At 45.7% G+C, this 57,671-nt stretch carries 52 protein-coding genes, 13 tRNA genes and 1 other annotated feature (1 of these 66 running past the window's edge); of the genes, 60 read left to right on the plus strand and 5 right to left on the minus strand.

What is annotated here, in order from left to right; genetic code table 11:
* Positions 1–255 precede the first annotated feature (255 nt).
* The 10 genes from EV212_RS10165 (at position 256) to EV212_RS10210 (ending at position 12,112) form a co-directional block, all read left to right on the plus strand.
* Positions 256–327, plus strand: a tRNA-Glu gene (locus tag EV212_RS10165).
* A gap of 6 nt (positions 328–333) precedes the next feature.
* Positions 334–406: transfer RNA gene (locus EV212_RS10170), tRNA-Thr, on the plus strand.
* A gap of 9 nt (positions 407–415) precedes the next feature.
* A tRNA-Ile gene (locus tag EV212_RS10175) sits at positions 416–489 on the plus strand.
* 87 nt (positions 490–576) lie between these two features.
* A tRNA-Val gene (locus tag EV212_RS10180) sits at positions 577–649 on the plus strand.
* A 7-nt stretch (positions 650–656) separates the two neighbouring features.
* A tRNA-Leu gene (locus EV212_RS10185) sits at positions 657–742 on the plus strand.
* Positions 743–971: 229 nt separating this feature from the next.
* On the plus strand, positions 972–2,912 hold the full coding sequence (locus EV212_RS10190) for an InlB B-repeat-containing protein (RefSeq protein ID WP_132092759.1): 1,941 nt from the start codon (positions 972–974) through the stop codon (positions 2,910–2,912).
* Between the two features lie 173 nt (positions 2,913–3,085).
* Positions 3,086–3,159, plus strand: a tRNA-Arg gene (locus EV212_RS10195).
* Between the two features lie 322 nt (positions 3,160–3,481).
* Positions 3,482–6,079 (plus strand): cation-translocating P-type ATPase, encoded by a 2,598-nt coding sequence (locus EV212_RS10200; RefSeq protein ID WP_132092762.1) that lies wholly within the window; start codon positions 3,482–3,484, stop codon positions 6,077–6,079.
* Between the two features lie 168 nt (positions 6,080–6,247).
* Entirely contained in the window at positions 6,248–6,457 is a 210-nt protein-coding gene (locus EV212_RS10205; RefSeq protein WP_132092765.1) for a DUF3793 family protein, read from the plus strand.
* A 417-nt stretch (positions 6,458–6,874) separates the two neighbouring features.
* Positions 6,875–12,112 carry a DUF7601 domain-containing protein gene (locus tag EV212_RS10210; protein WP_132092768.1) on the plus strand — a complete coding sequence of 1,746 codons (5,238 nt, stop codon included), beginning with the start codon at positions 6,875–6,877 and terminating at the stop codon, positions 12,110–12,112.
* A 171-nt stretch (positions 12,113–12,283) separates the two neighbouring features.
* Here EV212_RS10210 and EV212_RS10215 read toward each other — a convergent pair whose 3' ends face one another.
* On the minus strand, positions 12,284–12,673 hold the full coding sequence (locus tag EV212_RS10215) for a metal-dependent transcriptional regulator (protein ID WP_132092772.1): 390 nt from the start codon (positions 12,671–12,673) through the stop codon (positions 12,284–12,286).
* A gap of 170 nt (positions 12,674–12,843) precedes the next feature.
* Here EV212_RS10215 and EV212_RS10220 point away from each other — a divergent pair, with 170 nt between their 5' ends.
* The 39 genes from EV212_RS10220 to EV212_RS10410 all read left to right on the plus strand — a co-directional run bounded on the left by EV212_RS10220 (position 12,844) and on the right by EV212_RS10410 (position 43,326).
* Positions 12,844–13,053 (plus strand): FeoA family protein, encoded by a 210-nt coding sequence (locus tag EV212_RS10220; protein ID WP_334295614.1) that lies wholly within the window; start codon positions 12,844–12,846, stop codon positions 13,051–13,053.
* Positions 13,054–13,069: 16 nt separating this feature from the next.
* Positions 13,070–13,291, plus strand: a complete 222-nt coding sequence (locus EV212_RS10225; protein ID WP_132092775.1) for a FeoA family protein — start codon at positions 13,070–13,072, stop codon at positions 13,289–13,291.
* Between the two features lie 71 nt (positions 13,292–13,362).
* Positions 13,363–15,510: a ferrous iron transport protein B gene (gene feoB, locus EV212_RS10230; RefSeq protein WP_132092778.1), complete on the plus strand. Its 2,148-nt coding sequence runs from the start codon at positions 13,363–13,365 to the stop codon at positions 15,508–15,510.
* Positions 15,511–15,530: 20 nt separating this feature from the next.
* Positions 15,531–15,659 carry a FeoB-associated Cys-rich membrane protein gene (locus tag EV212_RS10235; RefSeq protein ID WP_132092781.1) on the plus strand — a complete coding sequence of 43 codons (129 nt, stop codon included), beginning with the start codon at positions 15,531–15,533 and terminating at the stop codon, positions 15,657–15,659.
* Between the two features lie 219 nt (positions 15,660–15,878).
* Positions 15,879–16,433 (plus strand): DUF5662 family protein, encoded by a 555-nt coding sequence (locus tag EV212_RS10240; protein ID WP_132092783.1) that lies wholly within the window; start codon positions 15,879–15,881, stop codon positions 16,431–16,433.
* Positions 16,434–16,499: 66 nt separating this feature from the next.
* The gene (locus tag EV212_RS13480; RefSeq protein WP_165873356.1) at positions 16,500–16,667 is read left to right on the plus strand and encodes a hypothetical protein; all 168 of its coding nucleotides are present in this window, start codon (positions 16,500–16,502) and stop codon (positions 16,665–16,667) included.
* Positions 16,668–16,819: 152 nt separating this feature from the next.
* A complete protein-coding gene (locus tag EV212_RS10245; RefSeq protein ID WP_132092786.1) occupies positions 16,820–17,119 on the plus strand; it encodes a rhodanese-like domain-containing protein in 300 nt (99 codons plus the stop codon).
* Between the two features lie 96 nt (positions 17,120–17,215).
* Positions 17,216–18,373, plus strand: a complete 1,158-nt coding sequence (locus tag EV212_RS10250) for a THUMP domain-containing class I SAM-dependent RNA methyltransferase (protein ID WP_132092789.1) — start codon at positions 17,216–17,218, stop codon at positions 18,371–18,373.
* A gap of 1 nt (position 18,374) precedes the next feature.
* Positions 18,375–20,021 carry a lectin like domain-containing protein gene (locus tag EV212_RS10255; RefSeq protein WP_165873357.1) on the plus strand — a complete coding sequence of 549 codons (1,647 nt, stop codon included), beginning with the start codon at positions 18,375–18,377 and terminating at the stop codon, positions 20,019–20,021.
* Positions 20,022–20,035: 14 nt separating this feature from the next.
* Positions 20,036–20,638: an XTP/dITP diphosphatase gene (locus EV212_RS10260; protein WP_132092796.1), complete on the plus strand. Its 603-nt coding sequence runs from the start codon at positions 20,036–20,038 to the stop codon at positions 20,636–20,638.
* Positions 20,635–21,120 carry a metallophosphoesterase family protein gene (locus EV212_RS10265; RefSeq protein WP_132092799.1) on the plus strand — a complete coding sequence of 162 codons (486 nt, stop codon included), beginning with the start codon at positions 20,635–20,637 and terminating at the stop codon, positions 21,118–21,120. The genes EV212_RS10260 and EV212_RS10265 overlap by 4 nt, the downstream gene beginning before the upstream one ends.
* A gap of 75 nt (positions 21,121–21,195) precedes the next feature.
* A tRNA-Pro gene (locus EV212_RS10270) sits at positions 21,196–21,270 on the plus strand.
* Between the two features lie 12 nt (positions 21,271–21,282).
* Positions 21,283–21,353, plus strand: a tRNA-Gly gene (locus EV212_RS10275).
* Between the two features lie 36 nt (positions 21,354–21,389).
* A tRNA-Arg gene (locus EV212_RS10280) sits at positions 21,390–21,463 on the plus strand.
* Positions 21,464–21,469: 6 nt separating this feature from the next.
* A tRNA-His gene (locus EV212_RS10285) sits at positions 21,470–21,543 on the plus strand.
* 22 nt (positions 21,544–21,565) lie between these two features.
* A tRNA-Gln gene (locus EV212_RS10290) sits at positions 21,566–21,638 on the plus strand.
* Positions 21,639–21,704: 66 nt separating this feature from the next.
* Positions 21,705–21,777: transfer RNA gene (locus EV212_RS10295), tRNA-Lys, on the plus strand.
* A gap of 41 nt (positions 21,778–21,818) precedes the next feature.
* Positions 21,819–21,898 (plus strand) — tRNA-Leu (locus tag EV212_RS10300).
* A gap of 148 nt (positions 21,899–22,046) precedes the next feature.
* Entirely contained in the window at positions 22,047–22,610 is a 564-nt protein-coding gene (locus tag EV212_RS10305; RefSeq protein WP_132092802.1) for a uracil-DNA glycosylase, read from the plus strand.
* Between the two features lie 168 nt (positions 22,611–22,778).
* A complete protein-coding gene (locus EV212_RS10310) occupies positions 22,779–23,771 on the plus strand; it encodes an ABC transporter ATP-binding protein (protein ID WP_132092805.1) in 993 nt (330 codons plus the stop codon).
* 3 nt (positions 23,772–23,774) lie between these two features.
* A complete protein-coding gene (locus EV212_RS10315; protein ID WP_132092808.1) occupies positions 23,775–24,740 on the plus strand; it encodes an ABC transporter ATP-binding protein in 966 nt (321 codons plus the stop codon).
* Positions 24,741–24,826: 86 nt separating this feature from the next.
* Positions 24,827–26,464 (plus strand): ABC transporter substrate-binding protein, encoded by a 1,638-nt coding sequence (locus tag EV212_RS10320; protein WP_132092811.1) that lies wholly within the window; start codon positions 24,827–24,829, stop codon positions 26,462–26,464.
* Positions 26,465–26,626: 162 nt separating this feature from the next.
* Positions 26,627–27,646 (plus strand): ABC transporter permease, encoded by a 1,020-nt coding sequence (locus tag EV212_RS10325; RefSeq protein ID WP_132092814.1) that lies wholly within the window; start codon positions 26,627–26,629, stop codon positions 27,644–27,646.
* The gene (locus tag EV212_RS10330) at positions 27,646–28,482 is read left to right on the plus strand and encodes an ABC transporter permease (RefSeq protein WP_132092816.1); all 837 of its coding nucleotides are present in this window, start codon (positions 27,646–27,648) and stop codon (positions 28,480–28,482) included. Before EV212_RS10325 ends, EV212_RS10330 begins: the two co-directional genes overlap by 1 nt.
* A gap of 24 nt (positions 28,483–28,506) precedes the next feature.
* Positions 28,507–29,583 carry a M24 family metallopeptidase gene (locus tag EV212_RS10335; protein ID WP_132092819.1) on the plus strand — a complete coding sequence of 359 codons (1,077 nt, stop codon included), beginning with the start codon at positions 28,507–28,509 and terminating at the stop codon, positions 29,581–29,583.
* Between the two features lie 12 nt (positions 29,584–29,595).
* A complete protein-coding gene (locus tag EV212_RS10340; protein ID WP_132092822.1) occupies positions 29,596–30,168 on the plus strand; it encodes a peptidylprolyl isomerase in 573 nt (190 codons plus the stop codon).
* Between the two features lie 151 nt (positions 30,169–30,319).
* The gene (locus EV212_RS10345; protein WP_132092825.1) at positions 30,320–30,694 is read left to right on the plus strand and encodes a ParB N-terminal domain-containing protein; all 375 of its coding nucleotides are present in this window, start codon (positions 30,320–30,322) and stop codon (positions 30,692–30,694) included.
* A 64-nt stretch (positions 30,695–30,758) separates the two neighbouring features.
* Positions 30,759–31,024: a binding site (T-box leader), on the plus strand.
* A 48-nt stretch (positions 31,025–31,072) separates the two neighbouring features.
* On the plus strand, positions 31,073–32,533 hold the full coding sequence (gene trpE, locus EV212_RS10355) for an anthranilate synthase component I (protein ID WP_132092831.1): 1,461 nt from the start codon (positions 31,073–31,075) through the stop codon (positions 32,531–32,533).
* Entirely contained in the window at positions 32,533–33,099 is a 567-nt protein-coding gene (locus EV212_RS10360; protein ID WP_132092834.1) for an anthranilate synthase component II, read from the plus strand. Before trpE ends, EV212_RS10360 begins: the two co-directional genes overlap by 1 nt.
* A 26-nt stretch (positions 33,100–33,125) precedes the next feature.
* Positions 33,126–34,142 (plus strand): anthranilate phosphoribosyltransferase, encoded by a 1,017-nt coding sequence (trpD, locus tag EV212_RS10365; protein WP_132092838.1) that lies wholly within the window; start codon positions 33,126–33,128, stop codon positions 34,140–34,142.
* Positions 34,139–34,966: an indole-3-glycerol phosphate synthase TrpC gene (trpC, locus tag EV212_RS10370; RefSeq protein WP_132092841.1), complete on the plus strand. Its 828-nt coding sequence runs from the start codon at positions 34,139–34,141 to the stop codon at positions 34,964–34,966. Before trpD ends, trpC begins: the two co-directional genes overlap by 4 nt.
* Positions 34,963–35,607, plus strand: coding sequence for a phosphoribosylanthranilate isomerase (locus EV212_RS10375; protein ID WP_132092844.1), 645 nt, complete (start codon positions 34,963–34,965; stop codon positions 35,605–35,607). The genes trpC and EV212_RS10375 overlap by 4 nt, the downstream gene beginning before the upstream one ends.
* Positions 35,604–36,785 (plus strand): tryptophan synthase subunit beta, encoded by a 1,182-nt coding sequence (gene trpB, locus EV212_RS10380; protein WP_132092847.1) that lies wholly within the window; start codon positions 35,604–35,606, stop codon positions 36,783–36,785. The genes EV212_RS10375 and trpB overlap by 4 nt, the downstream gene beginning before the upstream one ends.
* On the plus strand, positions 36,778–37,563 hold the full coding sequence (gene trpA, locus EV212_RS10385) for a tryptophan synthase subunit alpha (RefSeq protein WP_132092850.1): 786 nt from the start codon (positions 36,778–36,780) through the stop codon (positions 37,561–37,563). The genes trpB and trpA overlap by 8 nt, the downstream gene beginning before the upstream one ends.
* A gap of 120 nt (positions 37,564–37,683) precedes the next feature.
* Positions 37,684–38,592 carry a 1-phosphofructokinase gene (gene pfkB / locus EV212_RS10390; RefSeq protein WP_132092853.1) on the plus strand — a complete coding sequence of 303 codons (909 nt, stop codon included), beginning with the start codon at positions 37,684–37,686 and terminating at the stop codon, positions 38,590–38,592.
* A gap of 14 nt (positions 38,593–38,606) precedes the next feature.
* The gene (locus EV212_RS10395) at positions 38,607–40,565 is read left to right on the plus strand and encodes a PTS fructose transporter subunit IIABC (RefSeq protein ID WP_132092856.1); all 1,959 of its coding nucleotides are present in this window, start codon (positions 38,607–38,609) and stop codon (positions 40,563–40,565) included.
* A gap of 14 nt (positions 40,566–40,579) precedes the next feature.
* A complete protein-coding gene (locus EV212_RS10400; RefSeq protein ID WP_132092859.1) occupies positions 40,580–40,837 on the plus strand; it encodes an HPr family phosphocarrier protein in 258 nt (85 codons plus the stop codon).
* 133 nt (positions 40,838–40,970) lie between these two features.
* Complete coding sequence (locus EV212_RS10405) at positions 40,971–41,840, plus strand: DUF6612 family protein (RefSeq protein WP_132092862.1); 870 nt, start codon at positions 40,971–40,973, stop codon at positions 41,838–41,840.
* Positions 41,841–41,979: 139 nt separating this feature from the next.
* Positions 41,980–43,326 (plus strand): MATE family efflux transporter, encoded by a 1,347-nt coding sequence (locus EV212_RS10410; RefSeq protein WP_243115535.1) that lies wholly within the window; start codon positions 41,980–41,982, stop codon positions 43,324–43,326.
* A gap of 27 nt (positions 43,327–43,353) precedes the next feature.
* Here EV212_RS10410 and EV212_RS10415 read toward each other — a convergent pair whose 3' ends face one another.
* Positions 43,354–43,797 (minus strand): CYTH domain-containing protein, encoded by a 444-nt coding sequence (locus EV212_RS10415; RefSeq protein ID WP_132092865.1) that lies wholly within the window; start codon positions 43,795–43,797, stop codon positions 43,354–43,356.
* A 235-nt stretch (positions 43,798–44,032) separates the two neighbouring features.
* Here EV212_RS10415 and EV212_RS10420 point away from each other — a divergent pair, with 235 nt between their 5' ends.
* From EV212_RS10420 to EV212_RS10450, 7 genes are all read left to right on the plus strand, one after another.
* Entirely contained in the window at positions 44,033–44,257 is a 225-nt protein-coding gene (locus tag EV212_RS10420; protein ID WP_132092868.1) for an alpha/beta-type small acid-soluble spore protein, read from the plus strand.
* 202 nt (positions 44,258–44,459) lie between these two features.
* Complete coding sequence (gene tig, locus EV212_RS10425; RefSeq protein WP_132092871.1) at positions 44,460–45,734, plus strand: trigger factor; 1,275 nt, start codon at positions 44,460–44,462, stop codon at positions 45,732–45,734.
* A 30-nt stretch (positions 45,735–45,764) separates the two neighbouring features.
* Positions 45,765–46,346: an ATP-dependent Clp endopeptidase proteolytic subunit ClpP gene (clpP, locus tag EV212_RS10430; RefSeq protein WP_132092874.1), complete on the plus strand. Its 582-nt coding sequence runs from the start codon at positions 45,765–45,767 to the stop codon at positions 46,344–46,346.
* Between the two features lie 29 nt (positions 46,347–46,375).
* On the plus strand, positions 46,376–47,677 hold the full coding sequence (gene clpX / locus EV212_RS10435; protein ID WP_132092877.1) for an ATP-dependent Clp protease ATP-binding subunit ClpX: 1,302 nt from the start codon (positions 46,376–46,378) through the stop codon (positions 47,675–47,677).
* Between the two features lie 78 nt (positions 47,678–47,755).
* Positions 47,756–50,095, plus strand: a complete 2,340-nt coding sequence (gene lon, locus EV212_RS10440; protein WP_132092880.1) for an endopeptidase La — start codon at positions 47,756–47,758, stop codon at positions 50,093–50,095.
* A gap of 10 nt (positions 50,096–50,105) precedes the next feature.
* Entirely contained in the window at positions 50,106–50,699 is a 594-nt protein-coding gene (gene yihA / locus EV212_RS10445) for a ribosome biogenesis GTP-binding protein YihA/YsxC (RefSeq protein WP_132092883.1), read from the plus strand.
* 51 nt (positions 50,700–50,750) lie between these two features.
* On the plus strand, positions 50,751–52,352 hold the full coding sequence (locus EV212_RS10450; RefSeq protein WP_132092886.1) for an MBL fold metallo-hydrolase RNA specificity domain-containing protein: 1,602 nt from the start codon (positions 50,751–50,753) through the stop codon (positions 52,350–52,352).
* Positions 52,353–52,377: 25 nt separating this feature from the next.
* Here the strand turns inward: EV212_RS10450 and EV212_RS10455 are convergent, their stop codons facing one another.
* From EV212_RS10455 to EV212_RS10465, 3 genes are read right to left on the minus strand one after another with little or no spacing between them, the layout of a single operon-like run.
* A complete protein-coding gene (locus tag EV212_RS10455; protein ID WP_132092889.1) occupies positions 52,378–52,914 on the minus strand; it encodes a DUF4364 family protein in 537 nt (178 codons plus the stop codon).
* Between the two features lie 32 nt (positions 52,915–52,946).
* Complete coding sequence (locus tag EV212_RS10460) at positions 52,947–53,957, minus strand: TIGR01212 family radical SAM protein (protein ID WP_132092892.1); 1,011 nt, start codon at positions 53,955–53,957, stop codon at positions 52,947–52,949.
* A gap of 1 nt (position 53,958) precedes the next feature.
* Positions 53,959–55,113: an NAD(P)-dependent malic enzyme gene (locus EV212_RS10465; protein ID WP_132092895.1), complete on the minus strand. Its 1,155-nt coding sequence runs from the start codon at positions 55,111–55,113 to the stop codon at positions 53,959–53,961.
* Between the two features lie 145 nt (positions 55,114–55,258).
* On the opposite strand from EV212_RS10465, the gene EV212_RS10470 reads away from it, so the two are divergent.
* The 4 genes from EV212_RS10470 to EV212_RS10485 form a co-directional block, all read left to right on the plus strand.
* A complete protein-coding gene (locus tag EV212_RS10470) occupies positions 55,259–56,365 on the plus strand; it encodes a DUF362 domain-containing protein (protein ID WP_132092898.1) in 1,107 nt (368 codons plus the stop codon).
* A 27-nt stretch (positions 56,366–56,392) separates the two neighbouring features.
* Positions 56,393–56,620 carry an HPr family phosphocarrier protein gene (locus tag EV212_RS10475; RefSeq protein WP_132092901.1) on the plus strand — a complete coding sequence of 76 codons (228 nt, stop codon included), beginning with the start codon at positions 56,393–56,395 and terminating at the stop codon, positions 56,618–56,620.
* A 50-nt stretch (positions 56,621–56,670) separates the two neighbouring features.
* Positions 56,671–57,069: a thioesterase family protein gene (locus EV212_RS10480; protein WP_132092904.1), complete on the plus strand. Its 399-nt coding sequence runs from the start codon at positions 56,671–56,673 to the stop codon at positions 57,067–57,069.
* Between the two features lie 350 nt (positions 57,070–57,419).
* A protein-coding gene (locus EV212_RS10485) for an Rpn family recombination-promoting nuclease/putative transposase (protein ID WP_132092907.1) crosses the window boundary here: on the plus strand, positions 57,420–57,671 show its start. The gene runs 645 nt beyond the window's last position; only the first 252 of its 897 coding nucleotides appear in the window; the start codon lies at positions 57,420–57,422; the stop codon falls past the right edge of the window.

The raw sequence follows: 57,671 nt of genomic DNA on the forward strand, positions 1-57,671 counted from the left end.
GTAGAGCACTCGGCTGTTAACCGAGTTGTTGCAGGTTCGAGCCCCGCTCGGGGAGCTGTAAACAGGTTATTCATTATTGAATAGCCTGTTTTTTTCGATGAGACATATAACAATAATTCCTATGGGAAAAGAAATTGTATTTGCTTTCCGGGGTAGCATGAGCCATATCTTTGATAAAAAATGAAAAAAATTGCGAAAAAATGAAAAAAATATCTTGCCAAATTTTTTAAGATATGGTATGATATTTTTTGTTGAGGCTCCATGGTCAAGCGGTTAAGACACCGCCCTTTCACGGCGGTAACAGGGGTTCAAATCCCCTTGGAGTCATTACAAGCCGATGTGGCTCAATTGGCAGAGCAGCTGATTTGTAATCAGCAGGTTATCGGTTCGAGTCCGATCATCGGCTATTTTGTATGGACCTTTAGCTCAGTTGGTTAGAGCAACCGGCTCATAACCGGTCGGTCCTGGGTTCGAGTCCCCGAAGGTCCACTCAGGAAAAAAGCAAGGCCTGTAAAGTTTAAAGTTGTAAAATTAAGATTGATATATTGAATCAGAAATGATATAATATATGCATATGGGATCTTAGCTCAGCTGGGAGAGCATCTGCCTTACAAGCAGAGGGTCACAGGTTCGAGCCCTGTAGGTCCCATTTTTATGCCGGCGTGGCGGAACTGGCAGACGCACAGGACTTAAAATCCTGCGATCCTAACCGATCGTACCGGTTCGATTCCGGTCGCCGGCATTTACCAGAAAAAGAGAAACGTTGCAAATTTAACGTTTCTCTTTTTTTGTGCGATAAGCCCGGAAAGTGGATGTAATATGTGTTTATACAGACTGTTTATTATTAAAATCTTACAAAATGCTGTCAAATGAAAAATTGACAAAAAAAGAATGGGATTTTTTCTGTATATATGGTAAACTATAGGTATTAAAGAAAAAGGAAATATATATATTGGAGAGAGGTGACAGGTATGGAAAAAAGAAAATCCAGATTATTTGTGGTGCTGTTAATGGCGGTCTTTATGATGACTTCTGTTTTTTCAGTACCGTCGAACGTTTACGCACTTGAAGAGACGAAAAAGGTCAATATTGAGACTGAGTCAAAGACAGAAGACAGTATTACTCTGAAGGTGGAAGAAGGGTATGAGTACGCGATTCAGATAGTGAAAGAGGATAAACCGGACTGGAAGTGGGCAGAAGCTTCTCAGTATATCGAGGATCAGAATACACATAAAATAGTAAAAGTGACATTTTCTGGGTTAGAAGCAAACCGGGAGTATGTTTTTGGAAAGCGTGAAAAAGGAAATGAGAAGGGTGAAGTACTTACCGAGACGATTAAAACAGAAATGGTAAAGACAGAAACTTCCGCGCCAAAGACGACGGAGAGCACGACAGAGACAACCACTAAGTTGACGGAACCGGCAACAGAGTCTACGGAGCCAGCCATAGAATCCGAAGAATCAACTACAAAAACTACAGAGCCGGCTTCTGAGTCAAAGGATGAAGCAAAGACTCCGGAAGAAACGGAACCGGCATTAAACACGGAGAAACCGATAAAAGCTCCGCCGAAGAATGCACCGGACGATCAGAAGATGACGTTGCCAGCGGAATCTAAAGAGTCCGAGTCAAAAGAATCCAAATCAAAAGAATCTGAGTCAAAAGAATCCGAATCAAAGGAATCTAAAGAGTCTGAGTCAAAGAAGGAAACAGAGGCGCCTCAGTTAGAAACGGCGGCAGAAGCACCGGTCAAACCGGAGGTGGAATCCCGGACAGATACAGAAGTTCGTTTAAAGGTTGTTGAAGGTCAGGAATATGCTTTGTTGAGTGAAGGCAAAGCCGGGACCTGGAATGATACCGGAGTGTTCAGTAATTTGAAGCCGGATACGGAATATAGTTTTGTAACCCGGATGAAATACGATCCGTCAAAGGCACAGGAGAGTGTGATGAGTGAAGCGGCGGCAGTGCGCACCAAAACACCTGCGGCAGCGGCGCCTGGGGCTCCCGGAATTGCCAGACGGACAGAAACTTCGATCAGTCTTGCCCCGTTAGAGAACGGCGAGTATGGAATCAGCGAGACAGGGGATAATTTCGTATGGCAGGCGAGTCCGGAATTTACAGAGCTGAAAGCCGGTACAGAATACCAGTTTAAAACACGAATCAAGTATGATCCGGAGACTGGAATGGAAAGCGTTGCCAGTGACAGTATCATGTATCAGACGCTTGTTCCGTTCGAGGGTTCCAGGGTTACAGGCGTGGCAATGGATGGTTCCTATGTTTCCGGCACAAAATTAACAGCAACGGCCGTTGGTAACGGTATGGACAATGTGAATCCTGTAGAAGGAGACAGCCGATGGATACCTCGTACATGGAATTGGGGTCAGAAAGCATTCAATTCATGGAAAGATAACTATACCATACCATTTACGCTGGTTGAGGTCGGAAATTATCGGCTGAGTGTGGACTTTGAGAGGGAAGACTATACGGGCGGAGCCTGGAAAGCTTCAGGTGAAGTTAAAGCCTATACGATTCCATTTAAAGTAACGGCAGCACCGGTGACACAGTATACGATCACAGCCACATCCAATGGCAATGGAATGATTAATCCTCAGGGAAATATTACGGCAGAACAGGGTAAAGATTATACATTCACCTTTACACCATATAATGGTTATAAAGTATCCAAAGTCTATGTGGACGGATATGAAGTAAAGGCTGAGAATAATCAATACACCTTTAAGGCAGTGAATGCAAATCATACGGTTTCCGTAACCTTTGAGCAGGCCAGAAAGATTGATTCTCCGAAGACAGGAGATAGTGTGAATGTAACAGTAGTTCTTGCAGTGCTGATTATTTCAGTGTTGGTACTGGCAGGAATCTTTGTGTACAGTCGAAATAAGAAGAAAAATGATTAAATAATATAGAAAAGCTTGTTCAGAGTGCTTATTATAAGTCTCTGAACAAGCTTTTCCTTTTATCCGTTAGCTGTACCAATGTTGAAATAAGTCTTAAACTTAACTAAAAAAAATAAAATAGTACTTGACAATAGTAAGAAACCATTGTAGAATAATTACTGTTGTTAAGACATGTGCGTTTAGCTCAGCTGGATAGAGCGTTTGGCTACGGACCAAAAGGTCGGGGGTTCGAATCCTCTAACGCACGGCAGAGTCCTTGTAAAGTACGATTTACAAGGACTTTTTTCTTGACTTTATATAGCCAAACGTGTATACTTGATAAAAAATTGTTGTAAGACGTTGGCCTGGAGAAGGCTTTCATTAAAAGGGAGTAGTTGAAATACACTGTCAACAATCGCGGCCCTTTGGGGGTCTGGTGGTGTATACCATATATATGAATGGTTACGAGACTTTTGATGTATCTATTTGAGAAAAGATGGGAAATCTAAATAGATACATTGAAAGTCTCTTCTTTTTTCGCAAAGTTACACAGTAAGCGGAAATGTTTGGCCCATGAAGGAGGAATCAGTATGAGGACATGGTATCAACGGACAGAAGAAGATATTTTAGCAAATCTTCATGTGACAAAAGACGGACATACATCGAAGGCAGCAGCGGAGCTTCTCGAAACAAAGGGAGAAAATGTACTGGAAGGAGGCAAGAAGAAAAGTACTCTTCAAGTGTTTATATCTCAGTTTGCGGATTTGCTGGTCATAATACTGATCGTTGCCGCAGTTATTTCTGCTTTTACCGGAAGTGAAGAGAGCACGATCGTTATCATAGCTGTCATAATTTTAAATGCAATTTTGGGAACAGTTCAGCATAAGAAGGCAGAGAAATCTTTGGATAGTCTCAAATCCCTGTCTTCGCCGTCGGCCAAGGTCATTCGTGACGGACAGAAAATGGAGATTGACTCAAAGTATGTAGTGCCGGGGGATATTTTGCTTTTGGAAGCCGGTGATCTGGTAGTGGCTGATGGAAGAGTTTTAAACAGTTATTCTCTCCAGGTGAATGAAAGTTCGCTGACCGGCGAATCCACCAGCGTGGATAAATCAGAAGGTGTCCTTGATGAGGAAGTGCCGCTGGCTGAACGGTCGAACATGGTTTATTCCAGTAGTCTGGTGACCTATGGGCGCGGTGTTGTCGTCGTAACGGGAACAGGGATGGATACGGAAATCGGTAAGATTGCCAGTCTCATGAATGCGACGAGGGAGAAAAAGACGCCGCTGCAGGTCAGTCTGGACCAGTTCAGCAGCAAACTTGCTATGGTCATCATGGTCATCTGTGTCATTGTATTTGCGTTAAGTTTATATCGTCAGATGCCGGTATTGGATGCGATGATGTTTGCTGTGGCTTTGGCGGTGGCTGCCATACCGGAAGCCTTAAGTTCTATAGTGACCATTGTGCAGGCCATGGGGACACAGAAAATGGCGAAGGAGCATGCGATTATCAAAGAACTGAAAGCCGTGGAAAGCCTGGGATGTGTATCGGTCATCTGCTCGGATAAGACGGGAACACTGACTCAGAATAAAATGACGGTCCAAAATATTTATATTGATGGCAAGGTGATTGAACCTGAGGAATTGGATTTAAAAAATCAATTGCACCGGTATTTACTTTATGACGCGATACTTACCAATGATTCGACCATTGTTGACGGCAAGGGTATCGGGGACCCGACGGAATATTCCCTGGTGGAAATGGTCCGTAAAATTCATTTACCTGACAGGGTCATCCGGGACATGATGCCGCGTCTGGAGGAGATTCCTTTTGATTCGGACCGGAAGCTGATGACGACAAAATATCGGCTTCATGGAGTACCGACGCTGCTGACCAAGGGTGCTTTGGATGTGCTTTTAGACCGGACAACACGAATTCGGACCTCGGAAGGTGTCCGGGAGATGACAGAGGCGGACCGGGAGACTATATTAAATCAGAATCTGAATTTTTCAGAAAATGGTCTCCGTGTTCTGGCTTTTGCTTACCGGGAAGCAGAAGAAAATGAAACGCTCTCTCTGGATTCCGAAGATAACTATATTTTCCTTGGATTGATTTCCATGATTGATCCGCCGAGGGAAGAATCGGCAGCAGCCGTTGCCGATGCAAAGCGGGCGGGTATTCGGCCAATTATGATTACAGGGGATCATAAGATTACGGCGACGGCCATTGCACGGCAGATTGGCATTTTTGAAGATGGCGATATGGCAGTGACCGGAACAGAGCTGGATGCCATGCCGGATGGAGAACTGGATGAGAAAATTTCTAAGATATCGGTTTATGCCCGGGTATCGCCGGAAAATAAAATACGGATCGTTGATGCATGGCAGCGCCGGGGACATGTGGTTTCTATGACGGGAGACGGTGTGAATGATGCCCCGGCATTAAAGAAAGCCGATATTGGTGTGGCTATGGGAATCACAGGGACCGAAGTATCGAAGGATGCGGCATCTATGATTTTGACGGATGATAATTTTGCAACAATCATCAAAGCGGTGGCCAACGGACGAAATGTCTATCGAAACATAAAAAATGCCATTCAGTTTTTGCTTTCTGGAAATATGGCGGGAATTTTAAGTGTGCTGTATACGTCTGTCATGGCCCTTCCGATGCCCTTTGCTCCGGTACATCTACTCTTTATCAACCTTCTGACCGATTCTCTTCCGGCCATTGCTATTGGCATGGAACCGGCCGAGAGGGATTTGCTGTCGGAAAAGCCGAGAGACCCGAAAGAGGGAATCCTTACAAAGAAGTTTATGACAGATATATTCGTCCAGGGGGCGCTGATCGCCGCTGTAACGATGGCTGCTTTTTATATGGGATTGAACAAGGGCGGTTCGGCGCTGGCCAGTACGATGGCCTTTGCAACACTGACGGCAGCCCGACTCTTTCATGGATTTAACTGTCGGAGCAAACATTCAATTTTTAAAATTGGATTTTCTGGAAACTGGTACAGTCTCGCTGCATTTGCGGCAGGTATGGTATTCCTGAATCTTGTACTGTTTGTGCCCGTATTAAAACGTCTCTTCCTCGTATCATCATTGACATCAGGCCAGTACGGAGCGATTTATCTTCTGGCGGTTATTCCGACCATTCTTATTCAATGTGTGAAAATGATTCGGGAACATTAAAAATATTTTGTGTATATTGCGCCTTTGCAAAGCTATATGCTTTGTAGAGGCGTTTTTTTTGAGAAATTTTATCAATCCAGGGTATAGACAAATCAGAGAAAGTAGTGTATCCTTCGAGTTAGTTAAAACTAATGATGGCTGGAGCTAATTAGTAAGGGAGACAAAGGAATGTTGACATGGTGGCGGCATCAGTCTTTAGAGGTGAAAATTGCAGGACAATGCGCGCCGGTGTTGGCGGGGGTGAAACCGTCCAATATGCTGGTTCTTGAAAACAAACATATTAGAGACGTTGTCCGGACTTTGGAAGGAACCGGATTATCCTGGCGGATTGTATATCTATTCGGGCATGCCACCATATTTTTTAAATGTCATATTTGAATTCAAAGGCATAAACTGATGGACAAAGAGAGCGTCCCAAAAGTCACGAAATAACTTTTGGGACGCTCTCTTCTTTGCACAAAAAAATAGAGAACGGTTGTCACGCCGTTGTCTATTTTTGTCTCATTTGAAGATGATACAATGGATTAACTACAATTACCACGAGCTTTTGAAGTTTTGTACCGGGAAACTTTTTGAGGTGGTTGTATAGGTAAAAGTGCGGAGATCAAAACAGGAAAAAGTAGGAAATATCGGGCGTTCACTTTACATACATTTTGTGCGTTTTTACCTGTTTTATAACCTGTTTTTTATACAAATCAGTGTAAAAATAGATTCAACGATATGATAACACATACGAACGAAAAAGTCTGAAATATCGGGCGTTGATATAATTAATGAGAAATGAGGGTGTTATGAATGGATTTTTTTGATGTAAAAATCAGAGATAAGACACGGAAATATTCACGTGGTCAAAAACGTGGATTGAAAAAGTGGCGCAGAGTGGTCAGTGCAGCGCTCTGCATTGTATTATTCAGTACGAATATGATGGGAGTCGTAGCGGCTGAGGTATCTGACAAGACATCAATGACGGAAATTCCTTTTATTGAGGAGGATAACGGAAAAAGCTCTGAAAGTGTTTTTTCTGATACAGATTTTTCAGAGGAAACAACGGAATATTTTGGCGAAACAGGGACGGGAGAATTTTCAACGTCTTCCGATGTTGATACAACGGAAGATGTGTCTTCCACAGAGGGGTCCGATGTTGATACAACGGAAGATGTGTTTTCAGCAGAGGAGTCCATGACTTCGAGTGACGAGAACGAAGTATTGGAACATAGTATCACAAATTGGACATGGGTGGACGAGGAGGAGATTCTTACCGAATATAACGGAGCGTGGTATCTGTCCCTGCCTGGTGCGGATATGCAGGAAATGACTCCGGATATGCTTCAGGAAATTTTGCCGGAAATGCTGCCTAAGCAGATCAGTGCAGTATTATCGAACGACACAGATCAGTCCAACGAAGAAACACTGTTGGACGTCACATGGGATTTTTCCGCCTTGTCGGAAGAACCGCAGGTGTTTGACGTATCGGAGGAAGAGCAGCAGACATTGTACCTTTTACGGGCGGCTTTGGGTGAAGGTTACGCTTTGGCAAAAGACGTCTCTCCGCTGGAAGTCTGGCTGGATGTCGGCGGTGCGGAAGTATATGCAATCTACCCCGGCAATCGTACGCTGATAAACAGTGAAGATGAACTTGAACAAGCACTGGCGGCACATCAGGTACAGGGTATTACACCGGCGGGTACCACTGTCAACCTGTTTGATTATGTGGCGTCCAGGGATGGCGCAGCAGAAAGTGATCTTACGAATAAAGAGCCACTTGACAGTTGGTATAAGGTTGCAAAGTCCGGCGAATGGAACAAGGGCATCAACGAAAACCGCCTATTGCTCTTTGGCGACAGTATTGTTGGCGCGGGCTATTGGAACAATGGCGCTGGTGCGGGACGAAAGTGGGCTCAGGACAACACCAACATGAAGGGCATTGTGTTGCCGACTTTGACCGATGGATATCCGGTGATCAATACAGCGGCCGCAAGTGAACCAATTGCCAACGCTGAAAGCTATCAGGAAAACCAACTTCCATTCTGTATCGCATGGGCGGCGGACGAGGATGTAAGAGCGGAGGGGGACAATTACAGAAATGCGCCTGCTTTGTCTCAGAAGGTGTTAAATAACTACAATGGTGATGCTTCCTTGAATTATCTGTTCGACCTTAGTGCGAATACGTATAAACGCTCCTACGAAAATGTCACCGGTCTGTTCCAGGTGGACGAGAACGGTTACTATTACTACGACGCCCGGAAAAACTTTGCAGAATTTAATGAAAATGGAAATTCCTTTATTCTGTACGATGGCCCTGCAATATGGCGAACGGACGGCGGATGGGACGGCAATGGCTTCAATGGCGACATGAGTCTTGGCAATTTCTATCCGTTCAACACAGGCAAGCAGGTGTTTGACAGCATTGACACGGATAAGAATTGCCTAAGCAGTAGTACAAGCACGTCGAACACGGATCGGGGTCTCGATGGTTCGAAATGGGGCCAGGGACTTCTCCATAACAGAGCAACAAACCAGGACATTCTTATCAACCATCACATGGGGATGACCATGCAGGTGGATTTCACACAGCCAGAGAACGGTAAGCTGAATATGGGTTCATCCGGCAAGCAGGATATGGTCTTTCAGTTTTCAGGAGACGACGACGTCTGGATTTTCATAGACGACGTGCTGGTGCTGGATCTTGGCGGCATCCACAGCGAGCTGTACGGCACCATTAATTTCAGTACGGGGGAGGTCGTCACCGGACAGAGCTGGCGAACCGGCGGACTGCCGGACAGCCCTGGCAGCATGCCTGGCGATACAATAACCACGATCTATGACATGTTTGCAGAAGCACTGGGGCAGGAGCAGGCGGATGCGATCCATTGGGCGACCAATGACAGTGGAGCAAAGATATTCCCTACCGGTACCGATCACAGCTTGAAATTGTTTTATCTGGAGCGCGGAAATTACGATTCCAGCCTGCAGATGCGTTTCAACCTTCAGCCTTCTCTCTACCACAGCATAAAAAAGGTAGACCAGAACGGTGATCCGCTGGAAGGTGTGATGTTTGATCTGTATGCGGCAACGGCTAACAATGGTGACAGCACCGATGTTGCCGACTATGATGTGACAGGCGATGTTATTGGAACGCTGACAACTGGAGCAGACGGAAAAACATCGTTTACCAGAGCGGATGGTTCGCCTTTCAGCTTCACCGATCAGTATCATTCAGACGGCACGCTTTACTACATTTTGAAGGAAACCCAAACGGCTGGCGGTTATCGGGCTTTGCCAAAGGATATTGTGCTCAGGTTTGACCCGAATACCTCCATGCTGGTCGTTGCAAACCGTTATCAGACCGGCGCATACGCCAGCTTCTTTTCCAATATCCGGGAAACGGGTGAACTGACTTATGGCCAATTTGACACGAACACAGGAGTCATTGCGTCAAGCCAAACCAAGCTCGGTCTGGAAAGTAAAAGGGAGGGGCTGATTGTCGCCGTTCCTATGCTGCTGGAGAGTGGAATGTCCCACGATGATGTGGCTAACGACGGAAAGTGGCTGGCCATGTACGGCAGCAATACGGAAGGATATGGAGCGGTTGCTCCGGAGGAACGTACTGCCGAAGCGTGGCGTAAAGCCGTTCTAAAGGCGGCGTTGTATCAAGCCAGCGATGAGCGCTGGCCCGAATGGCGCCTTACATATAACAAGGATACCGGGAAGCTGGAGGGACTGTTAGAGGATCTTCCGGGACGGGCAGACCGCTATGCTCTGAACAATCCAGATGGCGACATGAAAATGGTATATGGCATCCTTGAGCCGAGCGCATTAAATAAACTCGGCATTACGGGGAATACATCTGAGGAACTTTATGAGGCTCTGGAAGCCTATGTATCCAACGCAGTCGAAATGGGAGTCCAGGGCGGCAAGTCTTACGAAGCGGTGATTGATGAGATTGTAGAGAACCTGACGATCACCGGGGATGACTTTACTGCCCGCGATTTCTCCTTCCTGAACACTGATCAGTTTCAGCGGGAGTTCCGATCGACCATTTATATCCCAAACGAGCGCCGGGAGCTGCGCGTACAGAAGGTGGATGAGGACGGCCGGGGTGTAAATGGAGTTGAGTTCACCCTTACCGGTCCGGACGGCTCGGCCATCACCGGCACTACCGCCACAGTAGATGGGCAGGACGGCATGCTGATTTTCAGGCCGGATGCAAAGGAAAGTGCAGGATACGCCCAGGTAGCGTGGGCGGAAGTAGGCTCCGAGTATATTCTGACAGAGACGAGCGCACCGGAGGGCTATGAACAAAACGATACAGAAATTCTGGTAGTTGTGGGTATTTATTCGATTTATGCCGATGCCGGCACACAGGATGACGGCGTTACCGTTATGGCCGGCGTTGGTAAGCTGATGCAGACCATGACGAAGTATGCAGCGGATGATATGGTCAACATTACACTAAGGGATATTACAGCGATTGCTCAGACGCAGGAGACCGGGGCGTTCAATCTAAATGGCTGGGAGGATGATCTGCTTGAGGGAACTCAAATTCCACGCAGCATGAATTTGCACTATGGCATCAATGCAGTGGTGGACTATGGACTGCACGATGAAGACGGCGGAAAAAACATCTATCCGTTCTTCACCACGGATGTCGGCTTTTTGCGGACTCGTGTTGTACAGAACACGGCTGCGCTGCAAAGCAGATTGTACGGGGACGGCAGTAACAGCGCCAACTGGGATAATTTGAGCGGAATGGATCTCACAAGCTTGTTCAGCCTGCTGAATACCGTTGTTGTTACTGATAAAAAGATTACGCCGGAGGATACCGGCAAACTGCGGGTCAGCAAAATCGTGTCCGGGGAGAGCTTGTCCGATGAGGCGTATACTCGGAACTTTACCTTTACGGTATCTTTGAAAAATACTGACGGCACGGCGCTGGACGGCGAATACTATTACTATGGTGAACAGCGTGCTGGTTATATCAGAGATGGCGGGATGCTTTCTCTGCGTCATGACGAGGCGCTGACGATTCTCGGATTGCCGAACGGTACAAAGTGGGAAATTACGGAAAAGGCAGAGAGCGACTGGTCGATATACCCGAAATCCGGCATTATCAATGGCGTAATTAAACAGGATGAAACGGCCAATGCAGCGTTCATCAATTACAAGGGGGACTTATTACTTGGACGCCTGACCGTCTCCAAAACAGTTGACGGCAACGCTGGAGATAAACAGAAGGACTTTTCTTTCACAGTGGAACTTGAAAATACTTCAATCAGTGGTACTTATGGTAATATGACCTTTACGGATGGTATTGCTACATTTACGTTAAAGCACGGGGAAAGTAAGACAGCCATTGGCCTGCCGGTGGATATCACCTATACGGTTACAGAAGCTGAGGCCAATCAGGACGGCTATACAACTTCGTCTGTTGGGGAGAATGGCATAATCACAGAAAGTGGTTCTGTTGTAGCTTTCATGAATGTAAAAAACAGCGGTGATCCTGTTCCTGATCCAAAGACTGGAAACCTGATCGTGTCAAAAATGGTTTCTGGCAATGGAGGTGATACGAGTAAGGACTTCCTGTTTACTGTAACGCTCTCTGATACATCCATTAACGGACAATATGGAGATATGATGTTCCATGATGGAGTTTCAACGTTCATGCTGAAACATGGGGAAAGTATAAGGGCAACGGGACTTCCCGAGGGTATTCGATATGCTGTGAGTGAAAGCGATCATGCAGATTACACGGTAACAGCTTCTGGCGAAGACGGAATCATTGAGGATGGAAAAACGGTAATGACATTGTTTAACAATCACAAGGAGATTCCACATCAACCGGACAAACCAGACAAGCCTGATACACAGGTGCCTTCGACGGAATCTTCAAAGCCGGCGAATCCAACCGATGATTCACCAAAGACAGGCGATAAGACCAATGTGGCTTTGTGGCTGGCTTTGCTGGGTATTTCCGGCACTGCTATGACCACAACGTTGGCAGTGGCCAAACGGAAACATAAAAAAAGACGATAAAAAAGATATGTGAGTCTGGCGGCGAGTCGGATGGATTGGTTCCATCCGTCCCGCCGCTTTGCATATTTAAGGAGATTACCCTGAAGGAAAAACCGACGTGACTTTTGCCACGCCGGTTTCAATGAAATTTTTATTTACTTCTTTATGAGTCTCCGACTGACACAGCGGCTCTCACTTATTTTTCCGGGAATCTTTCATTCCGGCAGCAACATGGGTTTTGATTGCCTGGAAGCTTTCCGGACTGATCACATGTTCAATGCGGCAGGCATCCTGAGCAGCAATTTTGCTGTCTACACCAAGAAATTCCAGCCAACTGGATAATAAGGTATGGCGCTCATAGATGGTTTCAGCAATCTGGAGACCGCTCGCGGTTAAGGAGATATGCCCGTGTTCATTGACAGTCACATATCCATTCTCACGAAGGTTTTTCATCGCAACGCTGACGCTTGGTTTTGAAAAGCCCAATTCAGTCGCAATGTCGATTGAGCGAACCTGCGGATGCCGCTGGCTTAAAACGAGAATGGTTTCCAGATAGTTTTCAGCAGATTCTTGTATTTTCATGAGTAACTCCCCCTGTCCCAAATATTATTACTATTATAACACAGGAAAGGGTAAAAACAAAGGAAAAAACATCTGGGAAAAATTTATCAAAACCTCTTGACATTTGGGTTAGCTGGTGCTAATCTAAACACAAGGTTAGAAATTCCTAACTCAGAAAGGAAGAGATGATGATGCCTTTAACAATGGCAAAAGCTGGAGAAGAGAATACTATAATAAAGATTGGTGGAAAAGAAGAAGCGCGCCGATTTCTGAAAAGTCTTGGATTTGTTGCCGGCTCTATTGTGTCGGTAGTTTCTGAGATGAATGGAAATGTGATTGTTAATGTGAAGGGCTCACGTGTGGCAATCAGCAGGGAGATGGCCAATAAGATTATGGTTTAAACAGGAGGGAGAAAGAATGCAGACATTGAAGGATGTAAAATGCGGTCAAAGTGTGTCCGTAGTGAAGCTCCACGGAGAAGGGGCGGTCAAACGCCGGATTATGGATATGGGCATTACAAAAGGGACGGAGGTATATATCCGTAAAGTTGCTCCGCTGGGTGACCCGGTGGAAGTGACTGTCAGAGGATATGAGCTGTCCTTGAGAAAGGCAGATGCACAGATGATTGAAGTACAGTAATGTGCTGTACTTTTTTAATGGCTGTGAGTTAGAGAAGACTAATTACAGAGAAAGAAGGAGGATGTTATAAAATGGCAATTAAGATTGCACTTGCAGGTAATCCGAACAGTGGTAAGACCACTTTGTTTAATGGATTGACCGGTTCCAATCAGTTTGTAGGAAACTGGCCAGGTGTTACTGTAGAAAAAAAAGAAGGTAAGCTGAAGGGGCATAAAGATGTTGTGATCATGGACCTTCCGGGAATTTATTCCTTATCGCCATATACATTGGAAGAGGTTGTTGCAAGAAATTATCTGATCACGGAACGTCCGGATGTTATCTTAAATATCGTAGATGGTACGAATCTCGAAAGAAATCTGTATTTATCCACTCAGCTTATGGAACTTGGTATTCCGGTAGTTATGGCTATCAATATGATGGATATCGTTGAGAAAAACGGGGATCATATTGACATTAATCAGTTGAGAAAAGACCTGGGCTGTGAGATTGTTGAAATTTCCGCATTAAAGGGTACGGGGATTATGAAGGCAGCAGAAAAAGCGGTAAGTGTCGCAACAAGAAATACTTCCGCGCCGGTACACAAATTTTCACCGGAGCTTGAAAATATTCTGGAAGATATCGAAAACATGTTGGATGCTGCGATTCCTGAAGAGCAGAAACGTTTCTATGCCATCAAATTGTTTGAGCGGGATGACAAGATCGCCCAGACAATGAAAGTTGTGCCGAAGGTTGAAGACATGATTAAAAAGGCAGAAAATGCTCTGGATGATGATTCTGAAAGTATTATCACCAACGAACGTTATGGATATATTACTTCTGTGATCGGAAAGAGTTATAAGAGATCAGCCAGAGGACAGCTTTCTATATCTGATAAGATTGACCGGATTGTTACAAATCGTATACTGGCATTGCCGATCTTTGCTGTGGTTATGTTTATTGTATATTATGTTTCTGTAACAACCGTAGGAACGATTGTCACAGACTGGACAAATGATGTACTGTTCGGTGAAATTATTCCACCGGCCATCGAAAACATATTGGTAAGTATTAACTGTGCGGCCTGGTTACAGAGTTTGATTCTTGATGGTATTGTTGCCGGTGTGGGCGCTGTTATTGGCTTTGTTCCCCAGATGCTTGTATTGTTTGTTTTTCTTGCATTTTTGGAAGCATGCGGCTACATGGCCCGTGTCGCATTTATTATGGACCGTATTTTCCGTAAGTTCGGTTTGTCTGGTAAATCTTTTATACCGATGCTCATCGGGAGCGGCTGCGGTGTCCCTGGTGTCATGGCATCCCGCACCATTGAAAATGACAGAGACCGGAAGATGACGATCATGACAACCACCTTCATTCCTTGTGGTGCCAAACTTCCGATCATTGCATTGATTGCAGGAGCTTTTTTTGACGGCTCCGCATGGGTGGCAACCAGCGCTTATTTTGTAGGCGTGGCAGCAATCGTTTGCTCTGGTATTATTTTAAAGAAAACAAAAATGTTTGCCGGAGAACCGGCCCCATTTGTTATGGAACTTCCGGCTTATCATATGCCTACGGTCACCAATGTTCTCCGCAGTATGTGGGAACGTGGATGGTCCTTCATTAAGAAAGCCGGAACAATTATTCTTTTATCGACCATCGTACTTTGGTTTCTGATGAGCTTTGGATGGGCTGACGGCAGCTTTGGTATGCTGGAAGCAGAACAGCTTGATAACAGTATTCTGGCATCTGTCGGCAGTGTGATCGCTCCATTGTTCACACCGCTCGGATGGGGTGACTGGAAGATGGCGGTTGCCGCGGTTACAGGTTTGATCGCAAAAGAAAACGTTGTTGGTACATTTGGCATTCTTTTTGGTTTTGCAGAAGTTGCAGAAGATGGTGCTGAAATTTGGGGACAGCTTGCAGGAAGTATGACGGGGGTTGCTGCTTATTCATTTCTCATATTCAACCTTCTCTGTGCACCTTGCTTCGCAGCGATCGGCGCTATCAAACGTGAGATGAACAGCGGGAAGTGGACCTGGTTTGCTATTGGATATCAGACAATTTTAGCTTATGCGGTTTCTCTGTGCGTATACCAGATTGGTACGGCAATTACCGGCGGCGGATTTGGTATCGGAACGGTTGTTGCTGTTCTTGTTGTCATAGGGTTTCTCTATTTATTATTCCACCCATACAAAGAAAGCACAAAGTTGACAGTGAATGTTAAGAAGACGGCAAAGGCATGATTTGAAAGGAGCAGAGCGCCATGGGAACTATTTTCGTTGCTGCAATCGTTGCGGCGGCAGCTGGTCTGGCGGTACGAAGCATTTATAAGGATAAAAAAGCCGGCAAGGGCTGCAATGGAAATTGTGGAAACTGTAAAGGATGCCATTAAGAAGATGACCGGTCAGGCTACCGTATGCTCCTGACTTTGGAGGAAATTGGGGCAATTCAGTGGGTTCAGGGATATGTAGTTAATGAATCCTATGAAAAAGCCGCGGTCTGAAAAAGTCAAGTTGTATTTCCTTATAAAGTAGAGTATCCTAAGAGAGTGTTGACGGCCTTGCGCTGCCAGCGCTCTCTTTCCGTTATGGAAGAAACAGGAGGCATGATAATGAATCGATTAAAAAACGGATGGAACCATTTCAGGACAATTACAAAGCATAAGCGGGCCGTTATGCAGGGGTGCTTTAAAGTGGGGCTTTACAGGCAGGGGTTGATGCATGACCTGTCCAAATATACTCCGGAGGAATTTCGGACAGGTGTGCTGTATTTTCAGGGGAATCGCAGTCCAAATGCGGCTGAAAAGGAAGAATTGGGGTATTCGCGGGCCTGGCTGCATCATAAAGGACGGAATAAACACCATTATGAGTATTGGATTGATCTGGCAGTGGACAAATCCCGGGGACTCCAGGGCATGAAAATGCCGGTGAGGTATGTGGTTGAAATGTTTATGGATCGGGTGGCTGCATCGAAAATATATGCGAAAGAGGATTATACGGACAGCCATCCCTTAAATTATTATAAAAAAAGCAGGAAATATATGACAATCCATCCGGATTCGAGAAAGCTTTTGGAACGGCTGCTTATTATGCTGAGCCGATATGGTGAAGAAAAGACATTTGCTTATATACGAACGTTTGTGCTGAGCGGGAAATATAAATATTAATTGGACGAATAATTCCATGAAATAAAGCCATAATAGCTATTGTAATCTTATTAAGGAGGTCCTATTATGGCAAAGAATTACAATCAGAACAACGAAAACTATTCAACAACAAGAAACAGTGAGCGGAATGATTCCACTCAGAACACATCCAAAAACAGTGACAGAAATAGTTCTAAGAACAACAACACTCAGAATACATCTGAGAAAAATACAACAAAGAACTGTGACAGATAGTCAGAGGATGTTTGGAGATGCCGCAGCGGGAAAATACCGCTGCGGTATTTTTTTAATATTGACAAGTTGAAGAACGGCCGAACCCTTTCCTAGTTCAGGCAACCGACGGTAATTTCCGCATATATTAACATATGTAGGAATGAGGTGATTGTGTGAGTTTAGATTTTATCTCTTCAAAAGAGGTTTTAAAATATATTCAGCAGGGAGATTCGGTGGTCATTGATATTCGGGATCGAAAATCATACCGGGAGGGCCATATTCCCGGAGCACTTTCGATGCCTTTTGATGATTTTGATGAGAACGCTCCGGTGCTTAGTGGTTATGGAACCATTATTTTATGTTGTGAGCGTGGAGCGACCAGTTTACTCCTTGGGCGGAGGCTCAGCCGAAAAGGTCTTCGGGTTTTGAGTATCGGAGGCGGTATGGAAGCATGGCGGGGGCCGGTGGTGTAGTCGGTGTTTTCTTCCATATGCTGGGAATAAAATCTTCTTGCGGCAGGATAAGAAAAAGTATATACTATAGAAGTAATTAAAAAAAGGAGAAATTGTATGCCCCTCTATGAATTTACCGCACCATGTCATTTTGGCATGGAGGCAGTTTTAAAACGAGAAATTATAAATTTAGGATACGAGATTGTACGCGTGGAGGATGGCCGGGTGTCTTTTCGAGGAGAAGCCTCGGCCATTGCCCGGGCGAATGTGTTTCTGCGGACAGCAGAAAGGGTGCTTTTGTGTGTGGGTCGATTTAAAGCCTATAGCTTTGATGAGTTGTTTGAGAAGACAAAGGCCCTGCCATGGGAGGAATATCTTCCTTCGGACGGCCGGTTCTGGGTAAAAAAAGCATCCACAACGAAAAGTAAATTGTTCAGCAGCTCAGATATTCAGTCGATTGTAAAAAAAGCGATCGTTGAACGTTTGAAACAGACTTACCGGATTGAGTGGTTTAAAGAAGATGGGGCGATATATCCTTTGAGAGTGTTTATTTATAAAGATGAAGTGACGATTGCCCTGGACACTTCCGGGGAATCTTTACATAAACGGGGATACCGGAAGCTGATCAGTAAAGCTCCGGTGTCAGAAACGCTGGCAGCCGCCATTCTTCTTTTATCGCCGTGGAATAAAGACCGGATTCTGGTGGACCCATTCTGCGGCAGCGGAACCTTCCCGATTGAAGCCGCAATGATCGGAGCGAATATTGCACCGGGGATGAATCGAGAGTTTACTGCGGAAGCATGGAAAAATATTCTGCCGATGAAAGATTGGTATGAGGCGGTTACCGAAGCCAATGATCTGATACGCGACGATATCGATATGGATATTCAGGGGTATGATATTGATGGGGATATTGTAAAAAATGCCCGTCAGAATGCCGTGGATGCGGGGGTGGAACATTTGATTCATCTGCAGCAGCGTCCGGTGAGCGCCCTGAGTCATCCGAAAAAGTATGGTTTTGTTATCACGAATCCACCTTATGGCGAGCGGCTCGAAGAACGGGAAGCGCTGCCTGGCCTGTACAGGGAGATTGGTGAGGCTTTCCGGCGTTTGGATTCATGGTCCTGTTTTGTGTTGACTTCATATGACCAGGCTGAGAAATATATCGGAAGGAAAGCGGATAAAAACCGGAAGATTTATAATGGTATGATCAAGACCTATTTGTATGAATTTATGGGACCGCGCCCTCCGAGACGAAAAAAACAGGAGGATTAAATTGAAGCATGTAAAACGATATTTTTTGTTACTTGCTATCATTTGTGTGACCGGCATTGTGCTGACACGGCCGCAGGTACGGTATCTGGCCGGCCAGGCGTCAGAATCGCTTCAGAGCTATTATGTGAGCGCGAGAGCGGATGCTGTCAATGAAAAAGGATTTACGCTGTCCTGCAATGGGACGATGCTTGATATAGAAAATATGCGAATGTCTTCCCAAATGCATTTGATGATGCCGCTTTCAGCTGTGGTGAATCACCTGAGAGCTTCTGTAACGGTCGGGGAGAATGGACAGTGCTTTGTGCAGGGGCAATGTTTTGAAGATATTGCCATCATCACCAATACGGATGACACGTTAGCCGATCGTGGTCCGGAGAATATATGGATTGATATGACGGAGGCGGCTTCTGCGCTCGGATTGGTCTATCAATGGAATGATGAGACACGGGAGGCAAGTCTGGATGCTGCCCAAAGTGAAGAATTACCCCGGCGTTATGATTTGAGAGAAAATCGTGTTTTGAATACCGTTGAAAATCAGGGAACTTTTGGTACCTGTTGGGCTTTTGCTTCAACGGCTGCTCTGGAGACATCTCAAACCAACGGCGAAATACTGGATTTCTCCGTGGATCATATGACGATGAACAGTGGATTTAACATAGCGCCTACGGAAGGCGGCGATTATAATATGGCTTTGGCCTATCTGGCGGCATGGAAAGGACCGGTTCTGGCAGCAGATGATCCTTACGGGGACGGCATTACCGATACATCCCTGGGTGCGGTCAGACATCTTCAGGAAGCGAGAATGATTGAAGAAAAGGATTTAAACAAGATTAAATCCATGATCATGCGTTATGGCGGTGTGGAAAGTTCTCTGTATATGTCTATTCAGAATGCATGGGATTCATCGGAGGATTATGAGCCGATGACTGCTTCCTATTATTACGCAGGAAATGAGAGACCAAACCATGATATCGTGATCGTTGGTTGGGATGATGATTACAGTCGCGAGAATTTTAATCACATGCCGGAGAATGACGGCGCTTTTATATGCCGGAACAGTTGGGGAGAAGATTTTGGCGACGCCGGATATTTTTATGTGTCTTATGAGGACAGTAATCTGGGAACAAGCAACATCGTTTATACCCGACTGGATAAAACGGATAATTATCGGATGAATTATCAGTCCGACATGCTTGGATGGGTCGGAACCCTTGGCTATAAAGAGCCGTCGGCATGGTTTGCCAATGTCTATACGGCCGGGCAGGATGAAGTTCTGCGGGCGGTCAGTTTTTATGCGACAGGTGGACAGACGACCTATGATATATATGCCGTACCGGAGTATTATGGAGCGGAGTCGTTGGAGCACCCGGTGTATCTCGGCAGTGGCTATTGTGAGGATGGCGGTTATTATACGGTAGATATTCCGGAAATAGTTCGTTTGAGGGCCGGCAGTCAGTTTGCAGTCATGGTCCGAATAACGACAGAAGGAAGCGAACGACCGATCGCCATAGAATTTGCAGCTTCAGAGCTGACTTCCGGCGCGGACCTGAGCGATGGCGAAGGGTATATCAGCTACGATGGGAGTCAGTGGAACTCAGCGGAAGCGGAATATGGATGTAATTTGTGCTTGAAAGCATTTACAGATTAAGAGAGGCGTTTTGAATGAATAAGATTATATTCGCCACATCAAATGCAGGAAAGTTGAAAGAAATCCGGGAAATTTTAAAGGATTTAAATGTGGAGATCCTGTCTATGAAAGAGGCGGGAATTGATGTGGATATTGTGGAAAATGGAAAAACCTTCGAAGAAAATGCACTGATCAAGGCCCGGGCCATCCGGGACTTGACCGGGTGTCTGGTGTTAGCCGATGATTCGGGACTGGAGGTCGATGCTCTGAATAAGGAACCGGGGATTTATTCAGCCCGTTATATGGGCGAGGATACGTCTTATGAGGTAAAAAATGCCAATATTATTGAAAGACTTTCCGGCCTGTCCGGCGAGGAGCGTTCGGCCCGCTTTGTATGTGTTATTGCGGCTGTATTTCTTGATGGCTCGGAGGAAACCTGCCGGGGAACGATCGAAGGACAGATTGCTTATGCACCGGCCGGAGAGAATGGTTTTGGTTACGACCCGATTTTTTATGTGCCGGAGTATGACTGTACGACGGCCCAATTGGCGCCGGAGCAGAAAAATGAGATCAGTCACCGGGGAAAGGCACTGAAAGCTATGAAGGAAGTTATTCGCCAGAGGATAGTTGATTTATGAGAGTTTTAATTGTCAGCGATACACATGGAAAAAATGGAAATCTTGAAAAAGTGCTCCGTCTCATCGCACCTTTGGATTTGATTTTTCATTTGGGTGATCTGGAAGGCAGTGAGGGACATATTGAAGATATCTCGCCCTGTCCTGTGCATATGGTCAGCGGAAATAATGATTTTTTTACGTCTGTGCCGGCAGAGAAGGTTGTGGTCATAGGACATCATAAAATATTTATGACTCATGGCCACCGGTATGGCGTGAGCTTTGACACGATGCGCCTGAAAGCGGCTGCCAGGGAACATGGCTGTGACGTTGCATTTTTTGGGCATACCCATCGTCCGCTCATCGACCTGGATGACGATGTGATTGCGGTGAACCCGGGAAGCATTTCTTATCCCCGTCAGGACAACCGCAGGCCGTCTTATGTCATACTGGATATTGACCGTTATGGGGAACTTCATTTTGCTCTGAATTATTTAGAAAAATAGTAAAAAAAATTGTTGACAATTAGTGAAAGATATAATATAATCTATCTTGCGTCACGAATGAACGTGATAAAACGTCGGGGTGTGGCTCAGCTTGGCTAGAGCGCTTGATTTGGGATCAAGAGGTCGCAGGTTCGAATCCTGTCACCCCGATTTTCTTTATGTGCGGGTGTAGTTCAATGGTAGAACACCAGCCTTCCAAGCTGGATACGTGGGTTCGATTCCCATCACCCGCTTTGTGGAGTGGAAACTCCACATTTTTTGAACACTATGAGTCTGTAGCTCAGCTGGATAGAGCAACGGCCTTCTAAGCCGTGGGTCGGGGGTTCGAATCCCTTCAGGCTCGTTTATGGTGGGTATAGCGCAGTTGGTTAGCGCGCCAGATTGTGGCTCTGGAGGCCCAGGGTTCGAGTCCCTGTATCCACCCGCTGCCGTGAGGTACTTTTAATGGGCTATCGCCAAGCGGTAAGGCACAGGACTTTGACTCCTGCATTACGTTGGTTCGAATCCAACTAGCCCAGTTGGAGCAGCTATCGCAGTTGTGCAAAGGCGTGTTCATGAAGTGTTTTGATTCAACAAAACGATGTGGGGTATTAGCTCAGTCGGTAGAGCACTTGACTTTTAATCAAGTTGTCCGGGGTTCGAATCCCCGATGCCTCACTAAGACCTGCATCAGCGTATGCAGGTCTTTTTAATATTTTGCGGATATGGCGGAACTGGCAGACGCGCTAGACTTAGGATCTAGTGGGCAACCGTGCAGGTTCGATCCCTGTTATCCGCACGAAAAATAAGCCCCAAACTCTGGATGGTCAGAGAATGGGGCTTGTTCTATACCTGTTCGGGCAGCCCGCATATCAAATGCTTCGCATGGGCGCGCTTCGTCAGGCTGCGCGCGCTAAGGTTATTATTTTGGAGGATTTAACAGAGATATGTATACCTATGATGAACTAAAGCAATTTGTGGATCATTGTACACGCTGTCCTTTATCGCAGACTCGAAATAAGGCCGTAATGGGAAAAGGAAATTTGCATTCTCCGATTCTTTTTATTGCTGAGGGGCCGGGGCGGAATGAGGATCAGGACGGCATTCCTTTTACGGGGAAGTCCGGTGCACTGTTGGACCGGCTTTTGTCTGGAATCCACATGTCCAGAGATGAGATTTACATTACCAATATTGTTAAATGCCATCCGCCGGGGAATCGAGATCCGAAACCGCAAGAACAGGAGAGGTGTATTCCGTATTTGAAATATGAAACTCTTCTGCTTCGGCCGAAAATCATTGTTTGTCTGGGAAGAATTGCAGCTCAGCGGATCATCCGGCCGGACTATCGTATTACGAGGGAGCATGGAACCTTTGTATATCGGAAAAATGTGTGGTTGACTGCAGTTTATCATCCGTCGGCTGTCTTAAGGGATGATACGAAATTGCCGGAGATCATTTCGGACTTTCAGTTGATTAAGGAAAAAATGGATGATATAGCACGGAGAGGATGAAGATATCATAAATATGTTTAAGTTTGAAAAGGATTGAATTATAACGGAAAATATGGTATTTTATAATGTATAGTGCGTTTGCGTCACGTTGACGTTTTAATGCAAGAAAGTGAAAAACGGTCGAAATCATACATATGAAGTACATATCAGGAAAGAGCGAGAGAAAGCATGAGTCAGATAGAGACGATATTAGAGATAAAAGATCTGTGTGTGGAATTTAAAACTGTGGAGGGCACCGTTCAGGCGGTTGATCACCTTAGTTATACTTTGCATAAGGGTGAAAAATTGGGTATCGTAGGAGAAAGTGGAAGCGGGAAGAGCGTATCCTCTCTCGGCATGATGCAGTTGATTCCGAATCCTCCGGGGAAGATTACCGGCGGAGAGATTTTCTATAAAGGGCAGGATTTGGTGAAAGCGTCTGAGAAAGAGATGCAAAAGATTCGGGGAAATGAGATATCCATGATTTTTCAGGAACCGATGACTTCCTTGAATCCGATTATCAAATGCGGGAAACAGATTGCCGAATCTTTGAGACTTCATCGAGGAATGGATAAAAAATCGGCGATGACAGAAGCTGTGCGTATGATGCGGGCTGTCGGTATTGCGAATCCGGAAGTCCGGGCTCATGAATATCCCCATCAGATGTCCGGCGGTATGCGGCAGCGAGTGATGATTGCTATGGCGTTGGCCTGCCGACCTCAGATTTTGATCGCGGACGAACCGACAACTGCTTTGGATGTGACGATTCAGGCCCAGATTTTGGATTTGATCCGGGATTTGAATGAGAGTATGGAGACATCGGTCATATTTATTACCCATGACCTGGGCGTGGTCAGTGAATTGTGTGATACGGTCATTGTCATGTATACGGGGCATATTGTGGAGAAGGCTCCGGCTCAGGAATTATTTGCGGAACCGAAGCATCCGTATACGGTAGGACTTTTAAATGCGATTCCGAGGATTACAAAGGACAGACCGCCTCTGGAAACCATCGAGGGCATGGTTCCGAACCCGACAGAACGTATTACGGGCTGTAGTTTTTCACCAAGATGTCCACATGCGACGGCGCGATGCCGGGAAACAGAGCCGCCGATGATACAGTTGTCTGAACAAAGGACGGTGCGATGCTGGTTATATGCGGACAAAGAGAAGGAGGCTTAGTATATGGCAGCAAATGAAAAAGATATGCTGATGAAAGCCGACCATGTAAAAGTATATTTTAAAGGAAAAAATAAGCGTTCCGGCACGGTAAAGGCCGTGGACGATATCAGTTTTGAGATCATGCGGGGGGAGACCTTCGGCGTTGTAGGCGAGAGCGGCTGCGGAAAAAGTACTCTGGGACGTACATTGATTCGTCTTTTGAAGCCAACGGACGGACATATTTATCTGGAAGGGCAGGATATTGCAACACTGAAAGGTGCGGAACTTAAGCAGATGCGGAAAAAGGCGCAGATTATTTTTCAGGATCCGTCCGCCTGCCTGAATCCGAGAAGAACGGTAAAACAGATTCTTATGGAGCCTTTTGAAATCCATCAGATGGGCGGGCAGATGGACGTAGACGCCCGTATTATGGAACTGCTTCAGCTGGTAGGTTTGGATTCCTATCATTTGAGCCGGTATCCTCATGAACTTTCCGGTGGACAGAAACAGCGGATCGGTATTGCCAGAGCTCTGGCACTGGAGCCGGATATCATTATCTGTGATGAGGCGGTATCGGCACTGGACGTATCCGTACAGGCTCAGGTGCTGAATCTTTTGCAGGAACTGAAAGAAAAACTGGGATTGACCTATTTTTTTATCTCTCACAATCTGAATGTGGTTTATCAGGTCAGTGACCGGGTTGGTGTTATGTATTTGGGGAAAATGGTGGAAATTGCTGCATATGATCAGTTATATGAAAAACGGTATCATCCATATACGGAAGCGCTTCTCTCAGCAATTCCCCAGGTGGGACAGGAGACCGGAAAGAAAAGAATCCATCTGGAAGGTGAAGTCCCAAGTCCTTCAAATCCACCGTCAGGCTGCCGGTTCCATACACGATGTCCAAAGGCCTGTGATAAATGCCGGGAAGAAGTGCCGGAATTAAAGGAAATAGAGACCGGACATTTTGTTGCCTGTCATTTGTATTAACAGAGTGATTTGCCGGGAATCCGGTTGGAATATAGATGATTCTCCAGTATACTGGATGGATTATAAAGGAAAAAGGAGGAACTATTATGAAAAAGAAATTTATGGCCATGACGTTGGGTCTGGTTATGGCGCTCAGTCTTGTTGCCTGCGGCGGCGGAAGTGACAGCGGCAGTTCTACAACAAAAGAGACGGCGGCTGCTGAAAGCGGAGACAGCACAAATACTGGTTCAAATACCGTTGTTGTGGCGATGGGCGCTGGATTTTCCACCCTTGACCCGGGATATACTTATGAAAAGTATCCACCGGTAATCATCAATGCGTGTTATGAAACCTTATTTAAATTCTATGACAATGAAGGTGCAGCAGAACCATGTCTTGTCGATACCTATGAGTTTAGTGGAGATGCTATGACATTGACAGTAACTCTGAAAGATGGCATCACATTTGCAAGCGGTAATCCGATGACATCTGCTGATGTTTTATTCAGCATCAATCGATGCAAGAATCTTCAGGGCAACCCATCGTTCATTTGTGATACGATTGAAAGCATGGAAGCTCCGGATGAAAAAACAGTTGTATTTCATCTGACACAGCCGGACAGTGCTGTCTTGTCAAAGCTGACTTATAGTGCTACGGCGATTCTTGACAGTGAAGTAGTTAAAGCAAACGGCGGAACAGATGCCGAAGATGCGGCTGCTACAGATACAGCTCAGGCATATCTGGATACGACCAGTGCAGGTTCAGGCATGTATGTTATGACCAGCTATACACCGGATGAAGAAGTTGTTCTTGAGAAAAATCCGAATTACTGGGGTGAGGCAACAAATGTCGATAAATACATTATTAAGATCCAGCCGGATTCCAATACTCAGATGATGACCCTTTCTACAGGCGATATCGATGTGGCTATGAACATGACAGATGATACAATGGCAGAACTGGCCGGAGCTGAAAATGTTGAAATAATCAATGGAGCAACGAAGACCGTCGGTTTTGTCATGATGAATATGAATGAGGAGTACGGCGGACCGGTATCGGATCCAAATGTTCAGAAAGCGATTCGTAAAGCAATTGATTATACAGGAATCCAGACCATTATCGGAGAAGGTACACTGACACCATACTCCATTATTCAGTCTGGTTTTATGGGAAGCAAAGGTGAAAGAGATGCAGATTACACCAATCTGGAAGAAGCAAAAGCATTGCTCGCTGAGGCCGGATACCCAGATGGCTTTGATGTTGATCTGACTGTATGTGATCTGGATATGGAAGGCGTTGTTCTGACAGACCTGGCACAGAAAGTAAAGGATGATCTTTCCCAGATTGGCATCAATGTAAATATTGTATCTCAGCCTTGGGCTGCCGGATACGGAGACGATTACCGTGATGGTAAACTTGGATTTACGGTGATGTACTGGGGCGTAGATTATAATGACCCGAATGCTCAGTTAGAGTTCCTTCCGGGCGCCAGTGTTGGTCTGAGAGCCGGATGGACTGCTGAAATGGCTCCTGAACTTGCTGGCTTATATCAGGAAGCAATGAAGGCAACAGATAATGACGCACGTATTGTTGTTCTGGAACAGATTCAGGATATGACTTATGAAGATGGTCCATTTATCATGATCGCACAGGCACCGGCGCATATCGGTTACAACACCAGACTGGAAGGTGTTGCGATTTCTGACCCATATGCTTTGGATCTGACATTGATTCATATTAAATAATCGGTTGTTCTGGTTTTACGGGACCGGCTTTATTGCCGGTCCCGGTGAAAACCGGGAGGATGAGGAAAAACAGGTATTACCGTGAACAGATATCGCAAAAAAAATTTTCGGAGATATTGCTGACGAAAATATCTGTAAATGAAAAAAGAAGAGGGGTATCATATGGAGCGACTAAAATTTATAGGAAAGAGATTAGTGTATTTAGTGATCATGCTGATTGGCGTTGCTACTTTGGTCTTTATTCTCACCAAGATGGTTCCAGGAGACCCGGTGACGGCTAATCTGAGTCAAAGAGCCCTGGGGGACCCGGAGATCGTGGCGGCCTATAAGGCAAAATACGGGCTGGATCAGCCAATTTATGTACAGTATGTAAAGTATATCCAGAACTTGTTAAAGCTTGATCTGGGGACATCCATCCGGACAAATAAACCGGTGCTGGATGAGTTATCCCGGTGCTACCCGGCGACCATTGAACTGGCTTTGTTTGCCATTGTCATTGCTGCAATCCTGGGTATTTTATTCGGTATCATTTCTGCCATCCGGAGGAATAGTGTCATCGATCAGATTGTTCGTGCAATTTCGGTAACCGGGGTCAGTATTCCCAGCTTTTGGTTTGCCCTTCTGGTGCTTTATTTTGTATATTACAAATTGCATCTGCTGCCTGGTCCGGGGCGGCTCAGTAATTCTTTCTCAGCACCGGCCACTGTGACAGGCATGTATGTCATTGACAGTCTTATAGAAGGAAATATTCCAAAGGCGTTGGATGCGATCAGTCATTTGATTTTGCCGGGAACCGTTCTGGCGGCATTTACAATGGGGCTGATCACACGGACGACCAGATCCAATCTTCTGGATGTTATGTCTACGGATTATATCCGGACAGCCAGAGCGAAGGGCCTTGGAAGAACAGGGTTGATCATGCGCCATGCCCTGGGCAATGCGTTGATTCCTGTGCTGACAGTCATCGGTCTTGGACTTGGTAATCTGCTTGGCGGTATGGTTCTGGTTGAAACGATTTTTAACTGGCCGGGAGTGGGGCAGTTTGCCTATGAGTCGGTTTTATCCAATGATTTTCCGGCGATTATCGGTGTGGCTCTTTTGATTGCACTGAATTATATGATCATTAACACAGTCGTGGATATTTTATATGGTGTTATTGATCCGAGAGTGAGGTGCAACTAATGTTACGTTCGCTGAAAAAAATGTTTAAATCAAATTATTTGTTTACATTGGGTGTTATCATCTGTCTGGCATGGATCATTGCTGCTATTCTGGCACCGGTCATCGCTCCTTACGATCCGGTGGTACAGGATCTGACAGCTCGTCTGCAGGCGCCGTCTGCACAGCACTGGTTTGGAACGGACAACTTTGGACGTGATATTTTCAGCCGTGTTATTTACGGTGGAAGATATTCTCTGCTGGCCGGCTGTCTGACCGTTGTCATTGCCGGAGCCATCGGAACTTTCTATGGTGCCGTTGCCGGATACGTAGGCGGACAGGTGGATAATGTGATGATGCGTCTTTCTGAGATGATATTGTCCTTCCCGTCATTGATTCTGGCAATGATCATTAATGCAGTCATGGGCTCCAATCTTTTTAATACCATGTTTGCGCTGGTTATTGTTGCCTGGCCGACGTATGCCCGTTTGATGCGAAGTGTGGTTTTGAGTGTGAAAGAAAATGAATATGTGACGGCATCGGAAGCTCTGGGAGCATCAAAGATACGAATTCTGATGAAAGAGGTTATTCCGAACAGTATCACTTCTGTATTGATCATGGCAACGACGGATATCGGCAATCAGATTCTGATGTTCTCAACGCTGAGCTTTTTGGGACTTGGTTCCGCACCTCCGACACCGGAATGGGGCATGATGGTATCCGACGGTGTGGATTACTTTAATAAATTCTGGGTGGCTGGTTTTCCGGGACTTGCCATTTTCACAATGGCTGTGGGAGCCAACTTTATTGGTGACGGTTTAAGGGATCTGCTTGATCCAAAACTCAGAAAACAGTTTTAGATGAGATAAAAGGAGCATATTCAGATGAAACAAAACAGAGTGGACCGCATTTTTGCGGCTTTAAAAGATATGGGACTGACACAGATGCTGATTGTGGACCCGATGTCCATTTACTATCTGACAGACGTGTTTGTGGCGCCTTTTGAACGTTTTTATGGTCTTTTACTCCGGGGCGACGGAAAACATGCTTTTTTCCTGAATAAGTTGTTTACCGTGCCGGAAGAGGTCGGCGTGGAAAAGGTATGGTATTCCGACACGGATCCGGCGATGGAAATGGTTGCAAAGTATGTGGATAAAGAAGCGCCTCTGGGCGTGGATAAAGAGTTAAAGGCAAGATTTCTACTTCCTTTGATGGAAATGGGGGCAGCGAAAGGTTTTGTCAACGCTTCTCTGGCTGTGGATGAGACAAGAGGTGTAAAGGATAATGAGGAGCAGGAAAAAATGCGGTTATCCTCTCACATTAATGATATGGCCATGGCTGAATTTAAAAAACTGATTCATGAAGGCATTACCGAAAAAGAGGCAGCAGACCAGATGATGCAGATTTATTTAAATCTGGGTGCGGATGGATTTTCTTTTGAACCGTTGGTTGCCTTTGGAGCGAATGCGGCCGATCCCCATCATGCGCCGGATGATACAATGGTAAAACCAGGTGATGCGGTATTATTTGATGTGGGGTGTATTAAAGATGGCTATTGCTCGGATATGACCCGGACATTCTATTTTAAAGAGGTGAGTGAGATACACCGACATATTTATGATACGGTGCGGAGTGCCAATGAGACAGCTATTTCAAAAATTAAACCGGGCGTTTTGCTGTGTGAGCTGGACAAGACGGCGAGAGATCTGATCGATGCCGAAGGCTATGGTCCAAACTTTAATCATCGTCTGGGACATTTCATCGGCCTCAGTGAACATGAGTACGGCGATGTGTCCTCAACAAATCAGAACAGGGCGGTGCCGGGGATGATTTTTTCCATTGAGCCGGGGATATATCTGACCGGAGATACGGGCGTTCGGGTGGAAGACCTGGTGCTTGTGACGGAGGATGGATGTGAGGTCCTCAATCATTATTCCAAAGAACTTGAGATTATTGGCTAAGGAGTGAACGGGATGCATCCGATTGCAACATTACATATGAAGAACGGTAAAAAGATTGTCATTGAGCTTTTACCGGAATCAGCGCCGAATACGGTGAACAGTTTTATTTATGTGGCTTCAAAAGGTTATATGGACCACCATGCCATTGAACGGATTGTTCCGGGAAACTGGGTGGATATCAGTTATACGGCTTTTGGAAGGAAAGAATGCCAATATTTGATTCCAAATGAATTTGAATTAAATCCTCAGATCATTCCTCTGGATTCCCATCCGGGGGTCGTTGCCATGGGAGGTTATGGAGAAGCCGGGCTGGCCAGCTGTGAGTTCTTTTTCCCGCTTCGGGACTGCCCGGAGCATAAGGGTACCTATCCGGTATTTGGCAAAGTTCTGGAAGGTATGGAGGAGATTTATCGGTTGGAAAAGGTGGACACGGTTCCGGTTTCGGATTTTCCGATTGCCGGAGTGGAAGTCAATCGTCCGGTAGAGCCGCAGATCATCGAAAAAGTTGAATTGGAGCTTTTTGGTCAGACCTATCCGGAGCCGGTACGCGTTTCGAATCCGGAACTGCCGCCGTGCTGGAAATAGTATCTGAAGGCCAGATGGGATAAAAATTTATACTTGAAAAATGAAATAAAGGGTGGTAATATAAACCCGTAGATAAAAATAAAGAACCTGATTTCCCGAAAGGCCGGGAACTCAGGTTTTTTGTATTTTGGCGACAGGAGATGTTAGAGCGGTGAGACAGAGATATTATTTTGCGACTGACAACGGTATGCTGATCTGGGATGTGGATTCGATGCTGAAAGCGATTGAGAATAATCCGAAAGATTTTGAACTGCGTCTGGTAGACACAGACGTTCTGTTACGGGAGAATCAGGATGCTGCGGTCAATGAAACCTACGCCATGGAAACAAATCTGGAGAAACCCTGTGTTCTGGCAGAAGTGGGCAAAGACCATTATCTTTTGCTGGACGGTAATCACCGTTTGAGAAAGGCTGTCCGGGAAAAGCTTTCATGCATAATCTGTTATTGTCTCAAGGAGGAACAGCACCAGAAATATATCGAGCACTACCGTCCAAAAGAATATGAAAGAGTTATGGCTGGATATTAAGAGACAAAAAAGATTGACATTTGAAATCGACGGGAGTATACTTTATAACTGTAAACTGATAAAGAAAAAACCGATGAACGAGAGAAGTAGTTGGAGAAAGATATCCCAGAGAGCTGCGGATGGTGGGAATGCAGTATATTGGAATTCAATGAATGGACTCGTGAGGGCAGGCTGAAACAAGGGCAGCGGATACGCAGAAAGGCTGTTGGAGTAGGTGCTGACGGGGACCTTGACCGTTACCAGCAGGGAGCATATGTTAGTATGTTTAAGAGCGGGCGCATTGCGTCAATTTGGGTGGTACCGCAGAGGTTTCAGACTTTTGTCCCTTAGAGAAGAGGGATGAAGGTCTTTTTTTATACAAAGAAAGGAGCTAAAAATATGATACGTCCGGAATGTGAACAGATTTTATCACTGGCGAAGGATTATCCGATCGTACCGGTGTGCAGAGAAATATATGCCGATATGATGACGCCGATATCCATACTGCTTCGGCTGTCCGCCATCAGTCAGAGATATTATTTACTTGAAAGTGTGGAAGGCGGAGAGAAATGGGGACGTTACTCCTTTCTCGGATATGACCCGGTGATGAGGGTGTGCTGTAAAGATGGAAAAGTAAAGATCGAATCGGAAGATGGAACGGAAACAGTGGAAACAATGAAACCGCTGGAAGTTCTTCGGAATATATTAAAGCGGTACAGAGCGCCGAAGCTCCCGAACATGCCGCCCTTCACCGGCGGATTCGTCGGGCATTTTTCTTACGGAATGATCGGCTATGCGGAGCCTACATTGAAATTAAAGAGAGGCGACTTTGAAGATTACGATTTTATGATGTTTGACAAGATCATAGCTTATGATCATTTGAAACAAAAGATTGGTCTGATCGTTCATATGAAAACAGACCGGTCCATGGAAAATTATGGCAGGGCCATGGCAGAACTTCAGAAAATGACAGATTTGATACGGTCCGTCGGTGAATTGCCGGAATATAAAGCAGATAAAAACGTACATTTCACCTGCAATCAGACAAAAGAAGAGTTCTGCGGGATGGTGAATCGGGCAAAACAATATATTTATGACGGTGACAGCTTCCAACTTGTGGTTTCCAGACGATTTGAGAGTGAATACAGGGGCAGTCTGATAAATGCCTATCGGGTGCTTCGGACAACAAATCCGTCTCCCTATATGGTTTATATGAAAATGGATGATAAAGAGATCATGAGTACGTCACCGGAGACGCTGGTGCGTTTGGAAAACGGGCGGCTCATCACCTTTCCTGTCGCCGGTTCCCGGCCAAGAGGCGCTACGCCGGAGGAAGATAAAGCTTTGGAAGCCGAACTGCTGGCTGATGAAAAGGAACTGGCAGAACACAATATGCTGGTGGACTTGGGAAGAAATGATCTGGGACGTATCTGCCGGTTGGGCTCGGTGGAGGTAACGGAATATAAGCAGATTCACAAATATTCCAGAATCATTCATATCTGTTCCCAGGTGGAGGGAGATATCCGGGAAGAATATGACAGTCTGGATGCCATCGAGTCGGTGCTTCCGGCCGGAACTCTTTCCGGAGCTCCGAAAATTCGGGCCTGCGAGATTATTGACGAACTGGAAAAGACGCCGAGGGGGATTTACGGAGGAGCCCTTGGCTATCTGGATTTTACGGGAAATATGGATACCTGTATTGCTATCCGCATGGCTGTGAAGAAAGGACAAAAAGTCTATGTTCAGGCCGGCGCCGGGATAGTGGCCGACAGTGTGCCGGAAAACGAATATGAAGAGACGGCGAATAAAGCTGGCGCTGTTATTCGGGCTATTCAAAATGCAGGGGAGGTGGATGTGTAATGCTTCTTTTAATTGATAATTATGACAGCTTTTCCTATAATCTGGTCCAGATGGCCGGAAGTATCCGGCCGGATATCAAAGTGGTGCGGAATGATGCAATGACAGTGGAAGAGGCATTTGGGATGAAGCCGTCCCACATCATTCTTTCACCGGGGCCGGGTCATCCGAAGGCAGCAGGCATCTGTGAAGAACTTGTCAAAAAAGCTGCCGGCACGATGCCGATTCTCGGGGTATGTCTTGGACATCAGAGCATTTGCGAAGCCTTTGGCGCGGAGATCGCTCACGCCAGGTATTTGATGCACGGGAAGCAGAGCCGGATTCGAATATCAAATGAAAATCCAATATTTAAAGGTCTGGACCGGGAGGAAGCTGTGGCACGATACCATTCCCTGGTGGCGGCGCCGGAGACTATGCCGACTTGTCTGGAAGTGATCGGCGAAGATGCACAGGGAGAAATTATGGCGGTGGCCCATCGGGAATATCCCATCTTTGGACTTCAATTTCACCCGGAATCCATTTTAACGCCCCACGGACGGCAAATAATGGAAAACTTTTTGAGCTTATAGAGGATGAAGGACAGGAGGTTATATTTATGATACAGGAATCAATTCAGGAAATTATGGCAGGACGGGATTTGGATTTTGACAGGGCAAAGGCAGTGATGGATGAGATCATGAGCGGGCAGGCCACTCAGGCTCAGATGGGAGCCTTCCTTGCGGCCCTTCGTATAAAGGGAGAAACTGTGGAAGAAATTACAGCCTGCGCCACATCCATGCGGGGAAAATGCGAAGCCCTGCATACGGGAAGAGAGGTTATGGATATCGTGGGGACCGGCGGTGATGAAGTGGGGACCTTTAACATTTCAACAACGACGGCTTTTGTTGTGGCGGCTGCCGGAGTTCTTGTGGCAAAGCATGGAAACCGAAGTGTTTCCAGTAAAAGCGGTGCGGCGGATGTGCTGGAGGCTCTCGGAGCGAAGTTGACCTTAAATGCAAAACAGTGCGAGAAGGTTTTAAAAGACACCGGAATATGCTTTATGTTTGCCCAGATACATCATTCTTCTATGAAATATGCAGCTCCGGTCCGGAAAGAACTTGGAATTCGTACCGTGTTTAATATTTTGGGACCACTGACCAATCCGGCCAGCGCGACCATGCAGCTTATGGGCGTTTATAACCGGGATATGGTGGAGCCTATGGCTCAGGTGCTTTCAAATCTCGGCGTAAAAAAAGGCTTTGTTGTCTGTGGAAGCGATGGACTGGATGAGGTATCTCTGACTGGACCGACCCATGTGTGCCGGATAAATGACGGACAGTTTGAATCCTTTGATATCGTACCGGAGGATTACGGCTTTGAGACCTGTCAGCTGGCTGAACTGATTGGCGGTTCGCCTGTGGAAAATGCTGAGATCACACGAAATATTCTTTCCGGTGCGGAGAAGGGGGCAAAACGTGATGTGGTCATTCTGAATACAGCCCTCTGTCTGGCGGCGGCTTTAGGAAAAGAAATTTCTGAGGGAATCCGTATGGCGGCAGAGATGATTGACAGCGGAAAGGCTTTAGAGAAGCTGGAAGCATTTATTTGTGCGACAAATGAGGTAGAAGAATGATTTTAGATGATTTGGTAGCGGCCACCCACAGACGGATGGAACGGGACATGAAGCGGGCGCCTTTAGAATATGTTAGGAAACATGCCGAAAGTATACGAGAAACAGAACTGGCCCGGGCGGAAAAAGGGGCGGCGGATACGTTAATGCTCTCCTTCGCTTTTGAAAAAAATTTGAGACAGCCGGAAATGCAATTTATCTGCGAGGTTAAAAAGGCATCGCCGAGTAAGGGCATGATTGCGGAATATTTTCCATATCTGGAGATCGCAAAGGCATACGAAGCGGCCGGCGCGGCGGCTATCTCTGTATTGACAGAAACGGACTATTTTCTCGGGGACGACCAGTATTTGAAACAGATTGCCGAGACGGTCCGAACACCGCTGCTGCGAAAGGATTTTACCGTGGATGCCTATCAGATCTATCAGGCAAAAAATCTCGGAGCCGGAGCTGTGCTGTTGATCTGCGCCATTCTGGATGAACAGACGATCCGCTCCTTTATAGAAATATGCGATCATCTCGGCATGTCGGCTCTGGTCGAAGCCCATGACAGAGAAGAGGTCCGGATGGCCTGCCATGCGGGAGCCCGCATTATCGGCGTGAATAACCGGAATCTAAAAGATTTTACTGTAGATATCCGCAATAGCCTGCGGCTCCGGGAAATGGTATCAAAGGATATTCTATTCGTTGCGGAGAGCGGCATCTCCACTCCGGAGGATGTGAGGGCCCTGCGTGAAGGCGGCGTCAACGGCGTGCTGATCGGAGAATCTTTGATGCGGGCAAAAGACAAAAAAGCCATGCTGGATTACCTGAGGGGGAAACAGTCATGATACGAATTAAAATTTGTGGTCTGCGCCGGAAAGCGGACATACTGGGGGTTAATCACTTGGATATTAATGACGTTGGTTTTGTCTTTGCCGACAGTCCCCGGCAGATTGATGAAAAAATTGCCGCCGGACTGCGGGAAAAGCTGCGGCCGGATATCGATGCAGTTGGAGTTTTTGTCAACGAGGCTCCGGAGAAGATCATAGGACTGGTAAAAAATGGAATTATTCAGAAGATTCAGCTTCACGGTGATGAGGACGATGAATATATCCGAAATTTAAAACGGGAGATGAACTGTCCCATCGTAAAAGCCGTCCGGGTACAAAGTGCAGATACCGTCCTCCGGGCACAGAGGCTTGGGGCGGATTTGCTGCTGCTTGATACCTATGTAAAAAATATGCGGGGCGGAAGCGGCCGGAGCTTTGACTTAAAACATGTGCCGGAGATGGAGACACCCTGGTACATGGCCGGAGGACTGACGCCGGAAAACGTGACGGAGCGATTGAGGATGAGAATACCTTATGGCGTGGATATTTCCAGCGGTGTGGAGACGAATGGATATAAGGACATGAAAAAAATAGAGAAATTTACGGCAATGATCCGGGCTTTTGAAAAAACCCGGAGCGGAAAGGAAGATGAGAGATGAAAGGAAGATATGGCCTTTATGGCGGACAATATATTCCGGAGACATTGATGAATGCCATTATTGAGCTGGAGGAAGCTTATGAATATTATAAAAACGATGAGGAATTTAACCGGGAACTGGACGGATTAATGCGGGAATATGCCGGACGTCCGTCGCTGCTCTATTATGCGGAGAAGATGACAAAGGATTTGGGCGGTGCAAAAATTTATCTGAAACGTGAAGATTTAAATCACACCGGTTCCCATAAGATTAATAATGTACTCGGTCAGGTCCTTCTGGCAAAGAAAATGGGCAAAACCCGTGTCATCGCAGAGACCGGCGCCGGACAGCACGGTGTGGCAACGGCGACGGCGGCCGCCCTCATGGGGATGGAATGTAAAGTGTTTATGGGTAAAGAGGATACGGAGCGGCAGGCGCTGAATGTGTTCCGAATGGAATTGCTCGGCGCGGAGGTGGAAGCAGTCACCAGCGGCACGATGACCTTAAAGGACGCGGTCAATGAGACGATGAAGGAATGGGCCGGCCGGGTAGAGGATACCCATTATGTTCTGGGTTCCGTTATGGGTCCTCATCCATTTCCAATGATGGTACGGGATTTTCAGAAGGTTATTGGCAAAGAGATTAAAGAACAGCTTCAGGCAAAGGAAGGAAAACTTCCGGACGCAGTGATTGCCTGCGTTGGCGGCGGCAGCAACGCCATGGGCGCGTTTTATGAATTTATCCCGGATAAGAGTGTTCGACTGATTGGATGTGAGGCAGCCGGACTTGGCGTGGACACGGATAAAAATGCGGCGACCATTGCCAATGGTACCATAGGTATTTTCCATGGAATGAAGTCTCTCTTCTGCCAGGATAAATATGGACAGATCGCCCCTGTTTATTCGATTTCTGCCGGTTTGGACTATCCGGGCATAGGACCGGAGCATGCCATGCTGGCTGAGGAAGGGCGGGCGGAATATGTGCCGATCACCGATAATGAAGCGGTGGAAGCCTTTGAATATCTTTCACGGACTGAGGGCATCATCCCGGCCATTGAGAGTGCCCATGCGGTGGCCTATGCAAAAAAGCTGGCGCCGACGATGGGAAAAGATAAGATTATTGTTGTCAATATTTCCGGCCGTGGGGATAAAGACGTGGCTGCTATTGCAAGATACAGGGGAGTAAAGATTTATGAGTAGAATACATCAGGCATTTGAGAATAAAAAAGCATTTATTGGATTTGTGACCGGGGGTGATCCGGATCTGGAAACTACAGAGAAATTAGTTATTGCCATGGAAGAGGCCGGGGCGGATCTGATAGAGATCGGCATTCCTTTTTCCGACCCGATCGCGGAGGGCGTTGTCATTCAGGAGGCCAACATCCGGGCCCTGTCTGCCGGATGCACGACGGATAAATTATTTGATTCGGTAAAACGAGCGCGGGAAAAGGTAACGGTGCCGATGGTATTTTTAACATATATGAACCCGATCTATACTTATGGAAAGGAAAAATTCATGCAGCGGTGCGCAGAGTGCGGGATTGATGGCCTGATTATTCCGGACCTGCCCTTTGAGGAAAAAGGCGAACTGATTGGTGTCTGTCAGACCTACGGTATCGATATTATTTCTCTTGTTGCACCGACGTCCCATGAAAGAATCCGCATGATCGCAGAAAAAGCCCAGGGCTTCCTGTATGTGGTTTCCTCGATGGGGGTTACGGGCGTGCGCGGTAAGATTGAAACGGATATTGAGAGCATGGTGAAGCTTGTCCGTGAAAGCTCAGCTATTCCCTGCGCCATTGGTTTTGGAATTGCCACGCCGGAACAGGCGACGACCATGGCATCTATCTCCGACGGAGCTATTGTAGGAAGCGCTATTGTGAAACTGGTGGCCCGATATGGACGGGAAAGTATTGGTCCGGTGGCTGAGTATGTCCGTTCCATGAAATCGGCAGTAAAAGAAGCTGAAATAGAATAAAACGATGGATGTCGTGAATAAATTTTTATAAAAGTATCAAAATAGGTATAGGCAATTGTCTATACCTATTGTATTATAATCCGATAGGTAACAGATGAAGATCGCGGAAGGAGAAAAGCCATGATTTATACAGTAACCTTTAATCCGGCTCTGGATTATATTGTCCGTGTGGAGCAATTCAATGTCGGAGAGGTCAATCGGGCAGCGTATAGTGAGATTATGGCCGGAGGCAAGGGCGTTAATGTATCGCTGGTGTTAAAAAATCTTGGACATGAGAGTACGGCTTTGGGATTTGCCGCCGGATTTACCGGGGAAAAGCTGGTGCGGGATTTAAAAGATAAAGGCTGCCGGACGAATTTTATTTTCCTGGAGCAGGGAATGACCCGGATCAATGTGAAAATTAAAGGGCAGGAAGAAACAGAGATCAACGGTGAAGGTCCGGAGATTACGCCTATGGCTATCCGGGCAATGATGATAAAACTGGAACGGCTCAGAGAGGGAGATATCCTGATTTTATCTGGAAGTATTCCCAAAACATTGCCGGAGGATATATACGAGAAAGTAATCGTGAGACAACAGGGGAAAAATGTCAGAATTGTTGTGGATGCAACTAAAAATTTATTGAAAGAAACATTGGAATATCATCCTTTTTTGATAAAGCCAAATCATCATGAGCTGGGTGAACTTTTCGGGGTGACAATTTCAAATCCGGAGGAAGCGCTCAGCTATGCGGAAAAGTTACAGCAGATGGGTGCGGTCAATGTCCTGGTTTCCATGGCCGGTGAAGGAGCAGTTCTGTTGGACGAATATGGTAATAAACATATGAGTCCCGCACCGGAGGGGCGGCTTGTCAATTCGGTGGGAGCCGGAGATTCAATGGTAGCCGGTTTTATAGCTGGGTATCTGGAAACAAAGGATTATGAACAGGCGTTTCGAATGGGTATTGCTGCCGGCAGCGCCAGCGCATTTTCAGAATTTCTGGCAACACGAGAGGAAACGATGGAAGTATTGGAAAAGACCTTTAAATGACGGGAGGATGCGGCATGAAAATTGTGGACTTGCTGAGAAGAGACAGTATTTGTTTAAATGGAAAAGCTTCGGGGAAAATGGATGTCATCGATTATATGGTATCTTTAATGGAAAAGGGCGGCCATCTGTCCGATGTCAAAGCTTATAAACAGGCGGTACTGAAAAGAGAAGCGGAAGGAACAACGGGAATAGGGGAAGGGGTTGCAATCCCTCATGCAAAAACAGATGCCGTTTTAAGTCCCGGCCTGGCGGCTATGACCTTTTCCGAGGGGGTGGAATTTGATTCTCTGGATGGGCAGCCGGTGCGGCTGGTGTTTATGATTGGAGCGCCGGATACAAAAGATAATGTTCATCTGGAAGTGTTGAGCCGTTTATCTATGCTGCTGATGGACCAGAGGTTTCGTGAACATCTGCTTCATGCCAAGTCACCGGAGGCTTTTTTAAAGGTCATAGATGTGGCGGAGAAAGAGAAATTTGCCAAAGAAGATAAAATCTCCGAAGGAGCGTCCGCAGCAGCACAGGGACAGGCACTGTCAGACCAGAAAATGTCCGGATATCAGATTTTAGCGGTTACGGCCTGCCCGACAGGAATTGCTCACACTTATATGGCTCAGGAGGCTCTGGAACAGCAGGCACGGAAAATGGGATACCGGATTAAAGTTGAGACGAACGGCTCCGGCGGCGTAAAAAATGCGTTGACCCGTGATGAGATCGCGGCGGCGGATTGTATTATTATTGCAGCGGATAAAAACGTTGAGATGGCCCGTTTTGAAGGCAAGCCGGTGATTCAGACCCGGGTTTCGGACGGTATTCATAAGCCGGGAGAATTGATTGAAAGAGCCATGGGCGGTCAAGTGCCGGTATATCACCATCAAAATCAGAATGGCGACCGGGAAGAGGGCCGCGATGGCGTCGGACATGGTATTTATAAACATTTGATGAATGGTGTATCTCACATGCTTCCTTTTGTTATTGGCGGTGGTATATTGATCGCGCTGGCCTTTTTACTGGACGATTATCAGATCGATCCGGCAAATTTCGGAATGAACACACCGGCCGCTGCTTTTTTTAAAACCATTGGCGGTCAGGCATTTGGCTTTATGCTGCCGATTCTGTCCGGCTATATTGCCATGAGCATTGCTGACCGCCCCGGATTGGCTGTCGGTTTTGTCGGCGGCGCTGTGGCGAACGCAGGATATACTTTTGGTAATATGATGCACTACGGAGAGGCAGAGCCGATCAGTTCTGGTTTTCTGGGGGCGCTTTTAGCCGGATTTCTGGCGGGATACATTGTTCTGGGGCTTCAGAAGCTGTGTGCCGGATTGCCGAAAAGCCTGGAAGGCATGAAGCCAATGCTTATTTATCCGGTGGCCGGTATCGGCATTATGGGGTTTGTTATGGTGCTCATTAATCCGATTGTCGGAGCCATTAATACGGGGATGAATCAGGCGCTGGCCTCCATGGGAGGGACCAGCAAAGTCCTTTTGGGTGCGGTCCTCGGCGGCATGATGTCCATTGATATGGGCGGACCCTTCAATAAAGCGGCCTATGTTTTTGGTACAGCCTCCTTAGCCAGTGATGGTTTTGATATTATGGCGGCGGTCATGGCCGGCGGTATGGTGCCGCCAATTGCCGTAGCACTTTGTGCGACAGTTTTCAAAAACCGTTTCACAAAAAAGGATCGGCAGTCGGCCTATGTGAATTATATCATGGGGCTGTCATTTATTTCGGAAGGGGCGATTCCCTATGCCGCGGCAGACCCGCTGAGGGTCATTCCTTCATGCGTTATCGGATCGGCTGTGACAGGCGCTCTGTCGATGATTTTTGGCTGTGGTCTGCGGGCACCTCATGGCGGCATATTTGTTATACCGACAGTAATCCATCCGTTCCAATATATCCTTGCTATCGCAGCAGGATCTGTTGTCGGCGGCCTTTTGATGGGAATCCTAAAGAAACCGGTAAGTGAAAATTAAAGGAGAAGAAGTGTATGAAAGAATTTAAATATGTGATTCAGGATGAACAGGGAATTCATGCCAGACCGGCGGGAATCCTTGTGAAAGCAGCAGGAACATTTAAAAGTGATATATACATTCATAAAGATAAAAAGCAGGGGGATTTAAAAAGGATTTTCGGGGTCATGGGACTCTGTATAAAAAAAGGAGACGAGATCAGGGTCACTGTCGAGGGCGAGGACGAGGCGGAAGCCGCGGAGAAAATAGAAATGCTGTTTAAAGAGAATTTATGATAGACATGAAAGGGGCTATTTATGATCAATAGCCTCTTTTTGTGTGTAAATGACAAAAAAATATGGATATTTACTTTATTTGTATACATAAATATGATAAAATATCTTCATATCATGAAGGAGGAGAAGGAACATGAGAAAAAAGATTGTATGGCTTTTGGTCAGCGTGATGATTTTATCGGCTGTGGTATTTGGAGGCTGTGGTAAAAAAGAGGTTACGGCGGAAAGCCTGGTCAAAGAAGCTAATGAAAATATGGAAAAGGCGAAATCCTATACGGGTGATATGGATATGAAGATGTCGATGAATGTATCATCCCAGGGAGTTGCAATGGATATGGATATGGGGATGCAAGGCACGATTGAGTATACAGCAGAACCGGAAATTGTTCATATGAAGGGGACTATGGATGTGTCCTTGTTAGGCCTGTCGATGGACATGGATATGTATTCTCAGGTCGAAGATGACAAAGCCACTGTTTACATGTGCATGATGAACGAGTGGATGAAGAGTGAAACTGGAATTGATGAAAGCAGTATACAGGATATGTATGCCATCGCCGAAGACGGAAAAGATATGACTCTGGCAGAAGAAACAGAAAAAATCGGTGACAGAGAAGTTTATGTACTTACCTCCACGATCACGGGAGAAGAGTTCCAGGAAATCATGGGTGTCATGGAAAACATGACCGAAGGCGTTGGCGATATGAATTGGTCTAATATGCAGGCGAATGTCACAATGAAGATTTATAAAGATACGATTCTTCCGGCATCGGTGAGCATCGAGATGTCTGACAGCGGAGAAGGTATTGAATCCGAAGGTGTTACGGTTAAATTTAACAACCTTTCTGTTGTTATGAACTATGTGGATTTTGACAGTGTTGACAGTATTGAAATTCCTGAGGAAGCATTGGCGGCCAAGTCGGTTGACAGCGAAAATATCCTTGGCGAAGAAGAATCTATTCTGGAATCTGAAGTTTCTGAAACAGAGACAGAAGCTCAGTAAAATTTCAGGATCGCAGGGGCAACTTAAAGTGGGGGCAGTGGAAGCTGTCCTCATTTTTTTAGTTGTTCACATATTTTTATTTTGCTGATATCATGGTACAATAGGAAGGAAATGTAAAAGAATAGGAAGTGCAGTACATATGTCATCTGGACAGGTGGATTTCAGCGGCGAAAATGTCCGCCGCAATGTGTTAGCTGTAGCAGCCCCGATGTTGGTGGCTCAGATTGTTAATTTACTTTATAATATCGTAGACCGGATTTATATCGGAAAGATTCCCGGTGAGGGAATGATTGCGCTGGCCGGACTGGGCCTGTGTTTTCCGGTAATTACGATGGTCACTGCTTTTGCGAATCTGTTTGGTCTGGGCGGTGCGCCGCTATGTTCCATAGCGCGGGGAAAGAAAGATACGGAAGACGCGCGGAAAGTCATGAATAACGCCTTTTTTATGTTGATCCTGACCGGACTTTGTATCACCATTTTAGGGATTGCTTTACATAAACCGATACTGTATCTCTTCGGAGCCAGTGACGCAACCTATCCATATTCTGCCGGATATATGATCATTTATCTTCTGGGAACTGTTTTTGTCATGATTTCCCTTGGTATGAATCCTTATATTAACAGCCAGGGCTTTGCAAAAATCGGCATGAAAACCGTAACGCTGGGCGCCGTGAGCAATCTGATCCTGGATCCGATATTTATTTTTGTATTTCATTTCGGCGTTCAGGGAGCGGCCATTGCGACGATTATTTCGCAGCTTTTTTCGGCGATATGGGTATTGAGATTCCTGACTGGCAAAAAAGCGGAGCTGACCTTAAATCTCCGGGGATTTCGACCGGAGTGGGACTGCATTTTAGAAATTGCCAAGTTGGGAACGTCAACCTTTGTCATGTCTTTTACCAACGGACTTGTACAAGTTGTCTGTAATGCTATGCTCTCCGTCTATGGCGGAGATCTCTATATCAGTGTCATGACGGTGATCAATTCCATCCGGGAAATCGCACAGACACCGGTAATGGCCGTGGCCGATGGCTCTTCGCCGATTATCAGCTATAATTTTGGCGCGCAGAAGTACGATCTGATGAAAAAGGCGATTCGGTTTATGACCCAGATCTGCTTTGCTTATTCGTTCATCATCTGGGTTTCGATTTCAGCTTTTCCTGAATTATTTATTCGAATTTTTAATCAGGATGCGGAATTGATCACGGCGGCAGTTCCATCATTGCATATTTACTTTTTTGGTTTCTTTATGATGGCATTCCAGTTTACCGGACAATGCGTCTTTAAGGCGTTGAACAAAGCGCCCCAGGCCGTATTTTTTTCCATATTGAGAAAAGCCATTATTGTGGCGCCGCTGACAATTATCCTGCCGCGGATCGGCGGTCTGGGTGTGGCCGGTGTGTTTATGGCCGAACCGATTTCAAATTTTATCGGTGGCCTGGCCTGTTATATTACCATGCAGTGTACAGTGCTTCGAAAATTATAATCGTAGGTCTGAGATGGAAGCCGTAAATTATTTTTGACTCAGGGTACTGTTGTGATATTCTGTGGAAAAGGTCACGTCTTTACCAAAATATTCCGGCGGTTGAAAACTTTCCGCTTCTTCAATGGTCGGAAATTCGACCTCGGCCAGAATCAAACCTTCAAATTTTCCGTGAAATATATCGATTTCAATCGTCAGATGGTCACCGAGGGGAATCTTATACCGGGTCTTTGTCAGCACATTTCCGTCGGCTTTTCCAAGCAGATGGGCGTAAGCTTCGGCATTCAGCGGCAGATTGTATTCCTCCCGGGCCATAAGCCCTTTTGACTTATAAGTCAGGTAATAGGTCTCATCCTGACGGCGCACCCGAACGACCGGTTCCGTATTTAAATAGGCCTGCTCAATCTCATGACTTGGATAAGCCGTCACGTCGAAGGGCAGTTTGTCGATCAAATACTTTCTCTCAATTTCCATATAGTTTTCCTTCCTTTTTTAAATTTAAGTAATAATAAAGTTTTTTCTTGAATATTTTAGTGGCATTGCGCTACTTTCTGCCGGCCATTACCAATATTCACAGTGTTAAAATATTCTTTGCTTTCAGTATATCCAAACCGCCTAGAAATTTCCATCATAAAATTTTGAAGTCGGCAGATAATAGTATCAGAATAAGTCAGCGGTACTTATTCAAAATCATTTGGAGGTGAAAGATATGTCTAATTCAACAGGAACAGGATCTAACGGAAGCCGTATGGAAGTGCCACAGGCAAAGGATGCTATGGATAAATTCAAAATGGAAGTAGCAGGCGAACTTGGCGTAAATCTGAAGAGCGGTTACAACGGTGATTTAACATCTGCAGAAGCAGGTTCGATCGGCGGTGAAATGGTTCGTCAGATGATCCGCAGACAGGAAGAACAGATGTCTGGTCAGAAATAATCTTTTGACTAAAATCTGGGGTTAGGTAAGAACAGTCTCTGAAAGTCTGGCATGCAAATGCCGGCTTCCGGGGACTGTTTTTCGTGTTAAATTTTTTCAAATTCGCCTATTTACATATGACTTTTCATATTATATACTATAGATTAGAGTGCGTAAAAATGCTCTCATGCATTTTGCCTAATTAAGGAGGAATAGAAATACAATGAGTGTACAGGTAGAAAAGTTAGAAAACAATATGGCAAAATTGACCATTGAAGTCGCTGCTGAGGAATTTGTTGCTGCAACGAAAAAGGCTTATAATAAAAATAAAAATCAGATTTCCGTACAGGGCTTCAGAAAAGGTAAAGCACCACAGGCAATTATCGAAAAACTTTACGGTGCAAGCATTTTCTATGAAGATGCTGCCAATGATCTGATTCCTGGTGCCTATGAAGCAGCAGCAAAGGAGTCCGGACTGGATATCACATCCTATCCAAGCATTGATGTGGTACAGGTTGAAAAAGGAAAACCATTTATCTTCACTGCAGAAGTTGCTTTAAGACCGGACGTTGAATTAGGAGAATATAAAGGCGTTGAAATTGAAAAAGTCAGCGCTGAAGTTACGGAAGAAGATATCGAAGCTGAAATCAAAAAAGTTCAGGAACAGAACGCGAGAGAAGTTACTGTAGATCGTCCGGCTGAAAATGGCGACACAGTAATGATCGACTATGAAGGCTCCGTAGACGGTGAATTATTTGAAGGCGGTTCCGCAGAAGGTTATGGCCTTGTCCTTGGTTCCGGTTCCTTTATCCCGGGATTTGAAGATCAGTTGATCGGTGCTTCCGCCGGTGCGGATGTGGATGTTCATGTAACTTTCCCGGAAGCATATCATGCAGATGATCTGGCAGGAAAAGAAGCTTTATTCAAAGTTAAAGTACATGAAGTTAAAACAAAAGACTATCCGATCGTAGATGATGAATTTGCACAGGATGTTTCTGATTTTGACACATTAGAAGAATATAAAGAAGATTTAAAGAAGAATCTGGCAGAGAAAAAAGTTCAGGAAGCAAAGGCTGAAAAGCAGCAGAAAGTCATGAATGTTGTTGTAGGCAATGCGAAGATGGATATTCCGGAAGCTATGGTTCGCAAGAGCACAGATGATATGATGAACCAGTATGCTCAGGAACTGGGAGCACAGGGCCTCAGCATGGATGTTTACTTCAAATATACAGGTATGACACCACAGCAGCTTGCTGAGCAGTTAAAACCTCAGGCATTGGCGAATATTAAGAACCGTCTTGTTCTGGACGCCATTGTTGCCGCAGAAAATATTGAAATTACAGATGATGAAATTGAGGCTGAAATCCAGCGCCTTGCTGAATCCTGGAATATGGAAGCAGACAAGGTAAGAAGCTACATGGATGTAGATTTGATGAGAAATGATATGTCTGCACAGAAAGCGCTCGAAATGATTACGGACGCAGCAGTAGAAAAATAATCAGCCTGACTTATAACAGGAGGAATAAAATTGAGTTTAATACCTTATGTTGTTGAACAGACAAGCAGAGGCGAGCGGTCCTATGATATTTTTTCCAGACTTTTAAAGGATCGGATTATTTTCCTTGGGGAAGAGGTAACCGATGTTTCTGCGAATCTGATTGTATCCCAGTTACTGTTTTTAGAATCGGAAGATCCGGGAAAGGACATCAGCCTTTATATCAACAGCCCGGGTGGTTCCGTGACTGCGGGTATGGCGATTTATGATACGATGAATTATATCAAATGTGACGTGTCCACGATCTGTATGGGTATGGCAGCCAGTATGGGAGCTTTTCTTCTGGCTGGCGGAACAAAGGGCAAGCGCATGGCGCTGCCGAATTCCACAATTATGATTCATCAGCCATCCGGTGGTGCTCAGGGACAGGCTACGGAGATCAATATTGTCGCAGAACAGATTTTAAAAACACGTCAGCGTTTGAATGAAATTCTTGCGGCCAATACCGGAAAACCTTTAGAGATCATTGCACAGGATACAGAACGGGATAATTACATGACGGCCCAGGAAGCCAAAGAATATGGATTGGTTGATAAAGTCATTGTCAGCAGATAACATTTTATAGAAAGGCCGGAGGTATCATAATGGCAGGACGTATGGAAGACAAGAAGATTCCAAGATGTTCTTTTTGCAATAAGACCCAGGATCAGGTCAGAAAATTAATTGCAGGTCCGAATGCATTTATCTGTGATGAATGTATTGGAATCTGCTCGGAAATTATTACCGAAGAGTTTGAAGAGGAAGAGGATATTGCCGAAGGCATCCGTCTGATGAAGCCGATGGAAATCAAAGAGTTTCTGGATGATTATATTATCGGACAGGATGATGCGAAAAAGGCGCTGGCGGTCGCTGTCTACAATCATTATAAACGCATTATAGCGGATAGTGATTCCGATGTGGAACTCCAGAAAAGCAATGTGCTTTTGATCGGACCGACCGGTTCAGGTAAAACTTTGCTTGCCCAGACACTGGCGAAGATGTTGAATGTACCGTTTGCTATTGCAGATGCGACAGCCCTGACCGAGGCCGGATATGTCGGTGAAGATGTAGAGAATATTCTTCTTAAACTTCTTCAGGCAGCGGACTTCGATGTGGAACGGGCCGAATACGGCATTATCTATGTGGATGAGATTGATAAAATTACCAGAAAGTCTGAAAATGTTTCGATCACGAGAGATGTTTCCGGAGAAGGTGTTCAGCAGGCGCTGTTGAAAATTCTTGAGGGAACGGTAGCCTCTGTACCGCCTCAGGGCGGGCGTAAACATCCGCATCAGGAGTTTATTCAGATTGATACGACAAATATTCTCTTTATTTGCGGAGGCGCTTTCGATGGATTGGAAAAGATCATTCAGTCCAGAATTGGCCAGAAGGGCATTGGATTTAATTCCACTATCCGTCAGAGCGAAGAAGAGACAAATATTGGCGATTTATTCCGTCAGACATTGCCGGAAGATTTGATCAAGTTTGGTTTGATTCCGGAATTTGTCGGTCGTGTGCCGGTATGTGTGGCTCTTGATCTGCTGGATGAGGATGCGCTGGTCCAGATATTGACTCAGCCGAAGAGTGCACTAGTGCGCCAGTATAAACGGTTATTTGAGATGGATGGCGTGCGCCTGGAATTTGAACCGGAGGCCGTAAGAGAGGTGGCTCACCGGGCCTTCGAGCAGAAGACCGGCGCCAGAGGACTTCGGGCGATCATTGAAGAGACGATGATGGATATCATGTATCGCCTTCCGTCGGAAGAACTGGTAGATTCCTGTACCATCACAAAAGAAGTGGTGGATGGTCAGGGCGAACCAGTATTGACTTATGGTGAGAAAACACCTGTAAAACGAGTGACAGGCAGTAAAAAAGCACCGAAAAAGAGCAGCGGTGAGATTGCTTGATTAAGACGAATGTAGATTGGGGGCTGTACCAAAAAAGGTACAGCCCTATTAGTTCATTACGGGAGTGTGATACAAAAGATGAATGATATATGTTTAGAATTGCCAGTGATTGCACTGCGGGGAATGACAATTCTGCCGAATATGATTGTTCATTTTGAAGTCAGCCGCAATAAATCGCGGATGGCCATCGAAGCGGCAATGTTGGGTGACCAGAATATATTCCTTTTGACTCAAAAGGATGCAACAGTGGAAGACCCGGGCCGGGATGACTTATATGAATTTGGCACAGTAGCAAAGATCAAACAAATTGTGAAGCTTTCAAAAGATTCGCTCAGAGTGATGGTTGAAGGAACCTACAGAGCCCATCTGGATGATTTGATGATGACAGAGCCGATGCTTAAAGCAGAGGTTACGGTTTTTGATAAAACCATCTGTGAGATTGATGATGTACAGAAGGCCGGATATGTGCGTTATCTCCATGAGCTTCTGGAAAGTTATTCCGTGCAGAATCCGAATTTCAGCAGTGAACTGGTTCGGCAGCTTATGGAAGAAGAAAATTTGCTGAAACTGGTAGATCAGTTGTGCACAAATCTGCCGATGGAGTATAAGCAGCGGCAAAAATGTCTGGAAACCGTAGACCTCCAGATGCGTTTTGAGGTGCTGGCCCAGTTTATGACAAAAGAAATAGAGATGATACAGATTACCCGGGAGATTCAGGCAAAAGTGAAAGAACGGGTTGATAAAAATCAGAGGGAATATATTCTTCGGGAACAGATGAAGGTCATCCGGGAAGAGCTTGGTGAAGATAATACCCAGACCGATGCAGAACAGTTTGAAGCTCAGCTTCAGGAGCTGGAAGCCAATGACGAGGTGAAGGAAAAAATTCAAAAAGAAATTGACCGGTTCCGTTCATCGTCCAATATGGCTTCTGAAAACGGCGTGATCCGCGGCTATGTGGAAACCCTTTTGTCCATGCCGTGGGATAAGCGGGATGAGGAAAAAGTCAGTCTGAAACAGGCGGAGAAGATTTTAGAAGAAGATCATTATGGACTGGAAAAGGTTAAGGAACGTATTCTGGAGTATTTATCGGTGCGTCTTTTGACAGGAAAAGGTGAAAGTCCGATTTTGTGTCTGGTCGGACCGCCGGGAACAGGAAAAAGTTCCATTGCCAAATCTGTTGCCAGAGCTCTGGATAAAAAGTTTGTTCGTATCAGCCTTGGCGGTGTCAGGGATGAAGCAGAGATCCGGGGACATCGAAAAACCTATGTGGGCGCTATGCCGGGACGTATTGCCTCCGCTCTGAAAAATGCCGGGGTGAAGAATCCGGTCATGCTGCTGGATGAAGTGGATAAGGCGAGTAACGATTACAAGGGGGATGTTTTTTCGGCGCTTCTGGAGGTTCTGGATTCGGAGCAGAATTCCAGATTCCGTGATAATTATATTGAACTGCCGGTAGATTTATCCGAAGTTCTCTTTATCGCTACGGCGAATACATTGTCTACGATTCCGAGACCGCTGTTGGATCGTATGGAAGTCATTGAAGTCAACAGTTATACGGAAAATGAAAAAATGCACATTGCCAAAGAGCATCTCATTCCTAAACAGATCAAGATCCATGGTTTAAAGAAGAGCCAGATATCGATTACAGATAGGGCTTTGGAAAAGATTATTGTCCACTATACCCAGGAAGCCGGCGTTCGTAATCTGGAGCGTCGGATAGGGGATATCTGCCGCAAATCGGCCAGAGAGATTGTGGAAGAAGATAAAAAGAATGTGAAGATCGGTGTAAAGACCCTCAGCAAGTATCTTGGAAAAGAACGCTACACCTTTGATGAGGCGAATACGAAGGATGAAGTTGGTATTGTCCGGGGACTGGCCTGGACCAGTGTTGGTGGCGTTACGCTCTCTGTGGAAGTCAATGTCCTTCCCGGCAATGGAAAGTTTGAATTGACCGGACAGCTTGGCGATGTGATGAAGGAGTCGGCACGGGCCGGAATCAGTTTTATCCGTTCCATGTGCGGAGAATATTTCATACCGGAGAATTTCTTTGAGGAACAAGATATTCATATTCATATTCCGGAGGGGGCTGTGCCGAAGGACGGGCCGTCGGCCGGTGTCACCATGGCGACAGCGATGATTTCAGCCATTACAGGAATTCCGGTAAAAGCCAGCGTGGCAATGACCGGTGAGATCACGCTCCGTGGACGGGTCCTTCCGATCGGCGGTCTGAAGGAAAAACTGCTGGCAGCCAAAGTCGCTAAAATTAAGACAGTAGTCGTACCGGTGAAAAATCGTAAAGATGTGGAAGAGATGGATGCCGAGATTTACGAAGGTATGGAAATTGTCTATGCGGAGGCTATGGAGGACGTACTGAAAACCGCTCTGGTCCATATGCCTGAAAAGACAGAAAGTGAATAAAGGAGATTGTATGCACGTTATTAAAAATGTCAATCTGGAAACCGTCTGTGGAATTACAAGCAAACTTCCGGAAAATACTCTGCCGGAGGTGGCTTTCGCGGGAAAATCCAATGTGGGAAAATCTTCACTCATTAATGGATTGATGAATCGAAAATCCTATGCCCGGACTTCGCAGCAGCCGGGAAAGACCCAGACCATCAATTTTTATAATATTAATGAAGAGATTTATTTTGTTGATTTACCCGGTTATGGCTATGCCAAAGTTTCTGAGGCAGTGAAGGCGAAGTGGGGAACAATGATCGAACGTTATCTTCATACATCGAATCAACTCCGACTGGTATTTTTGCTCATTGATATCCGGCATGAACCGTCGGCCAATGATAAACACATGTATCGGTGGATCGTGGAACAGGGATTCAATCCGGTCATCATTGCGACCAAGCTGGACAAATTGAAACGCAGTCAGGTTCAGAAACATGTAAAGCAGATCCGGGTAGGCCTTGATGTGACCGAAGGTACGCCGATCATTCCATTCTCAGCAGTGAGCAAGCAGGGAAGGGACGAAATCTGGGATTTGATTGAACAATATGCACTAAATTTATAGTAATTATCCTCCATTTCGTATATAATAATAAATATGAAATGGGGGATTTTTATGCGTTTAACATTTTCAGGAGCTGCCCATGAAGTGACGGGAAGCTGTCATTATCTGGAAGCATGCGGACACAAAATATTTATTGATTATGGGATGGAACAAGGAGAAGATTTTTTTGAGAATCAGCCGGTAGCTGCCGCTGCGGCAGAAGTGGATTATGTGTTTTTAACCCATGCCCATATTGATCACTCAGGCTTACTGCCTTTATTGTATGCGGAGGGTTTCAGGGGAACCGTTTTTGCAACAAATGCGACAAAACAGCTCTGCGGAATCATGCTTCGAGACAGTGCCCATATTCAGGAATTTGAGGCAGAGTGGAAGAATCGTAAGGGCCGTCGGGCCGGAAAACCGGAAGTTATGCCGACCTATACAATGGAAGATGCGGAAGGCGTTCTTGAACATTTTGCCGGTTGTGATTACAACAAAATCATTGATGTGTGCCCGGGAATCCGTATTCGGTTTACTGATGTGGGTCATTTGCTTGGGTCTTCATGTATTGAAATATGGATCAGTGAAAACGGATTACAGAAAAAGATTGTTTTTTCCGGTGACGTGGGCAACACAGATCAGCCGTTGATCAAGGACCCGTCGACGGTGGAAGAAGCGGACTATGTGGTCATTGAATCTACCTATGGCGACCGTTCCCATGGCCAGACCCGGCCGGACTATGTGGCGGAACTGAGCCGGATCATTCAGGAAACTTTTGACCGGGGAGGCAATGTGGTCATTCCATCCTTTGCGGTGGGACGTACACAGGAAATGCTTTATTTTATTCGTCAGATTAAAGCGGAGAACCGCATTAAGGGACATGATAATTTTGAAGTCTATGTAGATAGTCCGCTGGCGATTGAGGCCACGACGATCTTTAATCAGAATATTTATGAATGTTTTGACGAGGAAGCGATGGCTCTGGTCAAGCAGGGAATTAATCCGATTACTTTCCCGGGGCTGAAAACGTCGGTTTCCAGTGAAGAATCAAAGGCGATTAATTTTGACAGCCGACCGAAGGTCATTCTTTCGGCTTCCGGTATGTGCGAAGCCGGTCGAATCCGTCATCATTTAAAACATAATCTGTGGCGGCCGGAATGTACAGTTTTGTTTGTCGGTTATCAGGCAAATGGTACGCTGGGACGTGCCCTGGTGGAGGGGGCTCAGGAAGTGAAGCTTTTCGGTGAGACGATTGAAGTTCTGGCCCATATTGAACAGTTGGCAGGAATCAGCGGTCATGCGGATAAACAGGGATTGATCCGCTGGCTTCAGGGATTTAAAAAGAAGCCGGAGCGGGTATTTGTCGTACATGGTGAAGACGCCGTGTGTGATGTCTTTACAGAGTGTCTCAGAAATGAATATGGTTATGATGCGGTGGCGCCGTACAGCGGCACCAGCTATGATCTGACGGATAATAGCTGTGTGGTCGATGCTGTTCCGGTACGCAAGTCGAAGAAAGCGGCAGCCAGAAAGGCAAGCTCTGTATTTGAGCGGCTCGTGGCTGCGGGGAGACGGCTTATGGTCGTTATCCAGCATAACGAAGGCGGAGCCAATAAAGATTTGGCCAGATTGGCAGATCAGATCAATAATCTCTGCGATAAATGGGACAGGTAGAAGTTTTGAAATGAAAAAATGCGGATTATCCATCCGCATTTTTTTTTGTCAGTAAAGTTGTCATCAGGTAATCATAAATTTGACTGCTCTGCTTGTGCCAGTGATCACAGATCAGTTCGGCCTGAAGTTCGGTAGGCACGGTAAGCTGAAGTTTAAGCAGCGGTTCCTTTCCATCTTTAAGAAGAAGTTCTACGTCAAATTCCTGATTTTTTTTTGGAAGATAGCTGGCGGTCACTTCATTGGTCTGGCGGAGGGCATAGTGCTTGTCTGCTAAATAGGAGCAGATATCATTTTTTATGCCGTCGGAAATAGAAGAGGAAAAAGCCTCCAAAGTTTCCCGGCCAGAAGGTGTCAACCGGTAGTAGGAGCTGTTATTTTTCTGGTCAACAGAAATAAACTGGGCTTCGATCAAATCGGATATGGCCGCCTGGGTTGTAAAATAGGTGGTGTATCCTTTGTCCAGAAGAAATTCGCATACCTGAGAATTTGTAAGAGGAAATTCGGAGGCATCCAAAATATAGAGAATCATTAATTTGTATAAAGTAGATGGATCGGCAATCATAAATATTCCTTTCCTGACCGGCAGCCAGTGTTTTAAAGGGGCGTGTATAAACGTCCCTGCCAGGTGGCGCGGGTTTTAAATGTGTGATGGATGGTGTTGAGAACCTGTTTTTTATGACTGCTCCACAGGGGTGCAGTTAATATATTTTTCGGCCCGTCGCCAGTGATACGGTGAATGACCATTTTCGGCGGCAGGATTTCGATACAGCGGATAATTAAAGCAGCGTATTCCTCCTGTGTCAGTATGTGGAACGGGTGTCGGCGGTAGAGCACGTCCAGATCTGTTCCGCGAAGTATATGGAGTAATTGTAATTTTATTCCTTGAATCGGCTGCTGTGCAAGAAAACGATGGGTTTCCAAGATGTCATCTTCTGATTCGCCGGGAAGGCCCAGAATCGTATGGACAATGGTGTCGATACCGGCTTCGTTCAGACGGCAGAGGGCATCTGTAAAAACATCTAAAGTGTAGCCGCGGCGGATAAAACGGGCAGTATCCTCATGAATCGTTTGAAGGCCCAGTTCAATCCAGACGGGTTTAATGCGATTCAACCGTTTTAAAAGTTCGATAATATCCGGTGAAAGACAATCCGGTCGGGTGGCGATGGAGAGAATCGCCGTTTCCGGATAGGAAAGGGCAGACATATATAGCTTTTCTAAATGTTCCATCGGCGCATAGGTATTCGTGAATGCCTGAAAATAGGCAATGAAGCGGCGGCCGGTATATTTCTTGGAAAGAAGGTTCTTTCCGGCTTCTAATTGGGAACAGATATTTTCTGATAGATGCCCTTCGGGCGGGCGCACTTCGTCAAGCTGTGTGCGATAAGGTTTAGATAGTCTGGCTCCGGAAAAATCCCCGGAACCTCCGGCGCTGCAAAAAATGCAGCCCCGATTTCCGAGGGTACCATCCCGGTTGGGACAGGTGAAACCACCGTCCAGAGCAATCTTATAAATCTTTTCACCAAAATGTTCCTGCAGATATTGACTGAGTGAATAATAAGGTTTTCCATGCCACAGGCGAAGGGCTTCTGCGTAATTTGAAACCATATTATTTGGTAATATGGTCTTTTACGGCTTTAGAAACTACGTCAACGATTCGTGGGTCAAATGGATCCGGCATGATAAAATCTTCGGATAATTCTTCATCGGAGACAAGTCCGGCCAGAGCGGCAGCAGCAGCCAGTTTCATTTCTTCCGTAATCTGGCGGGCACGGCCTTCCAGTGCGCCTTTGAAGATGCCCGGGAATGCGGTGACATTATTGATCTGGTTCGGAAAATCAGAACGACCGGTACCGACGACACGTGCACCGGCAGCTCTTGCGATATCTGGCATGATTTCCGGAACCGGATTCGCCATCGCAAACATGATAGCATCCTTGTTCATAGAAGCAACCATTTCGGCTGTAACGATACCCGGTGCGGAAACGCCGACAAAAACATCTGCGCCCTTTAAAGCGTCGGCCAGAGTCCCTTCTTTATTTTCAAGGTTAGTGTATTTGGTCATTTTCTCCTGCATCCAATTGAGATTCGGGTAATTTTTCGAAATAATACCGAAGCGGTCGCACATAGTCACGTGCCTGAAACCATAGTTCAGAAGAAGTCGTGTAATTGCCACGCCTGCAGAACCGGCGCCGTTGACAACGACCTGGCAATCCTCTTTTTTCTTTCCTGTGAGGCGGAGTCCGTTCATAATACCGGCCAGGACAACGATGGCTGTTCCGTGCTGGTCATCGTGGAAAACAGGAATATCCAGAGCTTCTTTTAAACGGGTTTCGATTTCAAAGCACCGCGGTGCGGAGATGTCTTCCAGATTGATTCCGCCAAAAGCCGGTGCAATACGGATGACAGTTTCAATAATCTCTTCTGTATCATGTGTGTCCAGGCAAAGCGGGACGGCATTGACATTTCCAAATTCTTTGAACAGAGCGGCTTTTCCTTCCATAACCGGCATGGCGGCATAAGCACCGATATTTCCAAGGCCAAGAACGGCGGAACCGTCGGATACAACAGCAACCGTATTTGCCTTACTTGTATATGTGTAAACTGCATCTTGGTTTTCAGCAATGACTTTACATGGTTCGGCAACGCCTGGTGTGTAGGCGAGAGCCAGATCTTCCCGGGTTTTAATACGGCATTTGGAAGTTGTTTCAATTTTTCCCTGCCATTCTTCGTGGAGTTTTAAAGCTTTCTCATTATCTGCCATTTTTTATGTTCCTTTCATCATAAGTTTCGTTACATACATGAATAATAATAGCATTTACCATGGATGAAATCAAGAAGAAATGGATTGACAGCCTTTTCGAGGCGTATTAGAATTGAAAGAGTAGGATAACAAAAGGAGAAAGATAATGGAAAAATCGAAAGTTTATTTTGCAAATTTTCGTGCGACTGTGCAGGAAAATATACAACAGAAGCTGGCACGTCTGATGAAGACAGCCGGAATGGATACGATTGATTTTGATAAGAAATATGTAGCGATCAAGATTCATTTTGGAGAACCGGGTAATCTGGCTTATCTGCGTCCGAATTATGCAAAGACCGTTGTGGATTCCGTAAAAAGTATGGGTGGAAAACCATTTTTGACGGATTGCAACACGCTTTATGTCGGTGGACGTAAGAATGCTCTCGATCATCTGGACAGCGCTTATGTTAATGGATTTTCACCATTTTCAACCGGATGTCACGTCATTATTGCCGATGGATTAAAAGGAACAGATGAAGTGCTTGTACCTGTAGAGGGCGGTACCTATGTGAAAGAGGCAAAGATTGGCCGGGCTGTTATGGACGCGGATATTATCATTTCGTTGAACCATTTTAAAGGTCATGAGGCGGCTGGATTTGGCGGAGCTATTAAAAATCTTGGCATGGGCTGCGGTTCCAGAGCAGGAAAGATGGAGATGCACAGTGCAGGCAAGCCAGAGGTATCTGCAAAAAAATGTGTGGGTTGTGGAATGTGCAAGAAGATATGTGCCCATGAGGCAATTACGATCACTGATAAAAAAGCATCAATCGATCATAATAAATGTGTGGGCTGCGGACGCTGTATCGGAGTTTGTCCGACAGATTCTGTAAAGCCGGTATATGATGAGTCCAATGATATTATGAACTGTAAGATGGCAGAATATACAAAAGCTGTTGTGAATGGGCGGCCGGCCTTTCATATTAGTCTGGTAATGGATGTTTCACCATTCTGTGACTGTCATGGTGAGAATGATGCGCCGATCGTGCCGGATGTGGGAATGTTTGCATCTTTTGATCCGGTGGCATTGGATCAGGCTTGTGTGGATGCGGTCAATGCACAGCCGGTTAGCCGAGGAAGCCTTTTGGAAGAAGTTGAACATGTGCACCACGATCATTTCACGGATGTTTCTCCGGATACAAACTGGAAAAGTTGTCTGGAACATGCCGAGAAGCTTGGATTGGGAACGCGTGAATATGAATTAATTCAGATTTAAATTCTAAATTTAACAGGAGGAATAAAAATGAAAGAAGCAACTATTTTATTACAGAGTATTGAAGATGTGAAAGAGTTTAACCGTATTGTAGCTGTATATGATGGAGATGTGGATTTAGTATCCGGGCGTTATGTCATCGATGCAAAGTCGATCATGGGTATCTTTAGTCTTGATTTGAGCAAACCGATCAATATTCAGGTCCATGGAGATAATCCGGATTCGTTAATTGATTCTTTAAAGGCATTTATTCAGTAATTTTCAGTAAAGCAGTATGATTTTAGGGTTGTGGCGGAAAAGGAGAAATTATGGAAAAAGAACAGTTATTAGGAACAACATTTACATGTGAGCAGGTGGTTACACCGGATATGACAGCAGCCAGCGCTGTTCCGGGAACACCGAACGTATTCGGAACACCGATTTTGGTCGCTCTGGTTGAAAAGACCTGTTTCATGTGCATGGATCAGGCAAGTGCAGAAGGAGAAGCCAGTGTTGGGGTTACGCTGGATATTACCCACTCTTCACCAACACCTGTTGGTATGAAAGTAACCTGTACAGCAAAAGTTGAAAAAGTGGATAAGAAGATGGTGACATTTTCTTATGAGGCTGTCGATGAAGCTGGTGTTATCGGAACCGGCACTCATGTCAGAGCTTATGTCCAGAAAGATAAGATTGAGGCAAAGGCAGCAGCAAAATTGAATAAATAGGAAATTATTTTCTAAGGAAAAGCCATGGTACTGCTCCAAAATAGATAAGGAGTGGAACCATGGCTTTTATTATTGTATAAAGCAATAATTTTATGTGAACACTATTGTAAAAATGCCCCGATGAATTGTTATTGCAGTTTGGTCGGAGTTCTTCTATACTGGTCTTGTCAGGCAGATACATTTCCAGAGCCTGCGAAAAAATTTCTGCCTATTCGGGCAACTCGTAATATATGCCCTTCGAGCAGCCGCGCTATGTCAGGCTTCGCCCGATAAGGTCTTTAATCCTGATCAGGAACGAAAATCCACTGTTTAAATGAATAAAATTATGATAAAATGAAGGAGCAATATGCATGGAAGAAAAGAAAGCATTAAAAGATTTAAACCTTATAAACCGTTTTTTATTTGCAGAAGTTATGGATGATCCGGAGGTAAATCAGGATGCCCTGAGCATTATTCTGGGACAAAATGTCCGGCTGCTTTCATCACCACAGACAGAGAAAGAGCATAGAGTGTCACCTTTGGCGAAATCCATACGAATGGATGTATTTTCTGTGTCCGAGGAGGGAACTGTCTATGATATGGAGGCTCAAAGTACATACCAG

Origin of the sequence: Frisingicoccus caecimuris (assembly GCF_004340975.1) — a bacterium.
In the GTDB taxonomy this organism is placed as follows: Bacteria; Bacillota; Clostridia; order Lachnospirales; family Lachnospiraceae; genus Frisingicoccus; species Frisingicoccus caecimuris.

Coding starts and splice junctions, on each gene's coding strand:
- EV212_RS10460 (WP_132092892.1), bottom strand. CDS start 53,957: ATGGTTTCAAATTACGCAGAAGCCCTTCGCCTGTGGCATGGAAAACCT.
- EV212_RS10315 (WP_132092808.1), top strand. CDS start 23,775: ATGGCAGCAAATGAAAAAGATATGCTGATGAAAGCCGACCATGTAAAA.
- EV212_RS10340 (WP_132092822.1), top strand. CDS start 29,596: ATGCATCCGATTGCAACATTACATATGAAGAACGGTAAAAAGATTGTC.
- clpX (WP_132092877.1), top strand. CDS start 46,376: ATGGCAGGACGTATGGAAGACAAGAAGATTCCAAGATGTTCTTTTTGC.
- EV212_RS10305 (WP_132092802.1), top strand. CDS start 22,047: ATGTATACCTATGATGAACTAAAGCAATTTGTGGATCATTGTACACGC.
- EV212_RS10235 (WP_132092781.1), top strand. CDS start 15,531: ATGGGAACTATTTTCGTTGCTGCAATCGTTGCGGCGGCAGCTGGTCTG.
- EV212_RS10205 (WP_132092765.1), top strand. CDS start 6,248: ATGTTGACATGGTGGCGGCATCAGTCTTTAGAGGTGAAAATTGCAGGA.
- yihA (WP_132092883.1), top strand. CDS start 50,106: ATGCACGTTATTAAAAATGTCAATCTGGAAACCGTCTGTGGAATTACA.
- EV212_RS10420 (WP_132092868.1), top strand. CDS start 44,033: ATGTCTAATTCAACAGGAACAGGATCTAACGGAAGCCGTATGGAAGTG.
- feoB (WP_132092778.1), top strand. CDS start 13,363: ATGGCAATTAAGATTGCACTTGCAGGTAATCCGAACAGTGGTAAGACC.
- EV212_RS10200 (WP_132092762.1), top strand. CDS start 3,482: ATGAGGACATGGTATCAACGGACAGAAGAAGATATTTTAGCAAATCTT.
- trpA (WP_132092850.1), top strand. CDS start 36,778: ATGAGTAGAATACATCAGGCATTTGAGAATAAAAAAGCATTTATTGGA.
- EV212_RS10225 (WP_132092775.1), top strand. CDS start 13,070: ATGCAGACATTGAAGGATGTAAAATGCGGTCAAAGTGTGTCCGTAGTG.
- EV212_RS10240 (WP_132092783.1), top strand. CDS start 15,879: ATGAATCGATTAAAAAACGGATGGAACCATTTCAGGACAATTACAAAG.
- EV212_RS10470 (WP_132092898.1), top strand. CDS start 55,259: ATGGAAAAATCGAAAGTTTATTTTGCAAATTTTCGTGCGACTGTGCAG.
- EV212_RS10465 (WP_132092895.1), bottom strand. CDS start 55,113: ATGGCAGATAATGAGAAAGCTTTAAAACTCCACGAAGAATGGCAGGGA.
- trpC (WP_132092841.1), top strand. CDS start 34,139: ATGATTTTAGATGATTTGGTAGCGGCCACCCACAGACGGATGGAACGG.
- EV212_RS10190 (WP_132092759.1), top strand. CDS start 972: ATGGAAAAAAGAAAATCCAGATTATTTGTGGTGCTGTTAATGGCGGTC.
- EV212_RS10415 (WP_132092865.1), bottom strand. CDS start 43,797: ATGGAAATTGAGAGAAAGTATTTGATCGACAAACTGCCCTTCGACGTG.
- EV212_RS10450 (WP_132092886.1), top strand. CDS start 50,751: ATGCGTTTAACATTTTCAGGAGCTGCCCATGAAGTGACGGGAAGCTGT.
- trpE (WP_132092831.1), top strand. CDS start 31,073: ATGATACGTCCGGAATGTGAACAGATTTTATCACTGGCGAAGGATTAT.
- trpB (WP_132092847.1), top strand. CDS start 35,604: ATGAAAGGAAGATATGGCCTTTATGGCGGACAATATATTCCGGAGACA.
- EV212_RS10375 (WP_132092844.1), top strand. CDS start 34,963: ATGATACGAATTAAAATTTGTGGTCTGCGCCGGAAAGCGGACATACTG.
- EV212_RS10360 (WP_132092834.1), top strand. CDS start 32,533: ATGCTTCTTTTAATTGATAATTATGACAGCTTTTCCTATAATCTGGTC.
- EV212_RS10260 (WP_132092796.1), top strand. CDS start 20,036: ATGAATAAGATTATATTCGCCACATCAAATGCAGGAAAGTTGAAAGAA.
- EV212_RS10330 (WP_132092816.1), top strand. CDS start 27,646: ATGTTACGTTCGCTGAAAAAAATGTTTAAATCAAATTATTTGTTTACA.
- EV212_RS10325 (WP_132092814.1), top strand. CDS start 26,627: ATGGAGCGACTAAAATTTATAGGAAAGAGATTAGTGTATTTAGTGATC.
- EV212_RS10215 (WP_132092772.1), bottom strand. CDS start 12,673: ATGAAAATACAAGAATCTGCTGAAAACTATCTGGAAACCATTCTCGTT.
- EV212_RS10210 (WP_132092768.1), top strand. CDS start 6,875: ATGGATTTTTTTGATGTAAAAATCAGAGATAAGACACGGAAATATTCA.
- EV212_RS10405 (WP_132092862.1), top strand. CDS start 40,971: ATGAGAAAAAAGATTGTATGGCTTTTGGTCAGCGTGATGATTTTATCG.
- EV212_RS13480 (WP_165873356.1), top strand. CDS start 16,500: ATGGCAAAGAATTACAATCAGAACAACGAAAACTATTCAACAACAAGA.
- EV212_RS10310 (WP_132092805.1), top strand. CDS start 22,779: ATGAGTCAGATAGAGACGATATTAGAGATAAAAGATCTGTGTGTGGAA.
- EV212_RS10455 (WP_132092889.1), bottom strand. CDS start 52,914: ATGATTGCCGATCCATCTACTTTATACAAATTAATGATTCTCTATATT.
- EV212_RS10335 (WP_132092819.1), top strand. CDS start 28,507: ATGAAACAAAACAGAGTGGACCGCATTTTTGCGGCTTTAAAAGATATG.
- tig (WP_132092871.1), top strand. CDS start 44,460: ATGAGTGTACAGGTAGAAAAGTTAGAAAACAATATGGCAAAATTGACC.
- pfkB (WP_132092853.1), top strand. CDS start 37,684: ATGATTTATACAGTAACCTTTAATCCGGCTCTGGATTATATTGTCCGT.
- EV212_RS10480 (WP_132092904.1), top strand. CDS start 56,671: ATGGAAAAAGAACAGTTATTAGGAACAACATTTACATGTGAGCAGGTG.
- lon (WP_132092880.1), top strand. CDS start 47,756: ATGAATGATATATGTTTAGAATTGCCAGTGATTGCACTGCGGGGAATG.
- EV212_RS10395 (WP_132092856.1), top strand. CDS start 38,607: ATGAAAATTGTGGACTTGCTGAGAAGAGACAGTATTTGTTTAAATGGA.
- trpD (WP_132092838.1), top strand. CDS start 33,126: ATGATACAGGAATCAATTCAGGAAATTATGGCAGGACGGGATTTGGAT.
- EV212_RS10320 (WP_132092811.1), top strand. CDS start 24,827: ATGAAAAAGAAATTTATGGCCATGACGTTGGGTCTGGTTATGGCGCTC.
- EV212_RS10475 (WP_132092901.1), top strand. CDS start 56,393: ATGAAAGAAGCAACTATTTTATTACAGAGTATTGAAGATGTGAAAGAG.
- EV212_RS10265 (WP_132092799.1), top strand. CDS start 20,635: ATGAGAGTTTTAATTGTCAGCGATACACATGGAAAAAATGGAAATCTT.
- EV212_RS10220 (WP_334295614.1), top strand. CDS start 12,844: ATGCCTTTAACAATGGCAAAAGCTGGAGAAGAGAATACTATAATAAAG.
- EV212_RS10250 (WP_132092789.1), top strand. CDS start 17,216: ATGCCCCTCTATGAATTTACCGCACCATGTCATTTTGGCATGGAGGCA.
- EV212_RS10400 (WP_132092859.1), top strand. CDS start 40,580: ATGAAAGAATTTAAATATGTGATTCAGGATGAACAGGGAATTCATGCC.
- EV212_RS10410 (WP_243115535.1), top strand. CDS start 41,980: ATGTCATCTGGACAGGTGGATTTCAGCGGCGAAAATGTCCGCCGCAAT.